Origin of the sequence: Pseudomonas sp. USHLN015 (assembly GCF_037153275.1) — a bacterium.
GTDB lineage: Bacteria > Pseudomonadota > Gammaproteobacteria > Pseudomonadales > Pseudomonadaceae > Metapseudomonas > Metapseudomonas tohonis.
Genome location: NZ_JBBCKP010000013.1, coordinates 57672 through 114800, shown reverse-complemented (window position 1 = coordinate 114800; position 57129 = coordinate 57672). Strand labels below are relative to the sequence as shown.

Sequence of the window (57129 nt, the reverse complement as noted above, 5' to 3'; positions counted from 1 at the left end):
GCTGTACTAGGACGCGCCGATGCGGATGGCCCGGGCAATGACGACGAAAATGTCGGCCATGCACGCGCGGTTCGCATCCGCGCCCATCAGAATGCAGGCACTCGCGAGCGATGCGATCGCCCCAAGGAAGACTCCGTTGAGAAAACACCCGTTCGGCACCCGCTGGCTGATGAATGCCAACCGGCCCTGCCTCGCCCTGCTGCTGGCGGCCTGCCTGGGCGCCCCCCTGCCCTGCGCGGCCCAGCGCCTGGCCGCCGAGAACCACCGCGTCAGCCTTAAGGTGCTGGCCCCCGACGCGCCCCCGGTCGGCACCTGGCGGGTGAAGGTCAACGCCACCTATCGCCCCCTGGTGGACGGTTCGCCGAACACCACGGAGACGACCACCTCGCGAGCCAACTGCGTCTCGCCCTCGCGCTTCGGCACCCTGCCCTCCTTCAAGCGCTGCACGCGCACGCTGAACCGCACGGTGTGGCTGAAGCTGCCGCCCTCGCAGGTCATGGCGGCCGGCCCGCGCACCCTGGAGCTGGATTTCGCACCGGTCATCGAGGACCAGGGCGGCACCTTCCGCATCGACGACCTGTCACTGGAATACATGACCTGCGCCAAGGGGTGCGAGGAGCAGCGCATGGACATCCGCCTGAGCTGCTTCGCCGACGACACCGAGCGCGGCGAGATCCTCTCCAACGGCCTGTTGCTCACCTATTCACGCGGCGCCAGGGCGGCGCCCGAGGTGGCCGATTGCGGGCTGAAGGTCGGCGATGAAATCAGCTGGGCGAACCGGAAGACGGTGCTGGAGCGCGTGCGCGGCCATTTCGGCGATGACCAGCAGATGGTCAGCGACGAGCTGCTCGATATGTTCTCGGCGATTCCCGCCCCCGACGGAAGCTGGAGCTGGAACCCGGCGACACGCCTCGACTCGCTCAGCCAGCACTGCCCGCTCCCCGACGGCCAGGGCTACGAGAACAGCCGCTACCTCGCCACGCTGCCCGTCTCCATGGGCTGGCCGTATCGCCACGAAGCCGAGGTCTACGTCACCAGCAAGCCGAACGGCGAGGTCTGCACGATCTGGCTCACGGGCACCGATGACGAGATGTACCTGCGCTACTTCTACACCTACCAGGCCGGTGAGCTGGTCAAGGTCGCCACCAGCGGCGAGCCGGACGACGTCTCGCGCGAGTGGCGCTGGGCGGGGGGCGAGCCCTGGGCATACACCCGCCGGCAGATGCCGGACTCCGTCGCAGGGCACGACGCCATCCTCTACTGGCACAAGACTGCCGCCCAGCTGTGGCCCAAGCGCATGGACCACGCGCCGGACTTCGCGGAATTCAGTGCCCTGGGCGATCTCTCACGGCAGTTGCGCGAGCGATTTCCGGCGAAGCACGAGTAGCGCCCGGAATACGGCGGTGCGGTGGCCTGGCGCAGGTGCCGCCCCCGCAGGCTGTCTCGTCAGTCGCCGGCTGGCCGCGCGTACCGGCGGCCTGGATATCGCGGTCGTCAGCGACGGGACAGCGCCTCAAGCAGCTCGGCCGTGGTGACGATGGCGTGGGCGAAGGTCGGCCCGTTGATCTCGTGCGCGGCGTGCAGCGCCTCTTCGGAGAAGGCCGCCGTGGCGTCACGCACCAGGGTCACGTGGTAGCCCAGCTCGGCGGCGAAGCGCGACGTGGCCTCGATGCAGGTGTTGGCCAGCAGGCCGACGACGATGACCCGGCGCACCCCGTGCTGCTTGAGTTGCAGGTCCAGGTCGGTATTGGCGAAGCCGCTGCCGCCCCAGTGCTCCTGCACCACCACGTCGCCGGGCTGGGGCTGGAAGTCGGGGTGCCACTCCCCTCCCCAGCTGCCGACGGCGAAAACCTGGGCCCTCGCCGCGCCCAGCTGATAGGGGCTGGGATGCAGCCAGCCCTGGAAGTCGTCGGGCCGGGCGCGGTGATGCGGAACGTAGAACACGCGGATGCCGGCCTGGCGTGCGGCCCCCACTACCGCGCGCAGGTTGGCCAGCGTGCCGAGGCGATCGGCTACCGGCTTGGCCAGACCGGTGAGCTTGCCGCCCTCGCTGAGGAAGTCGTTGTAGGGGTCGACCAGCAAAAGGCCGGTGTCCTGTCTCGAATCGCTCATGACCTTCTCCGTCGCTGGGCGCCGGCACGGTGGCGCCGCGCGGTTGATCGGCTGTTCACGCCGCGCTGCTGGCGTGCAGGCGGAGGTACTCGGCGGTGGAGATCACCGGTGCATAGCCGAACTTCAGCGCCGCCATGAAGGCCGCATGCACATGCGCCGCCGGCACCTTCACGCCGTCGAACTCCAGGTCGAGGGTGGCGCAGGCATCGTGCAGCACGGTGGTCCGGTAGCCGAAATCGATCGAGGCACGGGTGATGCCGTCCACGCACATGTGGCTCATGTTGCCGACCACCACCACGTCGCTCACGCCGGCCTTGTCGAGGATCGGCTTCAGCTCGGTCTCGCGGAAGGAATTGATGAAGTGCTTGAGCACCACCGGCTCGCCCGGCCGGTTGATCACGCTCGGGTGCAGCTGCGCGCCTTCGCTGTGCGGCCGGAAGAAGGGCGCGTCCTGGCTGGTGAACTCGTGGCGGATGTGCACCACCAGATCGCCGCTGTCGCGGAATGCCGCGATCACCTGGGCCGCCTTGGCCGCCGCCTCCTCGACCTTGTCCAGGGTCCACAGGCCGCCAGGGAAGTAGTCGTTCTGGATATCCACCACGATCAACGCTTTCTTGCCGCTCATCTCGTCTCTCCTCTTGCCGTGGCCCGCCGGGAATCCGCGGGCGCAGGGGCTCATTCGCGCAGGAAGGCCAGCATGTCCGCGCCGAGTTTTTCCTTGTGGGTGTCGGTGATGCCGTGGGGCGCGCCGGGGTAGATCACCAGCTTGGCGTGCGGCACCAGCCTGGCAGACGCGCGCGCGGCGGCGTCCACCGGGACGATCTGGTCGTCGTCGCCGTGCAGGATCAGCGTGGGGATGGAGAACTTCTTCAGGTCTTCGGTGAAATCGGTTTCGGAGAAGGCCTTGATGCAGTCGAGGGCATTCTTGTGCCCGGCCATCATGCCCTGCATCCAGAAGGCGTCGATCACGCCCTGGGAGGGCGTGGCGCCCGGCCGGTTGTAGCCGAAGAAGGGACCGCTGGCGACGTCCTTGTACAGCTGCGAACGGTCGGCGATGGAGGCCGCGCGAATGCCATCGAACACCTCGACCGGCAGGCCGCCGGGGTTGGCCTCGGTCCGCACCATCAAGGGCGGCACCGCCGCGATCAGCCCGGCCTTGGCCACCCGCGCCGTGCCATGGCGGCCGATGTAGCGCGCCACCTCGCCGCCACCGGTGGAGAAGCCGAACAATGCGGCGCCGTGCACGTCCAGCTGGTCGAGCAGCTGGGCCAGGTCGTCGGCGTAGGTGTCCATCTCGTTGCCGCTCCAGGGCTGGCTGGAGCGGCCATGGCCCCGGCGATCATGAGCGATCACCCGGTAGCCGTTGCTGGCCAGGAACAGCATCTGCGCCTCCCAGCTGTCGGCGTTGAGCGGCCAGCCGTGGCTGAGCACCACGACCGGGCCCGTGCCCCAGTCCTTGTAGTAGATCTCGGTGCCGTCGCGGGTGGTGATGGTGCCCATGGTCTTGCTCTCCATTGCGGGTTGAAGGTGGCTTGCCGCGGGCTCATCGCCTCGCATGCAACCTCCCGGGTGGCCGCCCGGCGGAACCGGGCAGCCGGTGTCGTTGCAGTGATGCAGGGGCAGCGGGTGGCGAGCGATACCGGGATGCTCGCTGCAGGTGGACGCTGGCGGCTACGTAAAATCGGCAAATCTGCACGACGGCCGGCACGTGCCTGTTTTACGTAGCCGTGGCACCCGCCCCGGCGCACCCTTGAGGCGCCACTCCTGGCCAGGACACCGCCATGCAAACGCGCAACACGCCACGTGAACGCCGCCGCCGGGCCGCTCAGGAACGCCTGCTGAAGCAGGTGCTGGACATGTTGCCGCAGGGGTGCGGGCGCCCACCGCGCCTGGCCGAGCTGTGTCGCGTGGTCGGGGTCAGCGAACGCACCCTGCGCAGCGCCTTCGTCGCCATCCTGGGCGTGGCGCCCGCGCGGTATCTGCGCCTGCGCCGCCTGCACCTGCTGCGGGCCGCCCTGGCGGTTGCCGACCCGTACCAGACCGGCGTCGCGGAGCTGGCCCGCCGCTTCGGCTACACCGACGGCGGGCGCATGGCGGCGGACTATCACGCCCTGTTCGGCGAGTACCCCAGCGCCACCCTGCAGCGCCGCATCAGCCCCGCCTAGGCGGCAGGGAGCGACGGCTGCGCAGCGATTGCGACGGCAGTTCGCCGAAGTAGCGCCGGTAGAGCCCGGCGAAGCGGCCGAAGTCCCACACGCCGAAGCGCGCGCAGATCTCGGTGATGGTCTCGTCCGCCGAGGCCCGCAGGATGGCGCGACGGATGGCGTGCAGGCGGTGCTGCATCAGGTAGCGGTGCGGGCTCATGCCCAGGTAGCGGGTGAAGAGGTTGCGCAGCGTGCGCTCGGAGCTGTTGCAGGCCTGGCACAGGTCCGTCATGTGCAGCGGTGTATCCGGCATGCCCTCGAGCAACTCCAGGACGCGACGCAGGATCAGCTGGTGGTTCTGCCGCCCTGCGCTATCGGCCTGGGCCGGTGTCGCGGGCAGGAGGCTGCGGAACACCCGGTCCAGCAGATCGCCGCGCGCCGCGCACTCGGCCGCCGGGGCGTGCAGCTCCTGCGGTGCGCAGTGATCGATGCGCAACAGGCGCAAGGCCAGCCACACCAGCGGCGCCAGGTCCTGCTGGGCCACGCAGACCAGATTGCGCGAGAGGATCGACACGTCGAATTCGTCCTCGTGCTGCTGCGCCCAGCGCAGCACCAGCTCGCAGGACATCGCCACGGTCATCCAGCTCGCCGGCTGGCTGGCGTCGATATGGAACATCGCCTCGGGCACCATCCAGCCGATCAGCCGGCGGTCCAGGCGCTGCCCTCCCAGCACGGTGGACTCGTGCCGGCTCAGCGGCAGGAAGATATTGAAGAAGCCGCTCAGGCCGACCCCGCTGTAGACGGTGCCCGCCCCCTCGCGGCCGAACATCAGCGCCACGCCGTTGAGCTCGACGACGCGCAAGCGCCAGTCACGCTGCTGCCGTGTACGCAGCAGGTAGCGCCCTTCGACGCCATACAGGGCTTCCTCGAATTCATCGAAATCAGCGCAGACGAGCCTGCTCATGCCTTCCCCCAAGACGAGACGCACGCGGCGGGTTGCCGGGATCAACGAACGATAGTCCAGCAGCAGTAGCTGTCGCGGATCGCCAACCCCGTGATGGCCTTTTTCGGGACGGAGCCGCGATGCACGGGCGGATCGTGTGAACCTATGACGAACAATCTATACAAATACTTATACATAACTAGTATTTGTACAGATATCATCTATCCCATGAGCACACTTGGAGAGACCTTCATGCGCCTGGCACCGCCTGCCACCTCGGCATTACGCGCCGTCGCCCTGCTCTGCCTGCTACTGGCAGGCTCACCGAGCTGGGCGGACTGGCGCAGCGAGCTGCCCGGCGCGAGGCTGGTCGGCCAGGGCGACTTCACCTGGTTCGGCCTGCGGGTGTACCAGGCCCGGCTCTGGAGCCCGGTGGCGCCGGTGGACTGGAAGCAGCCCTTCGCCCTGGAGCTCATCTACAGCCGCGAGCTGTCGCGGGACACGCTGGTGCAGGCCAGCCTGGACGAAATGCGCCGGCTGGGGGGCGCCTCGGTCGATGAGCAGCGCCTGGCGGCCTGGGACGGCGAGATGCGCCAGGCCTTCGTCGACATCCAGCCGGGCCAGCGCATCACCGGCCTGTACCTGCCCGGCCAGGGCAGCCGCTTCTATGTCGACGGGGCATTCCGCCATGCGATCGCCGACACCGACTTCGCCCAGGCCTTCTTCGCCATCTGGCTGGATGCCCGTACCCGTAATCCCGAGCTGCGCCGCGAGTTGCTCGGGCTCAATGAAACAAGCCAATGAGGAGGCCGATGATGCGTGCCGTAATAGGGTTGCTGTGCTGCCTGCTGCTCGCCGGTTGCGGCGGTGTGGATGTCCATCACTACGCGAAGGAGCGGCCGCAGCTGGACCTGCCGGGGTTCTTCTCCCGGCCGGTGCAGGCCTGGGGCATGTTCCAGAACCGCTCGGGGGAGGTGGTCAAGCGCTTCAAGGTCGACATCACCAGCCGCCGCGAGGGCGAACGGCTGATCCTCGATGAGCGCTTCCTCTACAGCGACGGCACCCGCCAGCAACGGGTATGGACCCTGACCCCGGCCGGCGAAGGGCACTGGCGCGGCCGCGCGGCGGACGTGATCGGCGAAGCCGATGGCGAAGTGGCCGGCAACGCCCTGCGCTGGCGCTACACGCTGAACCTGGACGTGGATGGCTCGACCTGGGAAGTGGACTTCGACGACTGGATGTACCTGATGGACGAGGACACCCTCATCAACCGCTCGAGCATGAGCAAGCTCGGGGTGGAGCTCGGCCAGGTGACGCTGTTCTTCCGCCGCGATGCCGCGTCGAACGACTGACTGACCGGGCATGAGCCGGAGGACTGGGCGATGAATCTCCAACAACTCGGCGAAGCCGCTCTGGCGGGCCGTATCGAGGGGCTCGAAGTGGTGTCCCTGGAAGGCGGTTTCTACATCCTGCAGGCCAGGCTCGCCTCGGGCCTCGAAGGGGTGCTGGACGAGCAGGGAAAGGTCTTGCGCCTGCGCTCGACGACCCAGCTCCGCGACCTGCTGCAAGGCTTGCCACGGCTGCCCTGCGAGCTGGTGCAGCATTGCGTCCATGACGAGATGTGCGGAGTCCGCGAGGGCCCGCTGGAGCCGCTGCGCCTGCCCCTGTCGCTGGACTCGCAATGGTGAACGGCCCCGTTCGCCGGCTCGGCCTGGTGCTGGGCGACCAGCTCAGCTTCGACCTCTCGCTGTTCGATGAACTCGACCCGGCCCACGATGCGCTGCTGATGGCGGAGGTCCGGGAGGAAGCGAGCTACGTACCGCATCATCCGCACAAGATCGTGCTCATCTTCAGCGCCATGCGTCACTTCGCGGCGGCACTGGAGGCGCGCGGCTGGCGGGTGATCTACGTGCGCCTCGACGCTGTCGACAACAGCGGCAGCCTGGCCGGCGAGCTGCGGCGCTGGCACGCCGCCCTGGGCGAGCCGGCGCTCCACCTGACCGAGTGCGGCGAGTGGCGCGTGGAGGCGTCGCTGCGCTCGACCGGCTTGCCGCTGACCTGGCACGCCGACCGCCGCTTCCTCTGCTCCCGCGAGGCGTTCGCCAAATGGGCGGGCAACCGCCGGCAACTGCGCATGGAGCTGTTCTACCGCGAAATGCGCAAGCGCACCGGGCTGCTCCTTGAGCCGGACGGCCAGCCGCTGGGGGGCAGCTGGAATTTCGACGCCGACAACCGCAAGGCGCTGCCCAAGGGCGCGCGCGGGCCCTTCCCCGCGCGGTTCGGGCAGGATGCGATCACCCGCGAGGTGGTGGCCCTGGTGGGCGAGCGGTTCGCCGGGCACTACGGCCGCCTGGAAGGGTTCGACTACCCGGTGACCCACGAGGAGGCCCAGGCGCTCTGGCAGCACTTCCTGGAGTTCGCCCTGCCCTCCTTCGGCGACTACCAGGACGCCATGGCCGAGGGCGAGCCCTACCTGTTCCACGCGCGCATCAGCGCCGCCCTGAACATCGGCCTGCTGGACCTGCGCCAGCTCTGCGCCGATGTGGAGAACGCCCACCGCCGGGACCGGGTGCCGTTGAACGCCGCCGAAGGCTTCATCCGCCAGCTGATCGGCTGGCGGGAATACGTGCGCGGCATCTACTGGCTGCGCATGCCGGAATACGCCGCGCTCAACGCCTTCGGCAACCAGCGGTCGCTGCCGGCGTTCTACTGGACCGGCCGCACCGACATGCGCTGCATGGCCCAGGCGATCGGCCAGACCCTGGAGCTGGGTTATGCGCACCACATCCAGCGGCTGATGGTGACCGGCAATTTCGCCCTGCTCGCCGGCATCGCGCCGGCGGCCATCTGCGAGTGGTACCTGGCGGTCTACCTGGACGCCTTCGAATGGGTCGAGCTGCCCAATACCCTGGGCATGGTGATGCACGCCGACGGCGGCTACCTCGGCTCCAAGCCCTATTGCGCCAGCGGTCGCTATATCCAGCGGATGTCCGACCACTGCGCCAGCTGCCGCTACAGCGTGGAGCGGGCGACCGAGGACGACGCCTGCCCCTTCAACGCGCTGTACTGGCATTTCCTGATGCGCCATCGCGATCGCCTGGGCGGCAATCCGCGCCTGGCCATGGTCTACCGCAACCTGCAGCGCATGGCGGATGCGCGGGTCGAGGCCCTCTGGCAGCGCGGCGAACGGCTGCTGGCGCGGCTGGACGCCGGCGAGGCCCTGTGAAGAAGACCCACCTGCCGCACAAGATTTGCGCGGTGTGCGGGCGCCCCTTCGCCTGGCGCCGCCGCTGGGCACGCTGCTGGGACGAGGTGCGCTACTGCTCCGAGCGCTGCCGCAACCAGCGTCACGCGGCCCGCTGACGCAGCCCGCCTCCTGCGCTCAGCGCCGCTGGAGGATCACACCGCTCATGTACTGGTTGAGGTCGCGGAAGTCCTGGACGCTCCAGGCGTGCGGCGGGATCTTCACCCCGTTCTCCTGCAGCGTCCGGGGAATCAGGTCGCCATTGGGGCGCAGGATGACCGACGAGACGATGACCCCCGGGTAGTCCGCGAGCCGCTGCCGGAAGGCAGCCGTCGTCAGGTCGGGGGTCGGTGGGTCGCTCTTGTGGGCCAGCGGGCCGCTGCCCTTGATGTCCGCTCCGTGGCACACGGCGCATCTCTGCTGGTAGAGCTTCTTGCCGTTGGCGATATCGGCGAGGCAAAGCATTGGCTGGGCGAGTGACAGGGCACCCAATAGAGCGAGGAGCGACGGTTTGATTTTCATACGGCCTTGTACGAACCAGACAATGATCGAGGAAGCGCCCGGGCGTTGCTCCTGCAACGCCGGCTGCCCGTGCTGGCGATGAACCCGGGCATTCATGGGCAGCGGGTTCACGAGAGGGGCAGGCACCGCGCCATGGTCCCACAGGCGACGGCCTCGCCGTGAGGATTTCCTGCTGGCGAGCGCGTCGACGTGACGGGGTTCGAACGCCGCTCAGCGAGCCGCGCCCGCCTGCGCCTCCATCCGCCGCCTCGTGTCCTCGTCCAGCTGTGCACGGATGGCCGCGAACAGCGGTTCGCCGCTGGTGTAGCGGCGCCCGTAGCCGAGGTTGAAGGCGTAGTCGAAGTCCTCCGGGTTGGCGCCCTGGGTGTGCTGCAGCAGGGTCTCCAGCTTGTCCAGCGCCTTGACCGCCAGCGCCTCTGGGGAGGCGGCGTTCTCGTAGTCGTCCCACAGCGCGAGGATCTCCCCGCGCAGCCCATCGTCCAGGGTGCGGGTGAGGGTCAGCAGGTCCTCGCGCTCCTGGGCCCCCTTGTCGGGATGGCCGCCCTGCTCGACGGCGGGGATGTCGCCATGGATGGCCTCGCCCAGGTCGTGCACCACGCACATCTTCAGCACCCGCAGCAGGTCGAGCCCGGCCAGCTCGTCGGCGAAGGTGATGGCCATCAGGCACAGGCGCCAGCTGTGCTCGGCGGTGCTTTCCGCCCGCCCGGAAGAGGTGTGGGCGCTGCGCAGCACATCCTTGAGGCGCTCCGCCTCACGCAGGAAGTCGAGCCGCGCCCTGATGGTGTCGATGTTCATGCTTCACCCGCGAAATGGTCGTCGGAGCCGGAGGGCTCCCGTGCAGGCGCATAGCCTAGGCGCGCGGTTGGCGTCACGTCCACGCATGGAATATGCGTGGCCGGGCTGCACTCAGATGGTTTCCACCAGGCGCGCGGCGGTGCCGTCGGAAAGCGTCATGCGCGTCCAGCGGCACAGGCCCTGGCGGATCGGCACGATGGCGGACTCGTTGCTGCCGCTGCCGAACTCCAGCGCCGGCGGCATCAGCACGTCGCGCCAGCCCAGGGCGTCCAGCGCGTCCTCCTGGCGCACGATCTCCGGCGTCGCGTAGCGCCACAGCGAGCGGCCCAGCAGCTCGGAGAGGGGCACGCCGAATTCGGCGGCGCGCAGGGCGGAACAGGCCAGCAGGCGATGGCTCAGGTCGCAGACCAGGTGCACCGCGCGCGGGCTGTCGCCCACCAGCCGCGCCAGGGCCTGGTCGGCCGCCGCCTCCAGCCGGGCGCCAAGCACCTGCTCCACCCGCGCGCGCTCGGCCGGCTCCATCGCCTGCGCCCCGCTTTCCCAGCGCGAGATGGTCGACTGAGCGACGCCGAACAGCTGCGCGGCGTGGGCCTGCTTCACCCGGTGCAACAGGCGCCAACGGCGCAACGCGAGGCCGAGCGAGACCGGTTTCGGGAGGCTGTCGTACATGGCGCGGGCCCATGGGAAGTCGGTGGAAAGAGCGCAGATAGTGCAGGCTCATGCGCCACGCGGCCAGACAATCCTGCGATTCCCGACGATGGGCACACCGTCGGTTGTGCCGAGCGCAGCGAGACCCGACAGCGCGAGGCCCAGGCTGGATGAAAGGCGCCCCGCCCACCGGTGGAAGCCGCAGCGGCACTTGATGCGCACGCCACTTTTCTGCTGGGATGCCCGCCTCCCCTCACCCAACCCAGGAGGCCTTCCATGGCGTCATTCCAGCAGTTGTTCGAGATCGGCCAGGGCTTCGCCGACTTCCTCCGCAGCGGCCTGCCCGCCGAGCGGGACGCCGCCAACGTCGTGGTGCAGAAGCTGGCGACGCCGGGCAGCATCGGCCCCGCGGCGCTCGCACGGCTGCAGCGCCTCGAACGGCGCTACCACCTGCTGGTGGCCGGCGAGATGTGGTGCCCGGACTGCCAGATCAACGTCGCCGTGCTCGATTTCATCTGCCGCACCCAGCCGCTGATCGATCTTGCGGTGATCACCAAGGGCCGCGCCGAAGACGACCTCAAGGCCCGCCTCGGCCTCGACAAGGTCTCGATCCCGCTGGTGGTGGTGCTCGACGCCGCGTTCGAGCCGGTGGGGCTGTTCGTCGAACGCCCGCAGGCGGTGCTCGGCGCAGGTGAGGCGGTGCTGCGCGACTACAAGGCCGGCCAGTACCTGGAAGCCACGGTCGACGACCTGCTGGCGCTGCTCGAAGCCGCCGAGAACCGCCCCCTGTGACCCTCCCGGCCTGAGCGCCGGCCGGCTCAGGCGCCGAAGGCCTGGCGCAGCAGTTCCGGCAGCCGCTCGCCGGCCTTGCCCACCAGGGCGAACTCGCGCTCACCCTGCACCGCCACCGGCTGGGTATTGAGGTGCAGCACCGTGGCCCCCGCGTCCAGCGCCAGCCGGGGAATCCGCGCGGCAGGCTCCACCACGCCGGAGGTGCCGATGGACAGCAGCAGGTCGCAGGCCTGCGCGGCCGCGAACGCCTCGCGCAGCACATCCCCCGGCAACGGCTCGCCGAACCACACCACGCCCGGGCGCAGCTTGCCGTTGCAACGGGTGCAGCGCGGCGGCTCCACCCGGCGCCCTTCGTGGGGCTCGTCCGGCACGGGGATCTCCAGCGCCGGCCGCGCGCAGGCGAAGCAACGCAGCGCATCGAGGCGGCCGTGCAGGTGCAGCACCGCCTGGCTGCCGGCGCGCTCGTGCAGGTCGTCGACGTTCTGGGTGATCAGCGTGAGCCGTGGCACCCGCTCGGCGAGTTCGGCGATGGCCCGGTGCCCGGCGTTGGGCTGGGCGCGATGCACGGCGGTGCGCCGCCACTCGTACCAGCCCCAGACCAGCGCCGGGTCACGGCGAAAGCCTTCGGCGCTGGCCAGCTCGCCGGGTTCGAAACGCTCCCACAGGCCGGTCAGGCGGTCACGGAAGGTGGGAATGCCGCTCTCGGCGGAGATGCCGGCGCCGGTGAAGACGACGAGGTGCCTGGCCTTGGCCAGCAGGGTCGGGTCGAAGGTCATGGAGGGCTCCGGGGCGGGACAACGGGACGGTCACCCTGCCAGCATCGGCACGCCCGGGCAATCACCACGGCGAGGCGACGAACGAACACCCCGGCTGTGCGCCAGTGGGCGTTTTTATCGCCCGGCGCAGTGGCCAATCGGCCCGTCTTGACCGATATTGCATGCTCGCTCCGATGGATACTGACATGGACGCTTACTCCTTCCCCGCAGCCCCCGGCTTCATGAGCCGGCGGGTACGCGGTCACGATTGGGCACGGACGCCCCTTGGCCCCATCAGCGGCTGGTCGACCAGCCTGCGGGTGGCGGTCGAAATGATGCTCGCCTCGCATTTTCCCAGCTGTCTCTTCTGGGGCCCCGCACGCATCACCCTGTACAACGACGCCTTCAGGCCCATCCTCGGTGCCAAGCCCGAGGCCCTGGGTCGCCCCTTCGACGACGTCTGGCGGGAGGCCTGGCACAACATCGGCCCCATCGCCGATCGCGCCTTCGCCGGGGAAGCCACCTTCATCCAGGACTTTCCCCTGGAGATTGACCGCAACGGGCGCACCGAACGCTGCCACTTCACCTTCTGCTACAGCCCGGTGCGCGACGAGTCCGGCCAGGTGGTCGGCGTGCTCGACACGGTGATCGAGACCACCGCCGAGCGCCTCGCCCAGCAGCAGCTGCGCCAGCTCACCCATTCCCTGGAGCGTCAGGTGGCCGAGCGCACCCGCGATCGCAACCGCCTGTGGAACCTGTCGCCGGACGTGATGCTGATCACTCGCCTGGACATGGTCATCACCGCTGCCAACCCGGCGCTGGAACCGGTGCTCGGCTGGACCGAGAAGGAACTGGTGGGCACCAGTTCCCTCGACCTGGTGCACAGCGAGGACCTGAACCGTGCCTGGGGCGCCTCCCACAGCCTGATGCAGGGTGAATCCCTGCGCGACTTCGAATGCCGCATGCGCCACAAGGACGGCAGCTATCGCTGGATCAACTGGTCCTCCAGCCCCGGCGAAGGCCATATCTGCGCCATCGGCCGCGATATCACCCTGGAGCGCGAGCGCGCCGAGACTCTGCACCAGACCGAGGAACTGCTGCGCCAGAGCCAGAAGATGGAGGCCGTTGGCCAGCTCACCGGCGGCCTGGCCCATGACTTCAACAACCTGCTGGCGGGCATCAGCGGCAGCCTGGAGCTGCTCAAGCTGCGCATCAGCCAGGGCCGCACCGGCGATCTTGACCGCTACATATCCACCGCGCGCACCGCCGCCGAACGCGCCGCCACCCTCACCCACCGCCTGCTGGCCTTCTCCCGCCGCCAGGCGCTCGACCCCAAGCCCACCAGCGTCAACCGCCTGGTGGCCGGCATGCAGGAACTGATCAGCCGCACCATGGGCCCGATGATAGAGGTGGAGGTGCTCAGCGGCCCCGAGCTGTGGACGGTACTGGTCGACCCCAACCAGCTGGAAAGCGCCCTGCTCAATATCTGCATCAATGCCCGCGATGCCATGCCCGGCGGTGGCAGGCTGAGCATCGGCACCTGCAACCAGCACCTGGACCGTGCCCGCGCCAACGAACGAGGCCTGGCACCGGGCGAGTACATGACGCTGTACGTCACCGATACCGGCACCGGCATGTCGGAGGACGTGATCGCCCGGGTCTTCGACCCCTTCTTCACCACCAAACCCTCCGGCCAGGGCACCGGCCTCGGCCTGTCGATGGTCTATGGCTTCGCCAAGCAGTCCGGCGGCAGCGTGCAGATCACCTCGCGGCTCGGCCAGGGCACCAGCCTCTCCATCCACCTGCCGCGCCACCACGGCGAGGAGCGCATCGAACGTCCCTCCCAGCCGGAAGCAGCGCCACGCGCAGAGCGCCAGGCCACAGTGCTGGTGGTGGACGACGAAGCGCCGCTGCGCATGCTCATCGGCGAAGTGCTGCGTGACCTGGGCTACAAGGTACTGGAGGCGGTGGACGGCGCATCCGGGCTGACGCTGCTCGAAGGCGAGCAGCGCATCGACCTGCTGCTGGCCGATGTCGGCCTGCCCGGTGGCATCAATGGCAAGGAGATGGCACGGATCGCCCGGAGCATGCGCCCGGACCTGCGCGTGCTGTTAATCACCGGCTACGCGCAGAACAGCCTGTTCGACAACGAGCAGCTGGAGTCGGGCATGGAGGTGATGTCCAAGCCCTTCGCCATCGAGTCCCTCGCCTCACGGGTCAAGGGGCTGCTGCACAAGCCGGTACTGCCTCGCCACGGCGAGCCGGTCGACCCGTCCGTCCGGGCCGGCTGAACTCAGCGGGTCAGCGGCAGGGCCAGGCCCGCGGCGCCGAACAGCGCGCCGCAGCAGCGGTTGAAGCCCTTGCCGCTGCGCGCGAGCCAGGGCCGCACGCGGTGGGCCAGGCGCGCCAGCAGGTATTCCACCAGTGCCTCCACCAGGACGAAGGTCAGGGTCATCACCAGGAACTGCAGCCACAGGGGCTTGCCCGGGTCGAGGAACTGCGAAAGGAAGGCGCCGAAGAACAGGATCACCTTGGGGTTCGAGACCGCCGACAGCATCCCCTGGCGGAACAGGCTGGCACCACTGCGACGCCCCGCTTCACCGGCGGTCGAGACCTGCACCGGCGGCGAACGCCAGAGCTGGATGCCGAGCCAGATCAGGTACAGGCCGCCGGCGATCTTGAGCACCGTCAGCGCCTCGGCCGACGCCTTGAGCAGCGCGCCGATGCCGAACATCGACAGCGCCATGATCAGCACGAACCCCAGCGCGCCCCCGGCGATGGTGAACAGCGCCCGACGGTGCCCGTGCAACGCCCCGTGGGACAGCGCCAGCAAGGCATTCGGCCCGGGCGTGAGCGAAAGCCCGAGAACGGCCAGCAGGTAGATCAGCCAGGTGTGCATTGCCATGGGGTCGGCCATCGATGCGGGAAGGAGCCGCCAGTCTAGCGAGCCCGCCGCCACCACGAAATCCCCCACCCGACGCCCACATGCCGTAGGAGCGAATTCATTCGCGATGCAATGTCAGGCCGCTCGCCGCCTCGTGCCCGCGGCGGATCTTTCGCGGCTGAAGCCGCTCCCACGAGGAACCGGCCGCGACACGGTATTGGGCTACCTCGTCACCCCCGCGAACGCGGGGGCCCATTGAACGGGGCCCCTTACTGCCGATAGCGCTTGCGGAACGCCGCCGTCATGCTCGCGTAGCGCCCACTCTTGTGCAGCGCCTGCAGGCCCTTCTCGAAAAGCTGGGCCATGCGCGCGCCGTCGGGGTGGGCCTTGGAGAACGCCACCCAGAAGCCGTCGGTCTGCAGCACCCCGGTGAGTTTCACCTTGCCGCGCAGGTTCGCGTCCTGCTCGATGCGCATGTAGCCGGGCATGGTGTTAAGCAGGATGTAGTCCAGCCGCCCGGCCACCAGCATCTGCAGCAGCTGGCTGTCGGAGTTGGCACTGTGGCGGCGGATGGCCGGGTCTTCCATGAAGGAGGTCGGGTAGGTGTAGCCGTTGGTGATGCCCACCAGCTTGCCGGCCAGGTCCTTGGCGCCCATGTGGGTGCGCGGGTCGTCGGACCGGCCGAAGATCGCCAGGCCCTCCTCGAACAGCGGCGTCGGGTGCCAGATGTACTGCTCGCGATTGGCCTCGGTGATGGTCACGTCGAAACAGCCCACCGCCCGCGTGCCCTGGGCATAGAACAGGCAACGGGAAAAGGGCACGGTGAGAAAGTCCACCTCCACGCCTTGGGTGGCGAAGGCGGCGCGCACCAGGTCGACGGCGAAGCCCTGCGGCGAGGAGCCGTCCTGGCCGATGACCGAATAGGGTGCCCAGTCGTCCTCGGCGGCGAGGGTCACGCGTTCGGCGCTGGCGAGCCCCGGCAGCAGCCAGGCCAGCAGCACCACGACAGCCATCGATTTCATCGAGACACCTCCGGATGGCAGATGCGTTTCAGGCCGGCTCGGCGGACTCCAGCCGGCGTGGCAACCAGAGCAGGAAATGCACCCCGGCACCCTCTTCGGAGTGGAACTCCAGGCGCCCCTGGAGCTTGCGGGTGACCAGGTTGTAGACGATGTTCAGGCCCAGCCCGGTGCCCCCCGTGCCGCGGCGGGTGGTGAAGAAGGGCTCGAAGATCCGCTCGTGCAACGCCGCCGGTACGCCGCAGCCATTGTCACGATAGTCCAGCTCGACGCCCTCTCTCTGGCTGCGTATGCGCAGCGTGATGCGAGCCTCGGGGGTGTCGGCGAAGGCATGGCGCACGCTGTTGATGATCAGGTTGGCCACCACCTGGGTCAGCACCCCAGGCAGGCTGCGCATGTGCAGGCCGCTCTCGCAGTCCAGCTCCACGGTCACCGGCACCTTGCGCGTCTCCGGGTGCAGGCTGGCGATCAGTGCATCCAGTGCCTGCTGCACCTCGAACTCGCACCGCGCCTCGGACACCTGGTCCACCGCCGTCTGCTTGAAGTCGCTGATCAGCTTGGCTGCCCGCGCGATGTTGCTGGCCAGCATGGCGTTGCTGTCCTGGGCCAGCTCCAGCAGCGCCTGGAAACTCTCGCTGGTCAGGGTCTGCGCCTGGAACTGCGTGCGCAGGTCCGTCAGCGCCTCGGACAGCACCGAGGAGGCGGTCACCGCGATGCCCAGCGGCGTGTTCACCTCGTGGGCCACGCCCGCCACCAGCCCGCCCAGGGCCGCCAGCTTCTCCGACTCGATCAGCTGCCGCTGCGCCGCCTGCAGCTGCTGCACGCTGCGCGACAGCTCGCGGGTGCGCTCGGCGACCGTGGATTCGAGCTGCTCGGAATGGAACTGCAGGCGCCCCTCGGCCTCGCGCACCTGGCGCAGGTTGTCGCCGAGGGCCTGCAGGTGCTGGTTGGTCGAGCGCACCAGCACGCCGATCTCGTTGTCGGCATGGCCGGCGGGCTCCCGCAGGCGGGTGTCTTCCGGGGCGTCGATATCCACCCGGGCGATGGACAGGATCAGGCTGCGCAGCGGCCGGGTCACCCGCAGGTAGAACACCAGCAGCAGGATGGCGGAGATCGCCAGCGCATAGAACAGGCTGCTCAGCAGGGTCACCCAGGCGCGGTCGAGGAAGTCGTGCCCGTAGCGGTAGGTGTCCACCTCCACCTGCAGGGTGCCCAGCTCCTCGCGCTGGCCGGCGCCGGGCAGGTCCGCCTGCAACGGCCAGGCGTAGTGGCGGGTGGCGCCGAACAACAGGTCATTGAGGCGCCGCCCGCCCTGCCCGCGCAGCTCGCGGCTGTGCTCGGCGAAGACACGTCCCTCGGGCAGGAGGATGCGCGCCGAGGCCAGTGCCGGCTGCTTGAGCATGCCGCTGAGCAGGTCGCCGGCGGTGCGTGGGTCGAGACTGAAGACCACCGCCGTGACCGGCTCGCGGATCAGGCTGAACAGCGCCTGCATGTCCTCCTCCGGCTGCTCGCGGGCACGGTAGTAGTCGAGGCCGACCTGCACCACGCTGATGGCCAGCCCGAGCAGGCAGGCGCACAGGAGGTTGATGCGGACCAGGCTGGAGGACAGGCTGCGGCCGATGCGCACGGGCGCCGCATTCATGGATGCGGCTCGTCCGGGTAGCGCTCGCGGATGGCCAGGAATTCGTCGTGATTGTCCACCAGCAGGTCGACCAGGTGCGGGTCGAAGTGGGCGCCCCGCTCGGCACGGACCAGCTCCAACACCTGCTCCGGCGTCCAGGGTTCCTTGTAGCTGCGCCTGGACCCGAGGGCATCGAACACATCCGCCAGGGCAACGATACGCCCGCACAGGGGGATCGCATCGCCGGCCAGCCCGCCCGGGTAGCCGCGGCCGTCCCAGCGCTCGTGGTGGCTGCCGGCGATCAGCGCGCCGACGCGCATCAGCTCGCGGCGCGAGCGCTGGAGGATGGCCACGCCATAGTCGACGTGCTTCTTCATCAGCGCCCACTCCTCATCATCGAGCTTGCCGGGCTTGTGCAGGATGGCGTCGGGGATCGCCACCTTGCCGATGTCATGCAGGGGCGATGCATGCTGGATGAGCTGCACCTCGCGCTCGGGCAAACCGTGCAGCCGTGCCAGCAACTCGCTGAATAGCGCTACGCGCTGCACATGGGCGCCGGTCTCCTTGCTGCGGGCCTCGACCGCGTTGGCCAGGGTGTAGACCAGCTCCTTGGAGGTGGCCTGCAGGTCCTCCATCAGGTGGATGTTCTCGAACGTGATCGCCACGCTGCGCACGTAGATTTCCAGCAATTGACGGTCCAGCGTGCTGAGCGGCTCGATGTGGGTGACGTAGAGCAGGCTGGCGACACCGCGATCATTGCGCCGGAACAGCACGTAGGCGTCGTCGAAATGCTGCGAGGCGCCCTGCGCCAGCACCTGGTCGAAGCGGCGGGCCACCTCGGCCGGCAGGTTGTCCAGCGCCGCATTCGCCTCGTAGTGGACGAACTCGCCGGTGGCCGCCAGGGTGCGGGTCTGCGGCTCGTGGTCGTCGGTGCGGATCAGGCAGTAGAGCGCGGAATCCCCGAGGCACAGCAGCGAGGTCAGCTGCTCCAGCACCGTGGAGGAGAACAGCTTCAGCGTGGCGGCGTTCTGCACCTGGGCGCAGGCCTCCAGCACATTGCTCAGGCCCTTGCGCTGGGCGTCGATCACCCCCAGGTCCCGGTAGGCGCGGAGCATGGAATACAGCAGGGTGCGCAGCTTCTGGGTGGTGAGCTCGGTCTTTTCCTTGTAGTCGTCCACCTCGTACTCGCGGATCACCTGGTCCTCCGGCGCCTGCCCGGCCTGGCCGGTGCGCAGCACCAGGCGCGTCATGCGGTTGCCGCAGGCCTCGCGCAGGTAGCGAACCAGGTCCAGCCCGGCGTGCTCGGACTCCATCACCACATCCACGAGGGCCAGGGCGATATCGTCGCGCTGGCGGAAGGTCTCCTGCGCCTGAGCCGCCGAATAGGCCGAAAGCAGCTCCAGGGGCCGCTGCTGGAACTCGAAGCCGCGCAACGCCAGGCGCGTCACGGCGTGGACCTCCGGGTCGTCGTCGACCACCAGCACGCACCAGGGCGGCACGGGCCGGCTGGCGGGAGACGGTGACGGGGGCGAAGCGGGGGTGGCGAAGAAATCCATTGCTCTTACTCCTCGAACGAGCCCAAAAGGAGCATAGCTGCCGCCGGAAAAGATCAGGCCCGGATCAAGCGGTAACTTCTGAAAAACCTCGATGAAAATTCCGAATAAGCCGAGACGAAACATTGGCGCCTGTCCGATAGCGCGAGCCCGTGGGAGCGAATTCATTCGCGATGGAGAGCCCGACCCGCTCGCAGCCTGGTGCCGGCTTCGGTCTTCGCGGCTGAAGCCGCTCCTACAAGGCGCTCGGCGTCAACCTACGCAGCTCCGCAGAGCCCCCCGTGGGAGCGAATTCATTCGCGATGGAGCAGCGACCCGCTCGCAGCCTGGTGCCTATCTCGGGTCTTTTCGCGGCTGAAGCCGCTCCCACAGGGGCCGCCTGCCGACGCCAGCCTACGCAGGCCTGCAGAGACTCCCCGTGGGAGCGAATTCATTCGCGATGGAGCACTGACCCACTCGCAGCCTGGTGCCGGCTTCGGGTCTTTTCGCGGCTGAAGCCGCTCCCACAGGGGCCGCCTGCCGGCGCCAACCTACGCAGGCCCGCTGAGGCTCCCCCGTGGGAGCGAATTCATTCGCGATGGAGCGACCGACCCACTCGCAGCCTCGTGCCGTCATCGGGTCTTTTCGCGGCTGAAGCCGCTCCCACAAGGAAAGAACAACGATCAGGGCCGCATCGTCATCCGCCGGGCGCCATGGCCCTGCAGGGCGCTGGCGGTCGGCTGGCGGATCAGCGCGGCCTGCCACTGACTGGCGGTGAAGCCGTCGGTCTCCTGCAGCAGGGCGAACTTGCCGGCCACCAGGGTCGCCACCGGCACGCCGTCGCGCAGGAGCAGGCGGTTGCCGGCCACGGCGGGCACCTTGGCGCCGGGCAGCAAGGTGCCCTGCAGGTTCAGCGGGTCGCAGGCGGAGAGGCCGACCAGCTCCCCCGAAAGCGGCCGTTTGCGCACCTCGCGCAGCAGGCCGACGGCTTCGGGCAGGGCGAACTGCTCGCCCGCAACGCCAGCGACGAAGCGCCCGCCACGGATCTCCCCGCGCGCTTCCAGGCGGTGATAGACGCGCAGCAGCTCGCGCCAGCTCGGCAGCCAGTCCGCCTCGCGCTCCAGCAGGCGCCAGCAGACCACGCCATAGCGGCGCAGCAGGGTCCGGGCGACATGTTCCAGGGCTTCGGCCGGCACCTGGCCGGGACGGCCCTCCTCACCGCGCCCACGCAGCAGCGACCAGCGCCCGGCATCCTGCATGCTGGCCAGCGCCAGGCGCGCACGGCGGTCGGTGCGGCTGCGCCGGGCGGCGGGCATCAGCAGCGAGCGCAGGCCGGCGAAGCTGTCGGCACTGGCCAGGCCCAGGGCCACCAGTTCGCCGAGGCAATACTCCAGTTCGCTGCGCAGCAGGCGGGTCTCCTCCAGCAACTCGTCGAAGAACAGGGCGCCCTGCCCTGCCAATACCTCGCGCACCCGCTCGGCTCGGGGCGAGGGCTCGGCGACCACCGCCGTGCCCACGCAGGCGCGCCAGAGCCCCTGGCTCTTGCGCGGCAGCAGCAGGATCGGCGTGCTGCGCAACGGCCCGCCGGCGGCCCGAGCCGGGGCGGCGAGACGACTCCAGGCGATGCGCCCGGAACGGCACAGGTCGTCCAGCCAGTCGATGCCGTAGTCGGCGACGCGGGCCGGCAGCAACTCGCCTTCCCAGGCACCGGCAGCGGCCTGGAAGCCTTCCAGCAGGCCGAGCACGCCGGCCAGCGCCTCGGCACCGCGCATGCGCGTGGCACTGGAGAGGTGCTGCCAGTCGCAGAGGAAGCGCATGAAGTCCGCCCGCTCCACCGGCTCGATCTCCCGGCGCAGGCGCTTGACGGTGTAGCGATGGATGCGCGCCAGCAGGTGCCGCTCGCACCACTCCTGCTCCCGTGCACCCGGGCTGAAGCGACCACGCAGCACATGGCCCTCGCGCTCCAGCGCGGCCAGGGCGAAGGCGATGTCGCCCGGCGCCTGGCGCAGGTCGGCGGCGATGCGCGCCAGGGTCAGCGGGCCGAAGCAGCCCAGGCGCGAGCGCACCAGCTCCAGCAAGGCAGCCTCCGTTTCCCAGCAGGTGTCGAACCCGGCCGGCGCGGTGATCGCCGGCTCAAGCGAGCCCAGCGGGTACAGGGCCAGCAGCTGCGGCAGGCGCTCGGCAGCCAGCCAGAATGCGGGGCGGCCCTCCAGGTGCAGGCAGGCGGCACGACGCGCCCGGCCCAGTTGCGCCAACCAGCCCGCCCAACCGCTATTGGCCTCCACCTCCGCCGGGGTGACGCAACCCAGCGCCAGCAGCGCCTCGTGCATCTCGTCGGCGTCGCGCACCTGGGGCCAGGCCTCCTCGGCGACGGCGGCGATGGCCTCGACGTCCAGGGCACCGAGGTCGTCGCTGGACTCGGGGTCGGTCCAGCGGCGGTTCTGCACGGCCTGGGTGCGGCGTTCCTCCAGCGGCGCATCGTCGAGGAAGGCATAGGGCCGCGCACCGAGGATCTCCGCCGCCAGCGCCGAGGGTGCCGGCAGGTCGCGGGCCACCCGCTCCACGGCACCGCTCTCCATGCGCCGCAGCAGGTCGAGCCAGGCCTCGGCGTCCATGGCCTCGTGCAGGCAGTCATCGAGGGTTTGTGCCACCAGCGGGTGGTCCGGCACCTCGCGCTCGCCCACCAGGTTCTCCTGGCAGGCCACCTGGTCGGGGAAGACGCTGGCCAGCAGGTCCTCGCTGCGCATGCGCTGCAGCTGCGGCGCCACCTTGCGCCCGCCCGAGGCACGCGGCAGGGCCAGGGCGCTGGTGGCGTTCCAGCGCCAGCGCACGCCGAACAGCGGCGCGTCCAGCAGCGCCTGGATCAGCACCTGCTCGGCGCTGCTGGAATGCAGGTAGCGCCACACCTCGTCCAGCGGGAAGCTGTGGCTGGTGGACAGCGACAGCACCAGGGCATCCTCGGTGGCGGCGGCCTGCAGTTCGAAGTTGAAGTTGCGGCAGAAGCGCTTGCGCAGCGCCAGGCCCCAGGCGCGGTTGACCCGGCTACCCAGGGGCGAATGGATGACCAGTTGCATGCCGCCGGACTCGTCGAAGAAGCGCTCCATCACCAGGCAGTCGCGGGTCGGCAGGCGCCCCAGGGCGGCCCGGGCGCGGGCCAGGTACTCGACCATCTGGCGGGCGGCGGCCTCGCCCAGGCCCAGCTCGCCCGTCAGCCAGTCGATGGCCAGCTGCAGATCGCCGTCGGCGGCGGCCAGCAGGCGCTCGATCTCCCCGCGCAGGCGCGAGACCCCGGCGGACAGCTCATCGCTGCGGCCCGGCGCCTCGCCGAGCCAGAAGGGAATGCTCGGCGGCTGGCCACGGGCGTCTTCCACCCGCACCCGCCCCGGCTCCACGCGCACGATGCGGTACGACTGGTTGCCCAGCTGGAACACGTCGCCGGCGATGCTTTCCACGGCGAAGTCCTCGTGCACCGTGCCCACCTGCATGCCCTGGGGTTCGAGCAGCACGTTGTAGTCACCGGCATCGGGGATGGTGCCGCCGGAGGTCAGCGCCACCAGCCGCGCCGAACGCCGGCCGCGCAGGCGGCGGTTGACCGCATCGCGGTGCAGGTAGGCGCCGCGCACGCCGTTGCGGCCGTTGTAGCCCTCGCCGAGCATGCGCAGCACGGCGTCGTAGCTTGCCCGGGGTAGTTCGGCATAGGGCGCGGCACGGGTCATCAGGGCGAACAGCTCGTCCTCGCCCCACTCCTGGTTGGCCACCTCGGCGACGATCTGCTGGGCCAGCACGTCCAGCGGCTGGCGCGGGATCACCAGGCTGTCCAGCTCGCCCCGGCGCACGCAGTCGAGCAGTGCAGCGCATTCGACCAGGTCATCCCGCGACTGGGGGAACAGCCGCCCCTTCGGCGTGCCGCCGACGCTGTGCCCGGAGCGCCCCACGCGTTGCAGGAAGGCAGCGATGCTGCGCGGCGAACCCAACTGGCAGACCAGCTCGACATCGCCGATGTCGATGCCCAGCTCCAGGGAGGCGGTGGCCACCAGCACCCGCAGCTCGCCACGCTTCAGACGCTGCTCGGCGTCCAGGCGCAGCTCGCGGGCCAGGCTGCCGTGGTGGGCGGCGACGGCGGCCTCGCCCAGGCGCTCGGAAAGGTGCCGCGCGGCGCGCTCGGCCAGGCGCCGGGTGTTGACGAAGACCAGCGTGGTGCGGTGCTCGGCCACCAGTCGGGCGAGACGGTCGTAGACGGTCTCCCAGGCATCGTTGCTCATCACCGCCTCCAGCGGCAGCGGCGGCACCTCGATGGCCAGGTCGCGCTCGCGGCTGTAGCCGACGTCGACGATCAGGCAGTCGCGGGACTCGCCCCCCCGAGGCGTGCCGCCGAGGAAGCGCGCCACCGCCTCGATGGGCTTCTGCGTGGCGGACAGGCCGATGCGCTGCAACGGCCGGCCGCACAGGCTTTCCAGGCGCTCCATGCTCAGCGCCAGGTGGCTGCCGCGCTTGCTGCCGGCGATGGCGTGGATCTCATCGACGATCAGGCTGCGGCAGCTGCCGAGCATGGCGCGCCCGGACTCGGAGCCGAGCAGCACGTAGAGGGATTCCGGCGTGGTCACCAGGATGTGCGGCGCGCGCTTGCGCATGGCGTCGCGCTCGGCCTGGGGCGTGTCGCCGGTGCGCACCGCGGTGCGGATGGCCACATCGCCCAGGCCCTGGCGCTGCAGCTCGGCGCGGATGCCGGCCAGGGGCTCGTCGAGGTTGATGCGGATGTCGTTGGACAGCGCCTTGAGCGGCGACACGTAGACCACGAAGCAGGCATCCGGCAGCCCGCCCTCGGCGAGGCCCTGTTCCACCAGCTCGTCGATGGCGGCGAGGAAGGCGGTGAGCGTCTTGCCGGAGCCGGTGGGCGCGGCCACCAGGGTCGAGCGACCGGCGCGGATGGCCGGCCAGGCCTCGGCCTGGGCCGGGGTGGGTGCGGCGAAGCGCCCGGTGAACCAGGCGCGCACGGCCGGGTGGAAATCGGCCAGGGCGATGTCGGCGGTAGGGGAAGTCGGCTTCATGCCGGCCAATATGCGGCCGCGCCGGCGCCCCCTCAAGGACCGCCCATCGTGCGCGCCGGGCTCAGGCGCGGCCGAAACGCGCCAGTTGCATCTCGCGCAGGCGGCTCAGGGTGCGGCGGAAGGGGAATTCCAGCCAACCCTCGGTGTAGAGCTGCTCCAGCGGCACCTCGGCCTCGATGTAGAGGGGCACGCGGCGGTCGTAGCACTCATCCACCAGGGCGATGAAGCGACGCACGCCATCGTCCAGCGGCGAGAGCTGCGGCAGCTGGCGATCACCGGCGGCCACGCGCTCGGCGCCGTCCTCGGTGCCCCGGGCGATGCGCCCTTCGCGGCGCGCGGCCCCCAGGCGCGGCACGGCGCCGAGGAGGATGGCGCCGAAACGGTCGCACAGGGCGATGAAGTCCAGGGCGGCCAGCGGCGCCTCGCAGAGCGCGGCATAGTCGCACCAGAGCGCCACCGGGCCCTGGCGGTGCACGGGGATGTCGCGATGGCCCAGGTGCAACGGGCGATCGTGGCTGGCGGCGCCGTCGTCCAGCTCGGCGAACACCGCCGCCAGCACGCTCGGGCGGCCCGGCTCTATCACCCAGTAGCGCGGCTGCGCGGCGCCGGGGTGCAGGCGGTGGTCCTGCCCGCCATCGACCGCCACCACCTGCATGTGCCGCGCGATCGCCTCGATCGCGGGGATGAAGCGCTGGCGGTTGAAACCGTCCGCATACAGCTGCGTCGGCGGCTGGTTGGAGGTGGCGACCAGCACCACGCCTTCCTCGAACATCACCTGCAACAACCCACCGAGGAGGATCGCGTCACCGATGTCGCTGACGAACAACTCATCGAAGCACAGCACCCGCACCTCCAGCGCCAACTCGCGGGCCAGGGCGCGCAGCGGGTCGGCGGTGCCGGTCAGGGCGAACAGGCGGCGGTGCACCCAGCGCATGAAGTGATGGAAGTGCAGACGCCGTGCGGGCACCCGCAGCCCCTGGTAGAAGCGGTCCAGCAGCCAGGTCTTGCCGCGCCCGACCGGGCCCCAGAGGTACACCCCGCCGATGGCACCGGCCCCCTCGTGCAGGGCCTGCTGGCACTGCTCCAGCAAGGTGGCGGCGTGCAGCTGCGCGGCATCCGGCGCGAACCCCAGGTCATCCACCGCGTGCCGGTAGGCCGCCAGTGGCGATAAACCGTCCATACCCCTCCCGCTCCGTTTGCAAACCGGCCGGCAGTCTACAAGGTTGCGGCAAGCCGGCGGCAAGACGACGGTCACGGGCGGCAACCGCTTGCCGCCCGGCACCCGCCCGCCTGGCAGCGAAAGGCCCTGGCACGGGCGTTCCGGCTGCTGGCACAGGCCTTGCTCAGCCAGCGGGCACAAGGACTTCCTATGGATGGATTCAGCATGAGCCTCTTCAGCACCGGCCTCGGTGGCCTCGACCGCTCCAAGCTGCAGGACATGACGCACACGCTCAAGCTCGTGCGTTACGGCGACGGGCGCCCGGTCCCCCCGCAGACCACGCAGCCGACCGCCACCCCACAGCCGAACCAGGCCAAGGCCGCGCCCAGGGTCGACCAGGCCGCCGCGCAACGCGACGCCGCCTACGACGAAGCCTTCGCCCGCATGCGCGTGAACCTGCAAGGCGGCACCGCCGCAGCGGCCGGCAACCAGACCACCGATGATGTCTACGCCGATGCCGGCGCAGCCGCCGCCAGTGTCGACAAGCCCGCCCGCAGCGCCGCCGCCCAGGAATTCCACGACTACATGGACAAGTCCGCCGGCGAGAAGATGCGTGACAAGATCCTCAAGGAGATGGGCCTGACCGAGGAAGACATCGACGCCATGCCGCCCGAGAAGCAGGAGCAGATCGAGAAGCAGATCGCCCAGCGCATGGCCGAGCTGGCCGCCATCCAGCAGGAAGAGGAACTGCGCAAGCGTGGCCTCGACCTGGTCTCCATCGACACCGAAGACCCGCGCCTGCGGGCGATGCTCAACCCCTCGACCCGCGCGGGGATGCTCGGCGCCTGACGCCGAGCAGCCCCAGCTGGAGCCCGGGCTACGTTCGGCTGCTCTCCCGTGGGAGCGAATTCATTCGCGATGGGGCATCCGCCACTCACGGCCCACTGCCGGCTGCGGGTCTCTCGCGGCTGAAGCCGCTCCTACGAGTAAAGCCCGCCGCGAGGCCGTACATCGCACCGTTGGTGCCGCCTGTAGGTCGGGTGCAACCCGACAACCCACACCAAGGCACAACCCGTAGGAGCGAGCTCTGCTCGCGAAGCTCTTTGTGGGAGCCAATTCATTCGCGTTGGGGCATCCGTCACTCGCAACCCGGCTGCGGGCCTTTCGCGGCTGAAGCCGCTCCCACGAGTAAAGCCCGCCGCGAGGCCGAACATCGCACCGTTGGTGCCGCCTGTAGGTCGGGTGCAACCCGACAACCCACACCAAGGCACAACCCGTAGGAGCGAGCTCTGCTCGCGAAGCTCTTTGTGGGAGCGAATTCATTCGCGTTGGGGCATCCGTCACTCGCAACCCGGCTGCGGGCCTTTCGCGGCTGAAGCCGCTCCTACGGAGAAGGCGCCCGCTTCGCCAGCCTGACGTACGGCACCGTCAATTCCCGCCTGCGGCTTGGATCGGGCGCCGCACTCTGGAATGCTATGCAGCCTCCGACCCGTCTCCCGCAATGGTTTCAAGGCTCCCTACGTTCCCATGAAGATGCGTTTCGCCCTCCTCCTGCTCGCCGCCGCGCTCTGTGCCGGTTGCAGTTCCGGCTTCCAGCCACTCAAGGCCAAGCCCGTCGTCGCCACGCGCAACCGCCCGCTGCCGCCGGAGAACCCGGTGTACGGCGTGCCCAGCTATGAAGCGCCGATGGTGTGGGTCGCCGAAGACCCGGACGACGTGAAGGGCAGCACGCGCAACATCGAGCCGCGCCCGGAACCGGCCCGGGAAATCCTCGCCCAGGCCATGGTCGCCGAAGAGATCGGCGACACCGAAACCCTCCTGGCCCGCCTCCACGAGGCCGCCGACGCCGGCAACGCCCGCGCCCACTACGAGCTGGCCCGCCACTACCTGACCGGTGAAGGCGTACCCGCCGACCAGGCCGCTGCGCTGGACCACCTGAGCCAGGCCGACGCCCTGGGCAGCGCCGAGGCCAGCCGCGTGCTGGCCTGGAACTACCTGCGCGGCACCGGGGTGCAGCAGGACGTGGAATACGGCACCCGCCTGATGGAGAAGGCCGCGCGCACCAGCGACCGCGCCCTGCGTGAAATCAGCCTGCTCTACCTCAACACCTGCGAGCCCTACCTGAACGACCCGCAGCGCGGCCTGGCGCTGCTCAAGGTGGCCAGCGACGCCGGCGACAGCGTCTCCGCCCCGCTCTACCAGCTCGCCCTGCGCCAGCAGCAGGGCCAGCCGATCGAAACCTCGGTGGCCCAGGCCCACGAACCGCTGCCGTGCCTGGCGCCAAGCATCGCCGCACCGGCCGAGCGCGACGCCACCGCCATCGCGCTGAACGCCGAGCCCGCCGAGAACGAGGCCGCCGCCGAAGCCACCAAGCTCGCCGCCCTCTCCGGCGACCTCGACGCCATGGTGCTCTACGCCGAGAAACTGCTCAGCGGCGAGTACCCCTCCACTCAGCCGGAGCTGGAGTCGTACACCTGGTTCGCCGTCGCCGCCAACCGTGGCAGCGGCCCCGCCGCCGAGCGCATCGCCAGCCTCGCGCCCATCCTGCAGAACGCCGAAAAGCAGCAACCGGGCCTGGTGGGTTCGATGATCGCGGCACTCGACAGTGCCATCCAGCCGCCCCGCCAGCAGGTCCAGTAGCGGCTTGCCTACAGCCATGGGTGTCATCCATTTCCCGGCACCCGAGGCTTTTCCGTAAGACTTCAGGCACTCGGTGGGAAGCGCCCGACGACAAATGTCGGATTGATCCGATTCCTACCGAACTGCACGCGGGTCGCGATACCCGCGTTCCCGCCATCCCTACCATGTGCGCCGTACCGATTCCGCGAGCCCTGGTAGCAGATGCACAGACGAACCCTGATAGTCGACGACCACCCCATCACCCTGATCGGCCTGCGTGCCGTGCTGAGCCGTGAGAGCTCGCTGCAGATCGTCGGCGAGGCCCACAGCGCCGACGGCCTGCTCGAACAGCTCGCCGCCCGCCCCTGCGAGCTGCTGGTCACCGACCTGATGATGCCGGACAGCCGCCAGGCGGACGGCCTGCGACTGATTGAGCAACTGCGTCGTCGCTACCCGCAACTGGCGATCATCGTCGTCACCATGCTCGACAACCCGGCCCTCGCCGCCTCGCTGCTCAAGCTCGGCATCCAGGGCCTGGTGAGCAAGCGCGGGTTGCTGGCCGACCTGCCTCGCGCCCTTGGCGCCAGCACCAGGCGCCCGTTCGTTTCCGGCTCCCTGCAGCGCCTGATGCAGCTCGGCGAAGCCGCCCATGGCAAGCCCCTGGCGCAGATCGACGAACTCTCCCCGCGCGAGGTGGAGGTGCTGCGCCTGTACGGCAGCGGCCTGGCCATCAACGAGATCGCCCAGCGCCTCTGCCGCAGCAAGCAGACCATCAGCGCACAGAAGACCAGCGCCATGCGCAAGCTCGGCCTCGACACCAACGCCGCGCTGTACCTCTACATCCAGGAAAACGGCCTGGCCTGAGGACTGCCCATGACCTTCTCCCTGCGCCTCCTCCTGCTGCTGGGCCTGCTCTCCGGCGCCGGTATCCATGCCCCAGCCGAAGCGGCCTTGAGCTGCCCGCTGCGCATCGCCGACCTCGTCCCCTGCGAGCCCGGGCCAGGGGGACGCCTCGGCGGCTGCCTCGGCCTGACCGACACCTCGTCAGGGCCCGACTACGGTGTCACCCTGTTCGACGACGGCCTGAGCCTGCTGGAGACGCTGGAGCGTTCGGACATCGACTGGCGCGACCTGCCGCAGACCTTCTGGCACCTGCTGGTGCTGGTGGCGGTGGTGGTGATCCTCTCGCTTTTGTGGAACTGGCGCCTGCAACGCCAGATCCACCAGCGCCGCGCCGCGCAATGCCAGCTGAGCGACCAGCTGGCCTTCCAGTTCTCGCTGCTCAACGGCCAGCCGACGCCCCTCTACGTGCGCGACCTCGAAGGCCGCCTGAGCAGTTGCAACCGGGCCTACGAGCAGTTCTTCGCCAGCTCCCTCGATGAGATGCGCGGCACCACGCCACGCCAGCAGGGCATGTGCCTGGCGCTGGCCGACGCCCTCGAGAGCCGCCTGCAGGAAGTGCTGGAAAGCCGCCAGCCACGCTTCTTCGACAGCTGCACCGAGGAAAACGGCCGCCCGCGCCACCTCTACCAGTGGCAGGTGCCCTTCTACAGCGCCCGCGGCAAGCTGCTGGGCGTACTCGGCGGCTGGATCGACATCAGCGACCGCAAGGAACTGGAAACCCGCCTGCGCGACGCCCAGCGCCAGGCCCTGGACGCCAGCGCGGCCAAGAGCCGTTTCCTCGCCACCATGAGCCACGAGTTGCGCACCCCGCTCAACGCCCTGGTCGGCCTGCTGGAGCTGGAGAGCCGCGCCCGGCCGGGCTCGGAGAACCTGCGCATCGCCCGGCAGTCCGCCGACGCCATGATCGACCTGGTGGGCGACATCCTGGACCTCGACCGCATCGAGAGCGGTCGCATGCAACTGGCGCCCCGCCCCGTGGACCTGGCCGCGCTGTTGCGCGAGAGCCTGGAGCTGTTCGCCGCCCGCGCCCGCGAAAAGGGCCTGGCGCTGCAACTGGATTGCGCCTTGCCGGCGCACCGGCTGTACCGCGTCGACCCCCTGCGCCTGCGCCAGGTGCTGCACAACCTGCTGGCCAACGCCGTGAAGTTCAGCGGCCACGGCACCGTCAGCCTGGCCGGCCGCCTGCGCGACACGGGCCCGACCAGCAGCCTGCTCACCCTGAGCGTGAGCGACGACGGCATCGGCATCCCCCGCGGCGTGCAGGCACGGGTCTTCGAGCCCTACCGCCAGGCCGACGCCGAGGTCGCGCAACTGCACGGCGGCTCCGGGCTCGGCCTGCACATCTGCCGCGAGCTGGTGCACCTGATGGGCGGGCGCATCAGCCTGGAAAGCGAGCCCGGCCGGGGCTGCAGCGTCACCCTGGAGATGAACCTCGACTGGCGCCCCGCGCCCTCCGCCGCGTACCGCAACGCGCCCGCCTCGGCCCGCACCGACACCCAGCCCCTGCGTGTGCTGGTGGTCGACGACCTGTCCATCAACGCCCTGGTGCTGGAGCAGCAGCTGGCCAGCCTCGGCCACCGCGCCCGCGTGCTCACCGATGGCGCCTGCGCGCTCGCCGCCTGGGCCGAGGACGAATTCGACCTGCTGATCACCGACTGCAACATGCCGGGCATGGACGGCTACGCCCTGGCCCGCGCGGTGCGCCGCCTGGAAAGCGAGAGCGGACGTGCTCCCCGGCGCATCATCGGCTACAGCGCCAGCGCCCTGGCCGACGAAGCGGAGCGCTGCCGCGAGGCAGGCATGGACGAGTTGCTGATCAAGCCCGTGACCCTCGAGCGCCTGGCCGCCGCCCTCGCCGGGCGCAGCCCCGTCGCGCCGCCGGTACCGGCCATGGCTTTCGACCTCGGCCACCTGGAACGTCTCGACCACAGCCTGATGGAGCGCCTGCTGGCGGAACTCGAGCGCAACCTGGAAAACGAACTGCAGCGCCTCGCCACGCCGCTGGCCAGCAACCGGCCGGACCTCATCGCCCAGTGCGCCCACCGCCTCTCCGGCCTCGCCTGCACCATCGACGCCCCGGGCCTCATGCGCGCCTGCGACGCCCTGCGCCAGGCCGGCATCGACGCGCCCCGCCTGGAGCGCTGCCAGGCAGCGCTGGTGGCCGAGCTGCAACGCATCCTCCACGAGGCCCGCAGCCGCCGTTCGACCTGACCACGTCGACTGCGTCGTGCTCCTGAAGCGCCACGATTGCCGCACGCCGGCCGTTGCGGTAAACAGGAGCGCTTTCCCGCCGTTGTCGCCGCACCGATGAAAAACTGGATCGCCACCTTCTTCCGCATCGTCAGGGACGACAAGGGCCAGACCCAGGGGTATCCCATCCCCTGGGCCATCGAGCGCCCAAGCCTGCATGGCTTCCTCGCCGCCTTCGCCGAGGCCCCCGGCGGCCTGCCGGACAGCGAGATCACCCTGCCCGACGAAGCCCCGACCGCCACCGGCAACGAACTGCGCTGGGCCCCGGGCGCCCTCGATGGCGTGCTCGGCCACCACGCCTCTGCCGACGATGTCGACACCGCCGACGAGGTGATGGCTGCCCTGCTCGCCACCCTCGACGATCCGACCCGAAACATGGCCCGCCTCTACCAAATGGTGGCCGACGGCAGCGTGCTCGGCTTCATCGATCAACTGGTCGAACGCCTGCAGCAGCGCCCCGGCCTGCCCCGCGCGCGACTCCATGCGCTGGCCCTGTGGCTGGCGCGCAGCAGCCCCGACCGCGGCGCGGTGAAGTTCGCCCTGGCCCTGCTCGGCGTGCTCGACAGCGGCAGCCAGCGCGAGCTGTTCATGACCTTCGGCCAGCACGAGGAATTCACCCTCTTCGCCACCATTGCCCTAGGCAACACCCTGGCGCCACCCGAGCGCGAGCGCGCCTGGTGGGCGCTGGCCCGCAAGGTCAGGGGCTGGGGTCGCATCCACCTGGTGGAGCGCCTTGCCCAGACCCCCTCGCCCGCCGTGCAGGACTGGCTGCTGCGCGAGGGCTACCAGAACTCGGTGATGGTGGAATACCTGGCCTACCCCTGCGCCGTGGGCGGCAACCTGCTGGCAGCGCTGAGCGGCCAGGATGTGGACGACGGCCTGCTCGACGGCGCCGTGGAAATGATCGAGGCACTGATCAACGGCGGCCCCGCCCAGGACATCAACGACTACGCCGACGGCGCCGAGGCGGTATTGCACCTGCTCGACCACCTGGCTCGCCGGCCGCCACGGCACCTCGGGCACTTCCTGGTGGTCGAGGGCATCCGCGACTTCGCCCGCGACCCGCACCAGGACTGGGAGCAGCTCGCCCGTCACGGGTGGACCGAGGCCTGCCGCGAGGACATCGCCCGCCGTGCCGACGCCATCCGCGAGAATCCGCAGTGGCCGCAACTGGTGCACCAGGGCCTGGGCGAGGACGAGGAACGCCTCTTCTGGCTCGCCGCCACCGCCGCCGGCCACCTGGACATCGACCCCTGGGACGCCTGGTTCGAACGCCAGCGCAGCCAGCGCTCCTCGGCCTGGTACCAGCTGATGCAGACCAACGACCCGCAACGGGCCAGCCGGGTCCTCGAACTGGCCCGCCAGCAGCTGGACCTGGCGCACATCGCCAGCGGCCCCGGCAGTGCCCTCGGCCTGGGCCCGGAATACCGCCAGCACAGCGCGCTGGACTTCATCCTCCAGGACCTCGGCCGCTTCCCCGTGCAGGGTTGGGATCTCGTCGCCACCGGCCTCGCCAGCCCGGTGGTGCGCAACCGCCACATGGCGCTCAAGACCCTCGCCGCCTGGGGTCGCAACCAGTGGCCGGCCGACACCCTGCAACTGCTGCGACGCACCCTCGACCGCGAACCCGAGCAGAGCGTGCGCGAGCGCATCGCCGAGTTGCTGCAGCCGCAGTTGGTGGAAACGCCACGCCCGCCCGAATAAGCCTGGCGGCGCTGCACACGGCGGCGTCCGCCCGACCTCCCGTAGGATGGCGTAGAGCGAAGCGAAACCCATGCGGTGGGTGTTCCGGAAGCCCAGCATCGCTCCACAGACACCGCTCTTGAGCCTTTGCATCGCACCCACGACAGCTGGCGCAGGCACCGCCTTGCAAATTGCCCAGGCCACTGCGGCCTCTTCATGCGTTTTGCACGAGCGTCCACGCTGCGCTTATAGCCAATCGCTTGATTCTGCTGGGCTCGCGCCGGATGCGTTCCTGGCACGCCGGCTGCAATGGACTGGGGGCTGACTACAAGAAGGAGGCCCAGCCCATGTTCACCGCCATCAAGGAAATCTACGAAGCGTTCCCCGACCACAGCGTCGCCATCACCCCACGCAGCGATGGCAAGTGGCTGCTGACCCTGAGCAAGGGCGGCATCCAGGAGCTGAGCCGGGAGTTCGACGGCGAGGCGGCGTTCAGCCAGCGCCGCATCCGCGGCCTGATCCGCGAGGTGGCCGAGGAGATGCTGCTGGTGGCCTGCGTCGATGCCATGAGCAAGCAGCGCAGCCTGGGCGAACTCCACGGCTTCATCGGCTCGCCCCTGCAGCTGGGCACCACCCCCCACGGACTGGAACGACGCGGCTTCTCGCGCCAGTAACCCGACCGGCCGCACCGGCGGCGCCGTGCCAACCGGCGGGGTGCATGGGAAGCGATGGCAACCACGAAGACGCATTGCGGGGCGCAAGGCCGATCCGTATAGTTGCCACTAATTCTCATTCGCAACAGAGCGCACCCGCGCTGGATCCCCGCTCCGATGCCGCCGACCAATGCCCCGATCCATACCCTCTACCAGAGTCACTCCGCCTGGTTGCTGGGTTTCCTGCGCCGTCGCCTGGGCAGCGGCTTCGATGCCGCCGACCTGATGCAGGACACCTTCCTGCGCGTGCTGCTGCGGCCCCGCGTGTTCGACGGCACGACGGGCGAGCGCTCCTACCTGGCGACCATCGCCCGTGGCCTGTGCATCGACCACTGGCGCCGGCGACAGCTGGAGCAGGACTGGCTCGCCGCCCTGGCTGCCCGTCCCGAGGCGGTGCAGGCGTCCCCCGAGCAGCGGGCGCTGATCATCGAAACCCTGCATGAAGTCGACGCCATGCTCCTGCGCCTGCCGCACAAGGTGCGCCGTGCCTTTCTCATGGCCCAGCTCGACGGCATGCCCTACCGCGAGATCGCCGTGGAGATCGGCGTCTCCGAACGCATGGTGAAGAAGTACCTGGCCCAGGCCTTCCTCCACTGCGCCGTGCTGGAGGCCGAACTCGACGGCCTGCTGGTGGAATGAGCACCATGGCCAGCCCGGAACGCAGCCTCAGCCACACCAGCCTGCAACAGGCCGCCCACTGGTACGTGCTGCTGCACGACGACGCCCCCAGTGCCCAGTTGCAGGCGCAATGGCAGGCCTGGCTCGACCAGCACCCTGAACACCGCGACGCCTGGCAGTACGTCGAGCGCGTCGGCCAGCGCTTCGCCCCGCTGCAAGCCGAGGGCGAGCGCACGCTGGCGAGCCACATGCTGCAGGGCGACCCGCGCCGCATCAGCCGCCGCCAGGGCCTGAAGAGCCTGCTGGTGCTGGGCGCCGGCTCGCTGCTCGGCTGGGGCACCTGGCGCACCACGCCGCTGCCGCGCCTGGTGGCCGGCTGGACGGCCGACTTCGCCACCGGCACCGCCGAGACCCGGGAGACCGTGCTCGCCGACGGCAGCCACCTGTGGCTGCGTGCCGAGAGCGCGGTGGACGCCGAGTTCAGTGGCGAGCAGCGCCTGCTGCGGCTGCGCTTCGGCGAGGTGCTGATCGACACCGCCAGGGACGCCACGCGCCCCTTCCTGCTGGAGAACCGCCACGGCCGCCTGCGCGCCCTCGGCACGCGCTTCGGCGTGCGCCAGGACCCAGGCTTCACCCGCCTCAGCGTCTACCAGGGCGCGGTGGAAGTGCGCAGCGCCGACAGCGGCCAGCTCAGCGTCATCGAGGCTGGCCAGCGCATCGACTTCGACCGCCTGTCCATGGGCACGCCCGCCCCGGTGCAACGGGCCGGCGAGTCCTGGACGCGCCAGGTGCTGGTGGCCGACGACATGCCCCTCGGCGAGCTGGTCGAAGCCCTCGCCCGCTACCGCCACGGCCACATCGGCTGCAACCCGGCGGTCGCCGGCCTGCCGGTGATGGGCGCCTTCCCCCTGGGCGATACCGACCAGGCGCTGCAACTGCTCGGCGCCGCGCTGCCCATCCGCGTGCAGCGCCTCACCGACTGGTGGCTCAGCGTCGAGCCTGCCTGAGCACCCCGCCGGACCCGGTGCGCCGACACCCAGGAAAATATTTTCCAGCGAGCGGTTCCCCTTTTCATTTCTCGTTCGGTTCAACCAGACAACACCGCCATCGGCCACCGAACATTTCCAGGGGACACCATGCACTTGCTCGCCAACCCGACCCTCCGCTTCGCCCTGCGCCCACTCGCGCTCGCCATCCCGGTGGCCCTGTTCGGCGTCGCGCCGCTGCCCACCTCGATGGCCCGGGCCGAGACCGCGCAGCAGGGCGTCGCCGAGCGCCAGTACGACATCGCACCGGGCCCCCTGGTCGCCTCGCTCAATGAATTCAGCAGCCAGGCCGGCATCTACCTCGCCGGCCACAACAGCCTCGCCGCCGGCAAGGCCAGCGCCGGCCTGCACGGCCGCTTCAGCGTCACCCAGGGCCTCGCCATACTGCTGCAGGACAGCGGCCTGCAGGCCGTCGACCAGGGCAACGGCGGCTTCGTCCTGCAGCCGGCTCCCCAGGACGGCGCGATGCAACTGGCGCCGACCGCCATCGTCGGCAGCGGCCTCGCCAACGGCCTCGGCCAGGGCGACACCGGCTACCGCGCCGAAGTCAGTACCACCGCCGGCAAGACCGCCACCGCCCTGGCCGACACGCCGCGCTCGGTATCGGTGGTCACCCGCCAGCGCATGGAGGACCAGAAATCCCAGACCCTCACCGACGTGCTCGGCTACATGCCCGGCATCTACGCCCCGCCCTTCGCCGCCGGTGACGGCCAGGCCGGCGACCTGTTCTTCGTCCGTGGTTTCAACGCCACCGACTGGGGCTACGGCCTGCTCCGCGACGGCCTGCGCATGCAGGGCAACCGCTACGACTCCACCAGCGAGCCCTACGGCCTGGAGCGGGTCGAGGTGTTCCGTGGCCCGACCTCCATCCTCTACGGCGAGAATGCCCCGGGCGGCGTGGTCAACATGGTCAGCAAGCGCCCCACCGCCAACCCGCGCGGCGAAGTCGAGCTGACCTACGGCAGCCACGACCGGCGCCAGCTGGGCATCGACGTCTCCGGCCCGCTGGCCGACGGCGATAACATCCTCGGCCGCCTGGTACTGCTCGGCCGCAACGCCGACACCCAGGTCGACGGCCAGCCGGACGACCGCCTCTACATCGCCCCGTCGCTGACCTTGAACCTCGACGACGCCACCTCGCTCACGCTGCTCTCGACCTACCAGCGCGACCGCACCCTGATGGAGCTGGGCTACCCTGCCGCCGGCACCCTGCTGCACAACCCCAACGGCAAGATCGACAAGGACACCCTGCTCGGCCACCCCGACTGGGACAAGTTCGAGCGCGAGACCTGGACCCTCGGCTACGAGTTCTCCCACACGCTCAACGACACCTGGCAGTTCCGCCAGAACTCGCGCTACATGCAGTCGCGCATCGACCGCCACGAGATGTGGCCCGGCAGCCTCAACGCCGGCGGCTTCGGCACCACGCTCGCCTACACCGCCTACGACCGCACCAACAAATCCATCGCCTACTCCCTGGACAACCAGTTCGAAGGCCACTTCGCCAGCGGCGACTTCGACCACACCGTGCTGCTCGGCGCCAGCCTCGACCGCACCTCGTTCAACCAGAACTGGGATGCCGGCGCCGGCGGCCTGGTCAACGTCTTCGACCCGGTCTGGACCACCCGCCCGACCACTCCCGTGCACATCCAGAACGCCCAGCTCGACCAGTCGATGTACGCCGCCTACAGCCAATTGCAGACCCGCTACGACAACTGGGTCCTGCTGCTCGGCGGGCGCCTGGACCGGGTCAACAGCCAGTACCGCAACAAGCCCGGCACCACCAACGCCGCTGCCGACCTCGACTACTGGGACACCGACTTCACCTGGCAGGCCGGCCTGATGTACCAGTTCGACAACGGCCTCTCGCCCTACGTCAGCTACTCCACGGCCTTCGCCCCGACCCAACAGACCTCCAGCCGCTCCGGCCCCCTGGACCCGACCACCGCCGAGCAGTACGAGGCCGGCATCAAGTACGAGCCCAGGGGCTGGAACACCACCTTCACCGCCTCCGTCTACGACCTGCGCAAGACCGACGACGTGATCTTCGACAGCGCCGCCAACGACTACCGCCAGGTCGGCGAGAGCCGCGCCAAGGGCGTCGAGCTGGAACTCAACAGCGACCTGACCGAGAACCTCAACCTCACCGCCGCCTACACCTACACCGACTCGCGCATCACCAGGGACGCCCAGGGCTCGCTGCTCGAAGACCACCAGATGACCGGCGTGCCGCGCAACCAGGCCTCGGCCTGGGCCAGCTACCGCTTCCTCGACGGCGCCCTCAAGGGCCTGCGCATCGGCGGTGGCGTGCGCCACTTCGACAGCACCTTCGCCTACACCCCGGCCTCGCTGTACGGCCGGCTGGACACCGGTGACGTCACCCTGCTGGACGCTGCCATCGGCTACACCATCGACGACAACTGGTCCGCCGAGGTGAACGCCAAGAACCTGCTGGACAAGGAATACGTCGCCGGCTGCAACAACGCCGGGCGCTGCTACTGGGGCGAAGAACGCAGCCTGCTGGGCTCGGTCTCCTTCCACTGGTAAACGGCCGCCCAAGCCACGGAGCCGACCGATGCGTAGGGTGGACGACGCTCTTCTCGTCCACCAAGCGATGCAACCGGGAAGCGCGGATTCCCGTAGGTTGGGCTGAGGCACGAAGCCCAACGCAACACGGCCGAACCCCGCTGCGTTGGGCCTCGCTGCGCTCGGCGCCAACCTACGGCACCGTGCCCAACCCAAGCCACAAAGCCGACCGATACGTAGGGTGGACGACGCTCTTTTCGTCCACCGAACGGTGCCACCGGGGAACGCGGAGCCAGGGCAGCCCTGCGGCCTGCTTGGCGACTGAAGTCGCCCCTACAAATGATTGCCGCCGGGAAGCGCGGAGCCTGTAGGTCGGGTGCAACCCGGCGATCAATTCCGAGTCCCCCTTGCCGGCGAACGATAGCCCATGCCAGGATTCGCGCCATGAACAGCTTCCCGAACAACCGCATCCATCATCACGGCTCCCCCTCCGGGCGCCGTGATTGCTCATGCCCGTTGCAAGCTGACTGAATCGGCTGCGATGGACACGCAAAGGCGCCCAAGGGCGCCTTTTTTCATGCCTGTAGAAAACCAGAGAGGAACCAGAAATGACCATGCTACGAGGAACCCGGATCATCACCGGCGAAGAAGCCAAAGCCATGCGCGAGATCGAGGGCCGCTTCCGGAGCTGGCTTCATCGACGCCGGGGCTGAGGAAGCGATAGTCCCCGCGCTGTGGGGCCAGGACACCTTCATCGAGAAAACCGGCGGCAGCGAGATCATGGGCCAGATGTGGGCCTTCGACGACAAGGCCGGGCGCCCCTGCTGCTTGATCCCCGAAGCCACCGCGCTGTTCCAGGAGCGCAGCGCCCTCCTGCTGGCCGGGCGCCGGGAAGCCACCTTCTTCTATGCAGCGCGCTGCTACCGCTACGAGCGCCCCCAAGCCCTGCGCTACCGCGAATTCACCCAGTTGGGCGTCGAAGTGCTTGGCGACCCCGAACGCGGCCTGGCCCGCAGCCAGGCGCTGTGCATCGGCTTCCTCGACTCACTCGGGCTGGAATACGAGCTGGACCTGCGTGCCAGCCGCGGGCTGAGCTACTACCTGGGCGGCCAGGGCTTCGAGGTGCGTTGCCCCGTGCTGGAAAACCAGCGCCAGGTGGTGGGCGGCGGCGCCTACCCCGAAGGCGCCGGCTTCGGCATCGGCCTCGAACGCCTGGCCATGGCGCTGGCCCTGCAGCGTGGCCGGGAAACACCAGCCTCGTAGGTTGGGCTGAGGTACGAAGCCCAACGCAACACGGCTGAACATCGCTGCGTTGGGCCTCGCTGCGCTCGGCGCCAACCTACGCCGCTGAGCCCACCCGGACCACGGAGCCGGGCCTACCGCCGTATGCGAAATGCCTTGGGCGACAGCCCCGTGCCGCGCTTGAAGAAGCGCGAGAAGTAGGCCGGTTCGGAGAAGCCCAGGCTGTCGGAGACCTGGTTGATGGTCATCGCCGTGTAGACCAGGCAGCGCTTGGCCTCCAGCAGCAGGCGCGCGCTGATCATCTGCAGAGCGGACTGGCCGGCCAGGCGCCGGCACAGGGCGTTGAGGTGGGCGGCGCTGATGCCGAGGGCCGCGGCGTACCAGTCGATGGGGCGGTGTTCGCGGTAATGGGCTTCGAGCAGGCGGGTGAAGCGCTGCAGGTGCTCGCGTCCCCGGTCCTGCACCGGGGCCTCGGCGCGGGACAGATCCAGCGAGCGGCGCCCCACCCACACCAGCAGCGCGCTGATCAGCGACTGCAGCATCAGTTCGCGGCCCGGCGCCTGGTCGCCGTACTCCTGGGCCAGGGATTCGAACAGCGCGTCCAGGTAGCGCTTCTGCCCCGCCACCGGATAACAGGCGGCGCGGGCCAGCGGCGGTTCGTCCAGGGCCGCGCCGAGCTGGTCCACCAGCGGCAGCGCCAGGCTCAACACGTAGCCACGGATGTCCTCCGAGAAGCGGAAGCCGTGCACGCAGAGCGCCGGCACCACCTGCAGCGCGGCCACCTCGACGCGGTTGACCACGCCCTCCACCTCCAGCTCCGCCGTACCGCCCTGCACGTAGAGCACCTGCACCAGCTCGCCGTGCCGATGGGGGCGGATCTCCCAATCGTGCAGGGCGCTGCGTTCGGGGATCGACTCGCAATGGATCAGGTCCGGCGTCGGCCAGGCGCGGGTCTCGCCGTAGAGGCGGAACACCGGAACCGGGGAAACCTGCGACATGAAAACCTCGAAAAGTCCATAAAACCAACCGGATAGTGCCTTCAAAGGCGCCGACCATCCACCAAAAATACAGAGGACCACAACAACAACGGGCCAGGCGACGTGCCGACCGAGGCCCCATGAGGACAACAACAATGAAGACTCGAGTCGCCATCATCGGCGCCGGCCCCTCCGGCCTCCTGCTCGGCCAGCTGCTGCACAAGGCCGGTATCGACACCGTCATCCTCGAACGCCAATCCGCCGATCATGTGCTGGGCCGCATCCGCGCCGGCGTGCTCGAACAAGGCATGGTCGAGCTGCTGCGCGAAGCCGGGGTCGGTACGCGCATGGACCGTGAAGGGCTGGTCCACGACGGCTTCGAACTGGCCTTCGATGGCCGCCGCGAACGCATCGATCTCAAGGGGCTCACCGGCCGCACGGTGATGATCTACGGCCAGACCGAAGTCACCCGCGACCTGATGGACGCCCGCCGGGCCAGCGGGGCGCGCACGTTCTACAACGCAGCCGAGGTGGCCCTGCACGACCTGCAGGGCGACCGTCCCCACGTCACCTTCGCCCACAACGGCGAGACACTGCGCCTGGATTGCGACTACATCGCCGGCTGCGACGGCTTCCACGGCGTGGCGCGCAAGTCCATCCCCACAGGCGTGCTCAGGGAATTCGAACGGGTCTACCCCTTCGGCTGGCTCGGCGTGCTGGCCGACACCCCGCCGGTGGCCGAGGAGCTGGTCTACGCCGCCCACGAGCGCGGCTTCGCCCTGTGCAGCATGCGCTCGCCGACCCGCACCCGGTACTACGTGCAGGTGGGCATTGAAGAGCGGGTGGAGGACTGGTCCGATGCGCGCTTCTGGGAAGAACTCAAGCGCCGCCTGCCGGCCGACACCGCCGCGAGCCTGGTGACCGGCCCCTCCCTGGAAAAGAGCATCGCGCCCCTGCGCAGCTTCGTGGTGGAGCCCATGCAGCACGGCCGGCTGTTCCTGGTGGGCGACGCCGCGCACATCGTCCCGCCCACCGGCGCCAAGGGCCTGAACCTCGCCGCCAGCGACGTCGGCACCCTCTATCGCATCCTCCTGGCCGTGTACCGCGAAGGCCGCCACGCCCTAACCGCACGCTATTCGGAAATCTGCCTGAAACGCGTCTGGAAGGCCGAGCGCTTCTCCTGGTGGATGACCTCGATGCTGCACCGCTTCCCCGACACCGACGCCTTCAGCCGTCGCATGCAGCGGGCCGAACTGGACTACTTCGTCGGCTCCGAGGCCGGCCGCACCAGCATCGCCGAGAACTACGTGGGGCTGCCCTATGAACCGGTGGAGTGAGGGGTGGCCGGCTAGCGCTTTTCCACGGTGATGGGGATGGCCTTCAGCCGGTAGGCGTCGACTATGGCCTGCGCCTCCGCCTTCGACAGCATGTCGAGCTGCGCCTGGCGCAGGGTCTCCGCGGAGCTGTACATCGAGCGCAGCAACACCAGGCGGTAGACGTCCATGCGCTCCTCGGGTCGGCTGCAGCGGCTGGCGCAGAACTCGCGGTAGACCCGCGCCATCTCCTCGAAGATCACCAGGTTGGCCTCGGGGTCGGCGTCGCGCTTGTAGAGGTCGACCGCCCGCTCGTAGCTGATGCCGTCGATGGGCTCGAACACCTGGGTCACCGCGCGGATGCGCGCCAGCACCTGCGGCGACAGCTGCTCGTGCACGCGATCGTTGAGGCGCACGCTGTTGGGGTCCACCGTCTGGGCCGCCACCGCGTGGCCGGTGAGGAGCACGGCCAGGCAGGCGGCGAGGAGCTGTTTCAGGGTCATGGGAAGGTCCGTTTCTCGGGGCGATCATCCTAGCGCGCAGGCCCCGGCAGCGCACGGCCGTCCAGCGGCGAGAACCCGCCCTGCCCTAGCCGATCTGCCGCGCCCTGCCCGCCAGCCAGCCGGCCACCGCCATGGCCAGGGACAGTCCCAGGCACAGCGTCAGCGCCAGGCCCCAGCCGCCGGCGGCGTCGTGCAGGCGGCCCATCAGCGGCGGGCCGAAGGCGGCCAGCAGGTAGCCCACGCACTGGGCCATGCCGGAGAGCGCAGCGGCTTGCTGCGGGTTGCCGGCGCGCAGGCTGATGAAGGTCAGGCCGAGGATGATCACCGCGCCCGCCCCGGCGCCGAAGAGCATGGCCCAGAGGATCGACCAGCCCGGCGCCAGCAGCAGGCCGAGCAGCCCGACACCGGCCAGCAGCGCCATGGCCAGGGCGATCAGCCGCTGGTCACGCAGGCGGTTGAGCAGCGGCGCCAGCACCAGCCCCGGCAGCGCCGACGCCAGCTGCAGCAGGCCATGGGCGGTGCCCGCCTCGGCCGGTGAGTAGCCGGCACTGGCCATGATCGACGGCAGCCAGCCCACCAGCACGTAGTAGAGGAAGGAGTTGATGCCCATGAACAGGGTGATCTGCCAGGCCAGCGCCGAATGCCAGATGCGCCCGCCGTGCAGCGGCCCCGGCGTGCCCTGGTCCGGCGCGCTGTGCTGGCCCAGCTGCGGGCTCCAGGCCACCATCGCCAGCAACGGCAGGACGATCACCGAGCCCAGCGCCAGGCGCCAGCCGCTTTCGGCCGCCTGGGCCAGGGGCACCGCCACCATCGACGCCAGGGCGGCGGCGACGCCCATGGTCACCGCATAGGCGCCGGTGAGGCTGGCGATGCTGCGGGGGAAATCGCGCTTGAGCAGGCTCGGCAGCAGCACGTTGCCGACGGCGATGCCCGAGCCGATCACCCAGGTGCCCAGGTACAGGCACCAGGCCGGCCCCAGCGAGCGCATGACGATGCCGCCGGCGATCAGGATCAGCGCGCCGAACAGCGTGGGCTCCAGCCCGTACTCGCGGGCCAGCAACGCGGAGAACGGCGAGATCAGCGCGAAGGCCAGCAGCGGCAGGGTGGTGAGGATGCCGGCCTCGGCATTGGACAGGCCGAACGCCGGCTGGATCAGGTCCAGCAGCGGCGCCACGCCGGTGACGGGCGCGCGCAGGTTGGCGGCGATGAGCAGGATGCCGACGATCAGCAAGGCGGGTCGGGCGACCGAGGCGGTCAGGGTGCGGGTGGACATGGAAACGGGCCGAAGAGGGGTGGGCCGCTACGTTACGGCCTACACGCACCGGCTGAATCTGGATATATTGCCGATCGATTTTCAAATCCGGCCATATTCGCCATGTCCCTGGAACGCGCCCTCAGCATCGACCCGGACCTCTCCCACCGCCCCGCCGTGGCGATGAAAGTCGACACCTCCGACAGCCGCAGCGAAGTGCCCATGCACCGCCACCGCAAGGGCCAGCTGATCATCGCGCTGCGTGGCGGCGTCACCTGCGAGGTGCCGGGCGCCCTGCTGATGGTGCCGCCGCAATGCGCCATCTGGCTGCCCGGCGGCACGCCCCACAGCAACCGCGCCACCGCCAACGCGCACATCTGGTTCCTCTTCGTCGAACCCGGCTGCGCGGACCTGCCGGACGAGTGCTGCACCCTGAGCATCACGGCGCTGCTGCGCGAGGGCATCCGCCATCTCGCCGAGCTGCCCTGGGACTACGAGCCCGGCAGCGCCACGGACCACCTGGTGCGTTTCCTCCTCGCCGAACTGGCGCGCATGCCCCGCGAGCGGCACCTGCTGCCGATCTCGGACGACCCGCGCATCCGCCTCATCGCCACCGCCCTGGCCGACGACCCGGCCGATCGCAGCACCCTGGCGCAATGGGCCGCGCGCGTGGCCATGAGCGAACGCAGCCTGGCGCGCCTGGTGCAGAAGGAAACCGGCCTCAGCTTCGGCCGCTGGCGCCAGCAGCTGCACCTGCTGGTGGCCCTGCGCCTGCTGGCCGGCGGCGCCACGGTGCAGCAGGTTTCGGGCGATCTTGGCTACGAATCGGTGAGCGCGTTCATCACCATGTTCAAGAAGGCCCTGGGCATGCCGCCGGCCCGCTACTTCGCGGCCCTGGAGGGCTAGAAACCACCGTCGACCTACGGCCGACCCGTGCCGATGGATTCCCCTTAGCCCGGGCTTCAGCCCGAGGTCTCAATCAGCTCCGATTGGTGGATGAAAAGAGCGCCATCCACCCTACCCGCCGGATATGCATGTGCCCGAAAGCCGCACCGTCGTAGGGTGGACCACGCTCCACCGGTCCACCGAACGCGGCCAGGCGTGGCCCCCAAGCCCGGCCCCAGCCACCGATCGTGGGAGCGAATTCATCGCGAAAAATAAGCCGTTGCCGGCCACCGGTCAGAGACCACCATTGGCCCCGCCTGGTGGATGAAAAGAGCGTCATCCACCCTGCGCGCGCTGGATAGCGCCACAGGGTGCTGCGCCCCTTGGCGCAGCCCGCCCGCGAATGCGATTCTGTCGCCCGTCCTGCAGCAGTCAACGGGGGAGAGGCAATGGACGCGGCACGCATCGAAGGTTTCCTGCTCGACCTGGACGGCACCCTGGTGGATACCGAGAGCATCAACCTGGCGAGCACCGTGGCGGCCATCGAGGCCCTCGGCCTGGCGGGCGCCGCCGAGCTGTGCGAGGCGCTGGTGGGCATCGACTGGCCGGCCTACCGCCAGCGCCTGTTCGACCACTACGGCGAGAACTTCCCGCTCAAGGATTTCGGCGCCGCCTATTTCGCCCACAAGGCGCGGATCATGGAGAACGGCCTGCCGCTCAAGGAAGGCGTGGTGCCGCTGCTGGAGGCCATGCGCGCCAGCGGCCGGCCCATGGCGATCGCCACCTCCTCGGGCCGCGAGACCGCCGAGGAGCACCTGGGGCTGGGGGGCATCGCCCATTACTTCGACGCCGTCGCCACCCGTGACGACGTGCCCCTGGGCAAGCCCGACCCGGCCCTGTACCTGCTCGCCGCCCGGCATATCGACCGCCACCCCGGCGCCTGCCTGGCCATCGAGGACTCCATCCCCGGCGTCGCCGCCGCCCACGCCGCCGGCGTGCCCACGCTGATGGTGCCGGACCTGCGCCAGCCGCCCGAGGCGACCCGCGCCCTGTGCCTGGACGTGCTGCCGAGCCTGGTGCAGGTGCTGGAGCTGCTGCGCCGCCAGGGCGTGGTCTGAGATCACCTGAACAAAGCCCCCGCTCCATCGCTCTCAACAAGGGAAGCGCTGCCGGCCCGTTCCCGGTGGCCCACCACCCAGGGAGCGAACGATGCCCATCCCCGATAGCGACCAGGTCACCTGGCTGGTCGAACACTCCATGCTCGAAGCCGCGCGCCAGCGGGCGCGCCTGTATGCCGGCCAGCCGCGGCTGTGGCAACACCCCTATGCGCAGACCCGGCCGCGCAGCGTCACCGCCGTGGCCTCGGTGTGGGTCACCGTCTACCCCGCCTCGATCATCACCGCCGAGGGCGGCTCGGTGCTCGAGGCGCTGGGCGACGAGCGCCTCTGGGCGGCCTTCTCCGACCTCGGCATCCAGGGCATCCACACCGGGCCGCTGAAGCGCTCCGGCGGGTTGCGCGGGCGTGACTACACGCCGACCGTGGACGGCAACTTCGACCGCATCGGCCTGGACATCGACCCGCGCTTCGGCACCGACGAGCAGCAGGTCCACCTCAGCCGCGTGGCCGCCGCGCACAACGCGGTGACCATCGACGACAGCATCCCCGCCCACACCGGCAAGGGCGCCGACTTCCGCCTGGCGGAGATGGCCTATGGGGACTACCCCGGCATCTACCACATGGTGGAGATCCAGGAGGCCGACTGGCCGCTGCTGCCGGAGGTGCCCGAGGGCCGCGACGCGGTGAACCTGCCGCCGGAGACGGTGGACGCCCTGCGCGACCGCCACTACCTGGTGGGCCAGCTGCAACGGGTGATCTTCTTCGAGCCCGGGGTCAAGGAGACCGACTGGAGCGCCACGGCGCCGGTGCGTGGCGTGGACGGCAAGCTGCGGCGCTGGGTCTACCTGCACTACTTCAAGGAAGGCCAGCCGTCACTGAACTGGCTGGACCCGACCTTCGCCGCGCAACAGCTGATCATCGGCGACGCCCTGCACTCCATCGACGTGCTCGGCGCCCGCGTGCTGCGCCTGGATGCCAACGGCTTCCTCGGCGTCGAGCGGCGTGCCCAGGGCAACGCCTGGTCGGAGAGCCACCCGCTGTCGGTCACCGGCAACCAGTTGCTCGGCGGCATGATCCGCAAGGCCGGCGGCTTCAGCTTCCAGGAGCTGAACCTGACCCTCGACGACATCGCCGCCATGTCCCAGGGCGGCGCCGACCTCTCCTACGACTTCATCACCCGCCCGGCCTACCAGCACGCCCTGCTCACCGGCGACACCGAGTTCCTGCGCCTGATGCTCAACCAGATGCATGCCTTCGGCATCGACCCGGCCTCGCTGATCCACGCCCTGCAGAACCACGACGAGCTGACCCTGGAGCTGGTGCACTTCTGGACCCTCCACGCCAACGACACCTACGTGTTCAAGGGCCAGAGCCTGCCGGGCAACATCCTCCGCGAGCACATCCGCGCCGAGATGTACGAGCGCCTGGCCGGCAAGGACGCGCCCTACAACCTCAAGTTCGTCACCAACGGCGTGTCCTGCACCACGGTGAGCATCATCACCGCCGCCCTCGGCATCCGTGATCTCGACGCCATCACCCAGGCGGACATCGCACGCATCCGCCAGGTGCACCTGTTGCTGCTGATGTTCAACGCCATGCAGCCGGGCATCGTCGCCCTCTCCGGCTGGGACCTGGTGGGCGCCCTGCCGCTGGCGCCCGAACAGGTGGAGCCGCTGCTGGCCGACGGCGACACGCGCTGGATCCACTGCGGCGCCTACGACCTGGCGGACCTGGCGCCCGAGGCGACGCTTTCCAGCGAAGGCATGCCCAAGGCGCGCAGCCTCTACGGCAGCCTGGTGGAACAGCTCAAGGACCCGGACTCCTTCGCCGCCCAGGCGCGGCGCATGCTCGCCGTGAGGCGCGCCTACGGCGTGGCCTCCAGCCGGCAGATCCTGATTCCCGAGACGCAGCACCCCGCGCTCCTGGTGATGGTCCACGAGCTACCCGCCGGGCGCGGCATCCAGGTCACCGCGCTGAACTTCGGTGCCGAGCCGCTCAGCGAGGTCATCGTGCTGCCCAACGTCCCGCCGGGCCCGGTGGTGGACATGATCAACGAGCGCCTGGAGGGCGACCTCACCGAACAGGGCGAACTGCGCCTGGAGCTGGACGGCTACGAAGGCCTGGCCTTGCGCGTGGCGACCAATGCGCCGCTGGGCATGTAAGGCAGGGCACGGCGCCCGCCCCGGGCGCTGAGGTAGGAGCGAGCTCTGCTCGCGAAGCGCTCACCCGCCCCTCTCCCTGGGCTGAAGCCCGGGCTACGGGGCGCCCCGGCGGACGGATGGAGCCCGCGAGTGATGGGCGCGCGGGCTCAATCGTAGGGCGGGTACTGCTTGCCGGGGGCGCGTGGGCTGGCCGGGTGGTCGCCGCCGGTGGGGACCTGCGGCGGCCCGGGCGGGTCGATCTGCGGGTCGGCGAGATCGGGGGAGTCGGGGTCGAAGCCCAGCTCGTCGCCCACCTGGCGCCGCGCGCGCTCGCCATCGCGCTCTTTCGGGTAGCCCGGCAGGCCGCGGCTCTCCTCGGGCGAGTCACGCCGGAGCCGGTTCGTGGGGTCGGTTTTGCCCTGTTGGGTCATGACGCGTCTCCTCTGTGGCTGTAGAGGGTTCGAGAGGCGACGACGGCGGGGGGTTCGGCCTATCTGACGCGCGGGTCGCGTTTTTTTCATCCGGCGATGGCTGCGCCCGCGACGCTGGATTACCCTGGCGGCCTTTCGCCCCCGGGCGCGCGCCTATCGCTGGAGACCCTGCATGTACCAAGACACCGCCACCCTGACCGTCAGCGCCGAACACTTCGGGCGTGAAGCCGAGGCGGTGGACAACGCCCGCGTGGACATCGGCCTGGAGACCGTCTCCCCGGGCGTGATGAAGGTGCACTTCAAGGGCCAGCTGGCGGCCCCGGAGGAGCCGACCCACGTCTGCATCACCCTGGACATCGGCCTCACCTACTACGGCCCGATCACCGGCGGCGACGCCAACGTCGAAGGCGGCTGGCTGAGCTTCGAATGCGACATGCTCGACCCCGACCTGCTCAACTGACCGCCCCGGCGTGCCGCTCCAAAACGGGGACCGGCGTGCCCCGGCGCCCCATCATGGTTCAGCCGGCCACCCCGTTCGCGGCCTGACTCCCCCGCCACGGCAAGCCCCGCGCACCTTGCCCCGCAAGGGCCGCGCCCGCCCCGCCGCCCTCCTCTCACGCAACTGGCATGCAACCTGCTTTTCCCTGGTCGGCCCCGTAGGATTTCTCCCTCGGGGTCTCCCGCGCGGTCGCCGATGACCCAGCACGGCGGGACGGATGGCCAGGGCAACGGAGCCCGCACGGCCCTCCCCGACACCCACGAATCCCAGGCAAAGGCGCCTGGAGCCGCTCGACGGTTCCAGGCGCTTTTTTTTGCATTTTTTTCCGCAGGCCCTGGCAGCGGCTTCGACAGAGGAAGGCTCATGAACGCCATCGTCACCCCGATCAAAAGCGAGATCCTGGTCGTCATCGGCAACGGCATGGTCGGTCACCACTGCGTGGAGCAGTTGATCGAACGCGGTGCCCTGGCGCGCTACCAGGTGCATGTCTACGGCGAGGAGCGCCAGCGCGCCTACGACCGCGTGCACCTCTCCGAATACTTCACCGGCAAGGACGCCGAGGCCCTGGCCCTGGGCGAGCCCGGCCTCCATGCCCGCCACGGCGTGCACCTGCACCTGGGCGTGCCGGTGCTGGAGATCGACCGCGAACGCCGCGAAGTGGTCACCGCCGAGGGCCGCCAGCCCTACGATCGCCTGGTGCTGGCCACCGGCTCCTACCCCTTCGTGCCGCCGATCCCCGGTGCCGAGGGCCGCTCGCGCCTGGTCTACCGCACCCTCGACGACCTCGACGGCATCCGCGAGGCCGCCGCCTGCGCCCGGCGTGGCGTGGTGGTGGGCGGCGGCCTGCTCGGCCTGGAAGCGGCCAACGCGCTGAAGTCCCTGGGCCTGGAAGCCCATGTGGTGGAGTTCGCCTCCCGGCTGATGCCGGTGCAGCTCGATGCCGACGGCGGCGCCGCCCTGCGTGCCCGCATCGAGGCCCTTGGGGTGGGCGTGCACCTGGCCCGCGCCACCCAGGAGATCGTCGTCGGCGAGGAGTACGCCTACCGCATGCGATTCAACGACGGCGAATTCCTCGAGACCGACCTGATCGTCTTCTCCGCCGGCATCCGCCCGCAGGACGCCCTCGGCCGCGCCGCCGGCCTGGAGATCGCCCCGCGCGGCGGCGTGGTGATCGACAACGACTGCCGCACCAGCGACCCGACGATCTTCGCCATCGGCGAGTGCGCCTCCTGGAACGGCAGCGTCTTCGGCCTGGTCGCCCCCGGCTACGCCATGGCGCGCAACCTCGCCGCGCTGCTGGCCGGCCAGCCCCACGAACCCTTCACCGGCGCCGACATGTCCACCAAGCTCAAGCTGCTGGGCGTGGACGTCGGCTCCATCGGCGATGCCCACGCCGCCACGCCCGGCGCGCGCAGCTACCGCTTCATCGACGAGGCCAGCGCCAGCTACCGGCGCCTGGTGGTGTCCGCCGACGGCAAGCGGGTGCTGGGGGCGGTGCTGGTGGGCGACAACAGCTACTACGACACCCTGCTGCAGTACGCGCAGAACGGCATCGAGCCGCCCCGGGACCCGTCGAGCCTGATCCTGCCCCGCTCCGAAGGCGCACCGGCCCTGGGCGCCGACGCCCTGCCGGCCAGCGCGACCCTGTGCTCCTGCCACAACGTCAGCAAGGGCGCGGTGTGCTGCGCGGTGGACGCAGGCTGCACCGACCTGGGCGAGCTGAAGGCGCGGACCAAGGCCGCCACCGGCTGCGGGGGCTGCGCCGCGCTGCTCAAGCAGGTCTTCGAGCACGAGCTGGGCGCCCGCGGCGTGGCCGTCGACACGAGCCTGTGCGAGCACTTCGCCCACACCCGCCAGGCGCTCTGCGCGATGGTGCGGGTGGAAGGCATCCGCAGCTTCGAGGAACTGCTGGCCCGCCATGGCCGTGGCCACACCGGCTGCGACATCTGCAAGCCGGCGGTGGGTTCGATCCTGGCGTCCTGCTGGAACCAGTCGATCACCGACCCGCTGCTGGTGCCGCTGCAGGACACCAACGACACCTTCATGGCCAACATGCAGAAGAACGGCACCTACTCCATCGTGCCGCGCATCGCCGGCGGCGAGATCACCCCGGACAAGCTCATCGTCCTCGGCCAGGTGGCAAAAAAATACGATCTGTATACCAAGATCACCGGCGGCCAGCGCATCGACCTGTTCGGCGCCCAGCTGCACGAGCTGCCGGACATCTGGGGCGAGCTGATCGAGGCGGGCTTCGAGACAGGGCATGCCTACGGCAAGTCCCTGCGCACGGTGAAATCCTGCGTCGGCAGCACCTGGTGCCGCTACGGCGTGCAGGACAGCGTGGCCATGGCCCTGCACCTGGAGAACCGCTACAAGGGCCTGCGCTCGCCGCACAAGATCAAGTTCGCCGTCTCCGGCTGCACCCGCGAATGCGCCGAGGCGCAGAGCAAGGACGTTGGCGTGATCGCCACCGACAAGGGCTGGAACCTCTACGTCTGCGGCAACGGCGGCATGCGCCCGCGCCATGCCGAGCTGCTGGCCACCGACCTCGACGACGAGGCCCTGGTGCGCGCCATCGACCGCTTCCTGATGTTCTACGTGCGCACCGCCGACAAGCTGCAGCGCACCTCGGTGTGGCGCGAGGGCCTGGAGGGCGGGCTGGACTACCTCAAGGCGGTGATCCTCGACGACAGCCTGGGCCTGGGCGCCGAGCTGGAGGCGCAGATGCAGCAGGTAATCGACCGCTACGAATGCGAATGGGCCAATGCCCTGAAGGACCCGGAGAAGCTCAAGCGCTTCCGCACCTTCGTCAACGACCGGCGCGGCGACCCGGACATCCACTTCGTCCGCGAGCGCGGCCAGCGCCGGCCGGCGACCGCCAGCGAACTCCACCTGATACCCGTCACCGAGGAGGTGAATTGATGAGCCAGCCCCACGCCCTGCGAACCACGTCCCAGCCCACCTGGCGCACGCTCTGCGCAGCCCGCGACCTGGTCGCCAACTCCGGCGTCGTCGCCTGGCTCGATGGCGCCCAGGTCGCCCTCTTCCTCCTGCCCGGGGCGGAGGACGGCGAGCGCCTCTACGCCATCGAGAACCGCGACCCGAAATCCGGCGCCAACGTCATCGGCCGCGGCCTGCTCGGCCACATCAAGGGCGAACTGGTGATCGCCTCGCCGCTGTACAAGCAGCACTTCCGCCTGGAGGACGGCAGCTGCGTGGAATACCCCGAACAGCGCCTGCGGGTGTGGCCGGCACGGCTCAACGGCGAGGCGGTGGAAGTGGCGGTAGACGCGTAAGGCCCCGCCAGGGTCGTAGGGGCGAATTCGTTCGCCCAGGGCGCTGCTGTGGGCGCGAATTCATTCGCGAGAAGGCGAAGGCCCCAGCGTTGGGCCTCGCTGCGCTCGGCGCCAACCTACGGGCTGGACGTCATCCGCCCGGGTGGGCACCGCTGGTGGAGGTGAAGAGCGACCTCCACCCTACGCAGCGGTCCAGGCCGAGCATGAGGTGCACCCGCTACCGCCGTGGGAACGAATTCATTGGCTCTGTCTGCGTTAAGTGTTGCTAGAAGGTTTCGAGCCCAGCTGATTGCCGAGCTTTGCTGATGCTTCTGGCTTCGCCCCCCCGGGCGAGTTTCTTTTGGCAGTCGTCGGGGTGCCGAACCACCCAAAAGAAACCAAAAGGGCTTGCCCCATCATCCGGCCCGACTGCGTCGTCGTTACTCGCTACGCTCGCCCTTCGGGCCGCACTGAAGTGCGTTCGCCACAAGTGGCGTCTGGGGGCCGGCGCGATGGGCCATCCATGGCCTGGCGCGCCTCTCGCGGCATCCATGCCGCTCGTCCCCCGACGCAACGACTGCGTTCGGCCTCCTGGAGGGGCGTTTCTGCTGCTCCAACGTCCTCGCCGGAATCTTCATCGATGTGCGCATCACGCTTTGGGGGGCGGAGTGGTTTCCGTAGGGTGGCGTAGAGCGAAGCGAAACCCACGCGGTGGGCGTGGCAGGGGGTCATAGACGCCCCGGAAAGCACCGCACTTGACGCTTCGCATCAGGTTCAAAACAGCCAACGCAGACAGAGCCAATGAATTCGCCCAAGGCGTAGGTCGGGTGAAACCCGACAGTCACGGCACATCGCCATGCACCGCCGTGGGAGCGAATTCATTCGCGAAAGGGTGAAGGCCGCTGCGTTGGGCCTCGCTGCGCTCGGCGCCCACCTACGAGGCTGTTCCGCCCTGTTCCTGTCGGGCCTCGATATCGGTCCACTGGCCGGCTTCGAAGCGGTTGCGGCCGCCCTGCTTGGCCCGGTACAGCAGGCGGTCGACGGATTCGACGAAGGCAAGCGCCTGGTCGTGCTGGGTGGGGATGATGGTGCCGACGCCGAGGCTGACGGTGAGCAGCGAGGCGACCCCGGATTTCTCGTGGGGGATGCAGCGCTCGCGGAGCAGGCGGCGGCAGCGCTCGGCCACCTGGCGGGCGGCGTCGGCGTCGGTTTCCGGGAGGATGAGGACGAACTCCTCGCCTCCGAAGCGCCCGACGAGGTCACGTGGGCGGTTGGCGGCCTCGCTCAGCGCCTGGCCGACGCTCTTCAGGCAGTCGTCGCCCTGGATGTGGCCGTAGTGGTCGTTGTACTGCTTGAAGTAGTCGATATCGAGGAGGATCAGCGACAGCGGCTGCCGGGTGCGCTGGGCGTTGGCCCACTCCACGTCCAGGGTCGAGTCGACCATGCGCCGGTTGGCCACGCCGGTCAGGCCGTCCTTGTAGGAGAACTCTTCCAGCTGCTTCTGCAGCTCCACCAGCTTCTGCTCGGCGTGCTTGCGTTCGCTGATGTCGAACATGAAGCCGATCAGCGCCTGTACCTCGCCCGCCTCGTCGCGCATCACGTGCACCACATCGCGGATCCACACGTAGTCGCCGGCGGCGGTGAGGGCGCGGTAGTCGGCCTCGTGGTCGGTGCCGGCCTGGGATTGCGAGACGCAGAAGGCGACCACGGCGTCGCGGTCCTCGGGGTGCATGCGTTCGGCCCAGTCGTCGACGCTGATCCAGCTGGACGGGCTCCAGCCCAGCAGCGCCTCGATCTGCGGGCCGATGTAGGCGAAGTTCATGGTCTTCCAGTCGATTTTCCAGGGGATCGCCCTGGTGGACTCCAGCAACGTCTTGTAGACCGCGTTGGTGGTTTCGACTTCTTCTCTCATGGCGGTGGTTCCGGCGACTGCGTGATGGCCTGTGGCTTTTATACAGTAAGCCCGACAGCCTGGAACCCCTCACCGACAGGGCGTTTGATCGGCTTCTGCGGGGCTACTTTCCGGAGAGGCGGTAGCGCGCCAGCTCCGCCGCCGAGAGCACGCGCATCTGCCGGGGGTCGGTGCGCTGCATGTCCTCCAGCAGGCTGGGCGGGATGTTCATTTCCTTGAAATAGGCGGCGGAGTTGTAGCGCACGCCCTTGTACAGCGCCTCGTCGCGGGAGGAGTCGCCATGGGCGTAATAGGGGCGATGCAGGCCCACCGAGCCGCTGACGATCTTGCCGCGCCCGGCGGCCAGCAGGTAGACGCAGGTGCCCTGGCACAGGCCGGTGGAGGGCACCAGCGCGTCGAAGCCGGTCTCGCGCAGCAGGCGGCCCATGCGGATGGCCTCCGGTACGCTGCCGCCGATGCTGTCCAGCAGGACGATCTTGCGCACGAATTTTCCGGGGTTGCCGAGCACGCCCTTCATCAGCGTGTCGTAGTCACCGGGGGCGATGTCTTCGGAAACCTTGGCCAGCAGCATCGGCCCGGACTTGTGCTGGACGGCCTCCACCTCGACCCGCGCGAAGGAGGTGGCCGAGCAGAGGGCGCCGAGGCCGAGGATGGCGATGCGGAGGAAGGTGCTGGTCATGCGACGAAACCCTGGGGAACAGCTGGGAAAGTGCGCACGATACCTGCTGGCGCGGACGTCGCACAGGGCCCCTCCGCTCATCCATGGCTCTCACCCCGGTGCAGGCGCAGCCCGCACTCGCGGGCGGCTTCGAAGTCCAGCTCGTCCACCAGGCGGACGAAGGCCAGGCAGGCCTCGCGCAGGGGTGGCGGAGCCTTGTGCAACAGCGGTTCAGTGTGGTCCAGGGCCGCCAGGCTGCCGGTCTCCAGCAGCTCCATCACCTTGCCCAGCGCCGCCTGCCAGTCTGCCATGGCCTGTGCCCCGACCTGCTCGAAGCGCGGGTCGCGTACGGGTGGTGGCGGCGTGGCCTGGGGAACGGCCGCGCCGGGGAAGAGCTGGTCCAGCGCCGCGCTGCTGCTTTGCAGCAACGCTTGCAGCTCGTCGACCCAGGGTGGCTCGTGGAGGAAGGCGGCGGCCTCCCCGGGAGCCAGGTGCAGGCCTTGCTGCTCCAGCTCGCCGGAACGCAGGCACAGGGCGCTGGCCCCCATGGTCCCGGCGCTGCCCTTGAGGCCATGGAGCACGCCGACCACGGTACGCAGGTCGCCGCTGGCGACGGACTCGCGCAGGCGCTGCATCTGTTTCTGCATCTCGGTATCGAAGCTGGCGAGCACCGTCATCAACAGCTTCTGGTTACCACCGAAGCGCGCCAGGACGGACTCGCGGGGCTCCACCACGGCTGCCTGCCCCGGCACCACACGGGGGAGCGCTTCGCGGATGACGGCACCGGGCTGGGTCCAGCGCAGCAGCGTGGCCACCAACTGGTGGATGTCGATGGGCTTGCCGACATGGTCGTCCATGCCGGCGTCCAGGCAGCTCTGCCTGTCCTGGGCCGCGGCGTTGGCGGTCATGGCGATGATCGGCAGCGCCGGGTAGCGGCCGTCGGCGCGAATACGCCGGGTGGCTTCGAGGCCGTCGATGTCGGGCATCTGGACGTCCATCAGCACCGCGTCGAAGGCCTTCAGGCTGCCGAGCACCGCCTGCACGCCCTCCAGGCCGCCCTTGGCCAGCCGCACCTCGGCGCCCTCGCCCGCCAGCAGTTCGGATGCCACCTGGCGGTTGAGCGCGTTGTCCTCCACCACCAGCAGGCGCAACCCGTCAAGGCGCTGCCGAGGCCTTTCGATGGCGGTGACCGGCGCATCCTCCTGCCCCAGGGCCCGCTGCACGGCACTGGCAAGCTGCATGGGGGTGACCGGCTTGGTGAGGAAGCCGGCGAACGGCGCCCTGCCCTGCTGGCTACGATCGGCCAGCACCTCGCTGCCGTGCGCGGTGATCATCAGGATGCGCGGCACCTGCAGCTCGCCCGCCATGGCCTGGATCGCCTCGCTGGCGGCCAGGCCGTCGAGGCCGGGCATGCGCCAGTCCATCAGCACTAGGTCGAAGGGTTCCAGCCGCTGCGCCGACTCGCGCACGTGGTTCACGGCCGCTTCGCCGGTGCAGGCATATTCGGCCTGCCAGCCGAGGGACAGCAGGGTGCGCAGCAGCACCTCGCCGGCAACCGGGTTGTCGTCCACCACCAGCAGGCGCAGCGGCGCATCGACGCCCGGACAGGCGGCGCGCAGGGCACCGGGCTCGGCCAGGTCCAGGGTCACGTCGAACCAGAAGCGGCTGCCCTGGCCTGGCTGGCTCTCGACCTTCAGTTCGGCCCCCATCAGCTCGACCAGTCGCTTGCAGATCACCAGCCCCAGGCCGGTGCCACCGAAACGCCGCGAGGTGGAGGCCTCGGCCTGGGTGAAGCCGTCGAAGATGCGCTCCAGCTGCTCCGGGCTGATACCGATGCCGGTGTCGCTAACCGAGACCCGCAGCCGCACCGAACCCTCGAACAGGTCGAGCAGGCGGAAGCCCACCACCACCTGGCCGACGCTGGTGAACTTGAGGGCGTTGCCAGCGAGGTTGATCAGCACCTGCTGCAGCCGGAAGCTGTCGCCCACCAGCCGTTGCGGCAGGCGCGCGTCGAGATCGAACATCACTTCCACGTCCTTGTCGCCCTGGTTGCCGGCGAGCACCACGGCGAGGTCGCGCATCAGCGCTTCCAGTTCGAAGTCGTGGGGGTCGAGCTGCAGCTTGCCGGCTTCGATCTTGGAGTAGTCCAGGATGTCGTTGAGCAGCCCCAGCAGGGAGCGGGCGGCGGTCTGCGCCTTGAGCACGTAGTCCAGCTGGCGGTCGTTGAGTTCGGTGCCCTGGACCAGTTGCAGCATGCCCAGCACGGCGTTCATCGGCGTGCGGATCTCGTGGCTCATATTGGCCAGGAAGAAGCTCTTCGCGGCGCTCGCGGCGTCAGCCTTGTCGCGCGCCTCGAGGAGGCGCGACTCCAGCTCGCGCTGGGCGGTGATGTCGCGGTTGATGCCGGTGACCTTGGTCGGCTGGCCCTGGGCGTCGCGCTCGATCTGCGCCGCGGCCTGGATGAAGCGCACCTGGCCGTCGGGGCGGACGATGCGGAAGATCGGTTCGTAGCGCGCGCTGCCGTCGATGGCGGCGAGCAGCTGCTTGGCCACCCGGTCGACATCCTCCGGGTGCACGCGGGCATGCCAGTGCTCCAGCAGCAGGCCCCGCTCGCCCTGCTCGGGCGGCTGGCCGTAGATCTCGTACATGCGGGCGTTCCACTGCAGCGTGTCATCGGCCAGGTTCCACGACCAGATGCCCAGCTCGGCCACCTCGGCGGCCAGCAGCAACTGGTCGCGGGCGGCCAGCAGGCTCTTGCGCTGCAGGTGCAGCTGGGTGAGGTCGGTGACCACGCAGACCAGGCGCTGCTCGCCGTTGGTGCCCATGGCGGCCAGGGTGAGCTGCATGGGGAAGCTGCTGCCGTCGCCGCGCAGCCCCCAGAGTTCCTGGCCGCTGGGCCCGGTGCCGGTGGCCTGGCCGGTGTAGCTGGCCATCAGTTCGGCGAAGGCCTCGCGCGAGGCCGGGTCCACCAGCTCCTCCAGGTGACGCCCGGGCATGGTCTGCGGGTCGCAGCCGAAGACCACGCCACCGGCAGGGTTGAACGACTGGATGCGACCGTCGCGACCGAAGGTGATGACCGGGTTGACCGCCGTGTCCAGCACCGCGCGGGTGGTGGCCAGGCTTTCCTGCAGCTGGCGCTCGGCGGCCTTGCGCTCGGTGATGTCCAGGGCGATGCCGAGATAGCCGGTGGGCCTGCCGCTGGCGTCGCGGATGGCGGTGACCACCAGGGTCACGGGGAAACGCGTTCCGTCCTTGCGCACGTAGGTCCACTCGCGTGCCTCGGCGCCCTCGTGCTCGGGTACGTGGACGAAGACGCGGAAGCCCTGGATCGGCTGCCGGTAGCGCTCG

At 69.6% G+C, this 57129-nt stretch carries 47 protein-coding genes (1 of these 47 cut by a window edge); 26 read left to right on the top strand and 21 right to left on the bottom strand.

Translation table 11 applies throughout. The features are described 5' to 3' along the window. Positions 1–136 precede the first annotated feature (136 nt). The gene (locus WFQ67_RS25255) at positions 137–1387 is read left to right on the top strand and encodes a hypothetical protein (protein ID WP_337058526.1); all 1251 of its coding nucleotides are present in this window, start codon (positions 137–139) and stop codon (positions 1385–1387) included. A gap of 107 nt (positions 1388–1494) precedes the next feature. Here the strand turns inward: WFQ67_RS25255 and WFQ67_RS25250 are convergent, their stop codons facing one another. From WFQ67_RS25250 to WFQ67_RS25240, 3 genes are read right to left on the bottom strand one after another with little or no spacing between them, the layout of a single operon-like run. Further along, positions 1495–2112: an isochorismatase family cysteine hydrolase gene (locus WFQ67_RS25250; protein ID WP_213629479.1), complete on the bottom strand. Its 618-nt coding sequence runs from the start codon at positions 2110–2112 to the stop codon at positions 1495–1497. A gap of 55 nt (positions 2113–2167) precedes the next feature. After that, positions 2168–2737, bottom strand: coding sequence for a cysteine hydrolase family protein (locus WFQ67_RS25245; protein WP_213629478.1), 570 nt, complete (start codon positions 2735–2737; stop codon positions 2168–2170). 50 nt (positions 2738–2787) lie between these two features. Further along, positions 2788–3612 (bottom strand): alpha/beta fold hydrolase, encoded by an 825-nt coding sequence (locus WFQ67_RS25240; protein WP_213629476.1) that lies wholly within the window; start codon positions 3610–3612, stop codon positions 2788–2790. A gap of 281 nt (positions 3613–3893) precedes the next feature. Between WFQ67_RS25240 and WFQ67_RS25235 the strand changes: the two genes are divergently transcribed. Continuing rightward, positions 3894–4277: a helix-turn-helix domain-containing protein gene (locus WFQ67_RS25235; protein WP_213629474.1), complete on the top strand. Its 384-nt coding sequence runs from the start codon at positions 3894–3896 to the stop codon at positions 4275–4277. On the opposite strand, the gene WFQ67_RS25230 is transcribed toward WFQ67_RS25235, so the two are convergent. Continuing rightward, positions 4264–5220: a helix-turn-helix domain-containing protein gene (locus WFQ67_RS25230; protein ID WP_173174505.1), complete on the bottom strand. Its 957-nt coding sequence runs from the start codon at positions 5218–5220 to the stop codon at positions 4264–4266. The two genes, WFQ67_RS25235 and WFQ67_RS25230, sit on opposite strands and share 14 nt — an antisense overlap. A 231-nt stretch (positions 5221–5451) precedes the next feature. Between WFQ67_RS25230 and WFQ67_RS25225 the strand changes: the two genes are divergently transcribed. The 5 genes from WFQ67_RS25225 to WFQ67_RS25205 are packed head-to-tail and all read left to right on the top strand — an operon-like array spanning position 5452 to position 8562. After that, entirely contained in the window at positions 5452–6003 is a 552-nt protein-coding gene (locus WFQ67_RS25225) for a chalcone isomerase family protein (protein WP_213630521.1), read from the top strand. An 11-nt stretch (positions 6004–6014) separates the two neighbouring features. Further along, positions 6015–6551, top strand: a complete 537-nt coding sequence (locus WFQ67_RS25220; protein WP_337058525.1) for a DUF3833 domain-containing protein — start codon at positions 6015–6017, stop codon at positions 6549–6551. Positions 6552–6581: 30 nt separating this feature from the next. Then, a complete protein-coding gene (locus WFQ67_RS25215) occupies positions 6582–6887 on the top strand; it encodes a DUF6482 family protein (RefSeq protein WP_173174511.1) in 306 nt (101 codons plus the stop codon). Beyond that, positions 6884–8425 carry a cryptochrome/photolyase family protein gene (locus WFQ67_RS25210; protein ID WP_442969626.1) on the top strand — a complete coding sequence of 514 codons (1542 nt, stop codon included), beginning with the start codon at positions 6884–6886 and terminating at the stop codon, positions 8423–8425. The genes WFQ67_RS25215 and WFQ67_RS25210 overlap by 4 nt, the downstream gene beginning before the upstream one ends. Then, the gene (locus WFQ67_RS25205) at positions 8422–8562 is read left to right on the top strand and encodes a DUF2256 domain-containing protein (RefSeq protein ID WP_173174516.1); all 141 of its coding nucleotides are present in this window, start codon (positions 8422–8424) and stop codon (positions 8560–8562) included. Before WFQ67_RS25210 ends, WFQ67_RS25205 begins: the two co-directional genes overlap by 4 nt. A gap of 19 nt (positions 8563–8581) precedes the next feature. Here the strand turns inward: WFQ67_RS25205 and WFQ67_RS25200 are convergent, their stop codons facing one another. The 3 genes from WFQ67_RS25200 to WFQ67_RS25190 all read right to left on the bottom strand — a co-directional run bounded on the left by WFQ67_RS25200 (position 8582) and on the right by WFQ67_RS25190 (position 10429). After that, the gene (locus WFQ67_RS25200; RefSeq protein ID WP_213629470.1) at positions 8582–8965 is read right to left on the bottom strand and encodes a c-type cytochrome; all 384 of its coding nucleotides are present in this window, start codon (positions 8963–8965) and stop codon (positions 8582–8584) included. A gap of 210 nt (positions 8966–9175) precedes the next feature. After that, positions 9176–9760 carry an HD domain-containing protein gene (locus WFQ67_RS25195; RefSeq protein WP_213629469.1) on the bottom strand — a complete coding sequence of 195 codons (585 nt, stop codon included), beginning with the start codon at positions 9758–9760 and terminating at the stop codon, positions 9176–9178. Between the two features lie 111 nt (positions 9761–9871). Next, entirely contained in the window at positions 9872–10429 is a 558-nt protein-coding gene (locus WFQ67_RS25190) for a helix-turn-helix domain-containing protein (RefSeq protein ID WP_337058523.1), read from the bottom strand. A gap of 255 nt (positions 10430–10684) precedes the next feature. Here WFQ67_RS25190 and WFQ67_RS25185 point away from each other — a divergent pair, with 255 nt between their 5' ends. Continuing rightward, complete coding sequence (locus WFQ67_RS25185) at positions 10685–11200, top strand: thioredoxin family protein (protein ID WP_337058522.1); 516 nt, start codon at positions 10685–10687, stop codon at positions 11198–11200. Positions 11201–11226: 26 nt separating this feature from the next. Here WFQ67_RS25185 and WFQ67_RS25180 read toward each other — a convergent pair whose 3' ends face one another. Next, positions 11227–11976 (bottom strand): SIR2 family NAD-dependent protein deacylase, encoded by a 750-nt coding sequence (locus WFQ67_RS25180; protein ID WP_337058521.1) that lies wholly within the window; start codon positions 11974–11976, stop codon positions 11227–11229. Between the two features lie 185 nt (positions 11977–12161). On the opposite strand from WFQ67_RS25180, the gene WFQ67_RS25175 reads away from it, so the two are divergent. Continuing rightward, on the top strand, positions 12162–14246 hold the full coding sequence (locus tag WFQ67_RS25175; RefSeq protein WP_337058520.1) for a hybrid sensor histidine kinase/response regulator: 2085 nt from the start codon (positions 12162–12164) through the stop codon (positions 14244–14246). Positions 14247–14248: 2 nt separating this feature from the next. On the opposite strand, the gene WFQ67_RS25170 is transcribed toward WFQ67_RS25175, so the two are convergent. The 6 genes from WFQ67_RS25170 to zapE form a co-directional block, all read right to left on the bottom strand. Beyond that, positions 14249–14860: a LysE family translocator gene (locus WFQ67_RS25170; protein ID WP_337058519.1), complete on the bottom strand. Its 612-nt coding sequence runs from the start codon at positions 14858–14860 to the stop codon at positions 14249–14251. A 248-nt stretch (positions 14861–15108) separates the two neighbouring features. After that, positions 15109–15861: a substrate-binding periplasmic protein gene (locus tag WFQ67_RS25165; RefSeq protein ID WP_337058518.1), complete on the bottom strand. Its 753-nt coding sequence runs from the start codon at positions 15859–15861 to the stop codon at positions 15109–15111. Between the two features lie 28 nt (positions 15862–15889). Then, positions 15890–17500 carry an ATP-binding protein gene (locus WFQ67_RS25160; RefSeq protein WP_337058517.1) on the bottom strand — a complete coding sequence of 537 codons (1611 nt, stop codon included), beginning with the start codon at positions 17498–17500 and terminating at the stop codon, positions 15890–15892. After that, complete coding sequence (locus tag WFQ67_RS25155) at positions 17497–19035, bottom strand: DUF3369 domain-containing protein (RefSeq protein WP_337058516.1); 1539 nt, start codon at positions 19033–19035, stop codon at positions 17497–17499. Before WFQ67_RS25155 ends, WFQ67_RS25160 begins: the two co-directional genes overlap by 4 nt. Before the next feature lie 659 nt (positions 19036–19694). Beyond that, positions 19695–24059 carry a DEAD/DEAH box helicase gene (locus WFQ67_RS25150; protein ID WP_337058515.1) on the bottom strand — a complete coding sequence of 1455 codons (4365 nt, stop codon included), beginning with the start codon at positions 24057–24059 and terminating at the stop codon, positions 19695–19697. A gap of 61 nt (positions 24060–24120) precedes the next feature. Beyond that, the gene (gene zapE / locus WFQ67_RS25145) at positions 24121–25239 is read right to left on the bottom strand and encodes a cell division protein ZapE (protein ID WP_337058514.1); all 1119 of its coding nucleotides are present in this window, start codon (positions 25237–25239) and stop codon (positions 24121–24123) included. 204 nt (positions 25240–25443) lie between these two features. On the opposite strand from zapE, the gene WFQ67_RS25140 reads away from it, so the two are divergent. The 10 genes from WFQ67_RS25140 (at position 25444) to WFQ67_RS25095 (ending at position 38839) form a co-directional block, all read left to right on the top strand. Continuing rightward, positions 25444–26067 carry a hypothetical protein gene (locus tag WFQ67_RS25140; RefSeq protein ID WP_337058513.1) on the top strand — a complete coding sequence of 208 codons (624 nt, stop codon included), beginning with the start codon at positions 25444–25446 and terminating at the stop codon, positions 26065–26067. A gap of 678 nt (positions 26068–26745) precedes the next feature. Beyond that, positions 26746–27858 carry a tetratricopeptide repeat protein gene (locus tag WFQ67_RS25135; RefSeq protein WP_337058512.1) on the top strand — a complete coding sequence of 371 codons (1113 nt, stop codon included), beginning with the start codon at positions 26746–26748 and terminating at the stop codon, positions 27856–27858. A 201-nt stretch (positions 27859–28059) separates the two neighbouring features. Next, complete coding sequence (locus WFQ67_RS25130; protein WP_213629452.1) at positions 28060–28701, top strand: response regulator; 642 nt, start codon at positions 28060–28062, stop codon at positions 28699–28701. 9 nt (positions 28702–28710) lie between these two features. After that, positions 28711–30951 carry an ATP-binding protein gene (locus WFQ67_RS25125; protein ID WP_337058511.1) on the top strand — a complete coding sequence of 747 codons (2241 nt, stop codon included), beginning with the start codon at positions 28711–28713 and terminating at the stop codon, positions 30949–30951. Positions 30952–31047: 96 nt separating this feature from the next. Further along, on the top strand, positions 31048–32694 hold the full coding sequence (locus WFQ67_RS25120) for a hypothetical protein (RefSeq protein ID WP_337058510.1): 1647 nt from the start codon (positions 31048–31050) through the stop codon (positions 32692–32694). 326 nt (positions 32695–33020) lie between these two features. Further along, the gene (locus tag WFQ67_RS25115; protein WP_213629446.1) at positions 33021–33347 is read left to right on the top strand and encodes a hypothetical protein; all 327 of its coding nucleotides are present in this window, start codon (positions 33021–33023) and stop codon (positions 33345–33347) included. A 156-nt stretch (positions 33348–33503) separates the two neighbouring features. Continuing rightward, positions 33504–34025, top strand: coding sequence for a sigma-70 family RNA polymerase sigma factor (locus WFQ67_RS25110; protein WP_213629445.1), 522 nt, complete (start codon positions 33504–33506; stop codon positions 34023–34025). Positions 34026–34030: 5 nt separating this feature from the next. Then, a complete protein-coding gene (locus tag WFQ67_RS25105; RefSeq protein ID WP_337058509.1) occupies positions 34031–35011 on the top strand; it encodes a FecR domain-containing protein in 981 nt (326 codons plus the stop codon). A 228-nt stretch (positions 35012–35239) separates the two neighbouring features. After that, complete coding sequence (locus tag WFQ67_RS25100) at positions 35240–37597, top strand: TonB-dependent siderophore receptor (protein ID WP_337058565.1); 2358 nt, start codon at positions 35240–35242, stop codon at positions 37595–37597. A gap of 675 nt (positions 37598–38272) precedes the next feature. Further along, a complete protein-coding gene (locus WFQ67_RS25095; protein WP_337058564.1) occupies positions 38273–38839 on the top strand; it encodes an ATP phosphoribosyltransferase regulatory subunit in 567 nt (188 codons plus the stop codon). Between the two features lie 113 nt (positions 38840–38952). On the opposite strand, the gene WFQ67_RS25090 is transcribed toward WFQ67_RS25095, so the two are convergent. Then, positions 38953–39816, bottom strand: coding sequence for a helix-turn-helix domain-containing protein (locus WFQ67_RS25090; protein WP_337058508.1), 864 nt, complete (start codon positions 39814–39816; stop codon positions 38953–38955). 134 nt (positions 39817–39950) lie between these two features. On the opposite strand from WFQ67_RS25090, the gene pobA reads away from it, so the two are divergent. Continuing rightward, positions 39951–41132, top strand: coding sequence for a 4-hydroxybenzoate 3-monooxygenase (pobA, locus tag WFQ67_RS25085; protein WP_337058507.1), 1182 nt, complete (start codon positions 39951–39953; stop codon positions 41130–41132). A gap of 11 nt (positions 41133–41143) precedes the next feature. Here the strand turns inward: pobA and WFQ67_RS25080 are convergent, their stop codons facing one another. Then, positions 41144–41611 carry a hypothetical protein gene (locus tag WFQ67_RS25080; protein ID WP_337058506.1) on the bottom strand — a complete coding sequence of 156 codons (468 nt, stop codon included), beginning with the start codon at positions 41609–41611 and terminating at the stop codon, positions 41144–41146. Positions 41612–41696: 85 nt separating this feature from the next. Then, on the bottom strand, positions 41697–42884 hold the full coding sequence (locus WFQ67_RS25075) for an MFS transporter (protein WP_337058505.1): 1188 nt from the start codon (positions 42882–42884) through the stop codon (positions 41697–41699). Positions 42885–42986: 102 nt separating this feature from the next. Between WFQ67_RS25075 and WFQ67_RS25070 the strand changes: the two genes are divergently transcribed. From WFQ67_RS25070 to treS, 3 genes are all read left to right on the top strand, one after another. After that, positions 42987–43769: an AraC family transcriptional regulator gene (locus tag WFQ67_RS25070; protein WP_337058504.1), complete on the top strand. Its 783-nt coding sequence runs from the start codon at positions 42987–42989 to the stop codon at positions 43767–43769. Positions 43770–44197: 428 nt separating this feature from the next. Further along, positions 44198–44866 (top strand): HAD family hydrolase, encoded by a 669-nt coding sequence (locus tag WFQ67_RS25065; RefSeq protein WP_337058503.1) that lies wholly within the window; start codon positions 44198–44200, stop codon positions 44864–44866. Between the two features lie 91 nt (positions 44867–44957). Beyond that, positions 44958–47027, top strand: a complete 2070-nt coding sequence (gene treS / locus WFQ67_RS25060) for a maltose alpha-D-glucosyltransferase (RefSeq protein ID WP_337058502.1) — start codon at positions 44958–44960, stop codon at positions 47025–47027. Positions 47028–47173: 146 nt separating this feature from the next. Here treS and WFQ67_RS25055 read toward each other — a convergent pair whose 3' ends face one another. Continuing rightward, the gene (locus tag WFQ67_RS25055) at positions 47174–47437 is read right to left on the bottom strand and encodes a DUF6021 family protein (RefSeq protein ID WP_263153871.1); all 264 of its coding nucleotides are present in this window, start codon (positions 47435–47437) and stop codon (positions 47174–47176) included. Positions 47438–47609: 172 nt separating this feature from the next. Here WFQ67_RS25055 and WFQ67_RS25050 point away from each other — a divergent pair, with 172 nt between their 5' ends. The 3 genes from WFQ67_RS25050 (at position 47610) to nirD (ending at position 51232) form a co-directional block, all read left to right on the top strand. Further along, a complete protein-coding gene (locus tag WFQ67_RS25050) occupies positions 47610–47897 on the top strand; it encodes a hypothetical protein (RefSeq protein WP_213629429.1) in 288 nt (95 codons plus the stop codon). Between the two features lie 402 nt (positions 47898–48299). Further along, complete coding sequence (gene nirB, locus WFQ67_RS25045; RefSeq protein ID WP_337058501.1) at positions 48300–50858, top strand: nitrite reductase large subunit NirB; 2559 nt, start codon at positions 48300–48302, stop codon at positions 50856–50858. Next, positions 50858–51232 carry a nitrite reductase small subunit NirD gene (gene nirD / locus WFQ67_RS25040; protein WP_285961976.1) on the top strand — a complete coding sequence of 125 codons (375 nt, stop codon included), beginning with the start codon at positions 50858–50860 and terminating at the stop codon, positions 51230–51232. The genes nirB and nirD overlap by 1 nt, the downstream gene beginning before the upstream one ends. A gap of 913 nt (positions 51233–52145) precedes the next feature. Here the strand turns inward: nirD and WFQ67_RS25035 are convergent. The 3 genes from WFQ67_RS25035 to WFQ67_RS25025 form a co-directional block, all read right to left on the bottom strand. Further along, positions 52146–53123 (bottom strand): sensor domain-containing diguanylate cyclase, encoded by a 978-nt coding sequence (locus WFQ67_RS25035; RefSeq protein WP_337058500.1) that lies wholly within the window; start codon positions 53121–53123, stop codon positions 52146–52148. A gap of 103 nt (positions 53124–53226) precedes the next feature. Then, positions 53227–53802 (bottom strand): hypothetical protein, encoded by a 576-nt coding sequence (locus tag WFQ67_RS25030; protein WP_337058499.1) that lies wholly within the window; start codon positions 53800–53802, stop codon positions 53227–53229. Between the two features lie 77 nt (positions 53803–53879). Further along, positions 53880–57129 carry the 3' portion of a PAS domain-containing hybrid sensor histidine kinase/response regulator gene (locus WFQ67_RS25025; RefSeq protein WP_337058498.1) on the bottom strand. It continues 1658 nt past the right edge of the window, so only the last 3250 of its 4908 coding nucleotides appear in the window; its start codon lies beyond the right edge, outside the window — the gene reads right to left on this strand; its stop codon occupies positions 53880–53882.

Coding starts and splice junctions, on each gene's coding strand:
- WFQ67_RS25150 (WP_337058515.1), bottom strand. CDS start 24,059: ATGAAGCCGACTTCCCCTACCGCCGACATCGCCCTGGCCGATTTCCAC.
- WFQ67_RS25245 (WP_213629478.1), bottom strand. CDS start 2,737: ATGAGCGGCAAGAAAGCGTTGATCGTGGTGGATATCCAGAACGACTAC.
- WFQ67_RS25160 (WP_337058517.1), bottom strand. CDS start 17,500: ATGAATGCGGCGCCCGTGCGCATCGGCCGCAGCCTGTCCTCCAGCCTG.
- nirD (WP_285961976.1), top strand. CDS start 50,858: ATGAGCCAGCCCCACGCCCTGCGAACCACGTCCCAGCCCACCTGGCGC.
- WFQ67_RS25215 (WP_173174511.1), top strand. CDS start 6,582: ATGAATCTCCAACAACTCGGCGAAGCCGCTCTGGCGGGCCGTATCGAG.
- WFQ67_RS25120 (WP_337058510.1), top strand. CDS start 31,048: ATGAAAAACTGGATCGCCACCTTCTTCCGCATCGTCAGGGACGACAAG.
- WFQ67_RS25100 (WP_337058565.1), top strand. CDS start 35,240: ATGGCCCGGGCCGAGACCGCGCAGCAGGGCGTCGCCGAGCGCCAGTAC.
- WFQ67_RS25190 (WP_337058523.1), bottom strand. CDS start 10,429: ATGTACGACAGCCTCCCGAAACCGGTCTCGCTCGGCCTCGCGTTGCGC.
- nirB (WP_337058501.1), top strand. CDS start 48,300: ATGAACGCCATCGTCACCCCGATCAAAAGCGAGATCCTGGTCGTCATC.
- WFQ67_RS25110 (WP_213629445.1), top strand. CDS start 33,504: ATGCCGCCGACCAATGCCCCGATCCATACCCTCTACCAGAGTCACTCC.
- WFQ67_RS25165 (WP_337058518.1), bottom strand. CDS start 15,861: ATGAAATCGATGGCTGTCGTGGTGCTGCTGGCCTGGCTGCTGCCGGGG.
- WFQ67_RS25200 (WP_213629470.1), bottom strand. CDS start 8,965: ATGAAAATCAAACCGTCGCTCCTCGCTCTATTGGGTGCCCTGTCACTC.
- WFQ67_RS25105 (WP_337058509.1), top strand. CDS start 34,031: ATGGCCAGCCCGGAACGCAGCCTCAGCCACACCAGCCTGCAACAGGCC.
- pobA (WP_337058507.1), top strand. CDS start 39,951: ATGAAGACTCGAGTCGCCATCATCGGCGCCGGCCCCTCCGGCCTCCTG.
- WFQ67_RS25065 (WP_337058503.1), top strand. CDS start 44,198: ATGGACGCGGCACGCATCGAAGGTTTCCTGCTCGACCTGGACGGCACC.
- zapE (WP_337058514.1), bottom strand. CDS start 25,239: ATGGACGGTTTATCGCCACTGGCGGCCTACCGGCACGCGGTGGATGAC.
- WFQ67_RS25195 (WP_213629469.1), bottom strand. CDS start 9,760: ATGAACATCGACACCATCAGGGCGCGGCTCGACTTCCTGCGTGAGGCG.
- WFQ67_RS25130 (WP_213629452.1), top strand. CDS start 28,060: ATGCACAGACGAACCCTGATAGTCGACGACCACCCCATCACCCTGATC.
- WFQ67_RS25240 (WP_213629476.1), bottom strand. CDS start 3,612: ATGGGCACCATCACCACCCGCGACGGCACCGAGATCTACTACAAGGAC.
- WFQ67_RS25250 (WP_213629479.1), bottom strand. CDS start 2,112: ATGAGCGATTCGAGACAGGACACCGGCCTTTTGCTGGTCGACCCCTAC.
- WFQ67_RS25220 (WP_337058525.1), top strand. CDS start 6,015: ATGCGTGCCGTAATAGGGTTGCTGTGCTGCCTGCTGCTCGCCGGTTGC.
- WFQ67_RS25035 (WP_337058500.1), bottom strand. CDS start 53,123: ATGAGAGAAGAAGTCGAAACCACCAACGCGGTCTACAAGACGTTGCTG.
- WFQ67_RS25050 (WP_213629429.1), top strand. CDS start 47,610: ATGTACCAAGACACCGCCACCCTGACCGTCAGCGCCGAACACTTCGGG.
- WFQ67_RS25175 (WP_337058520.1), top strand. CDS start 12,162: ATGGACGCTTACTCCTTCCCCGCAGCCCCCGGCTTCATGAGCCGGCGG.
- WFQ67_RS25080 (WP_337058506.1), bottom strand. CDS start 41,611: ATGACCCTGAAACAGCTCCTCGCCGCCTGCCTGGCCGTGCTCCTCACC.
- WFQ67_RS25135 (WP_337058512.1), top strand. CDS start 26,746: ATGAAGATGCGTTTCGCCCTCCTCCTGCTCGCCGCCGCGCTCTGTGCC.
- WFQ67_RS25230 (WP_173174505.1), bottom strand. CDS start 5,220: ATGAGCAGGCTCGTCTGCGCTGATTTCGATGAATTCGAGGAAGCCCTG.
- WFQ67_RS25090 (WP_337058508.1), bottom strand. CDS start 39,816: ATGTCGCAGGTTTCCCCGGTTCCGGTGTTCCGCCTCTACGGCGAGACC.
- treS (WP_337058502.1), top strand. CDS start 44,958: ATGCCCATCCCCGATAGCGACCAGGTCACCTGGCTGGTCGAACACTCC.
- WFQ67_RS25125 (WP_337058511.1), top strand. CDS start 28,711: ATGACCTTCTCCCTGCGCCTCCTCCTGCTGCTGGGCCTGCTCTCCGGC.
- WFQ67_RS25055 (WP_263153871.1), bottom strand. CDS start 47,437: ATGACCCAACAGGGCAAAACCGACCCCACGAACCGGCTCCGGCGTGAC.
- WFQ67_RS25075 (WP_337058505.1), bottom strand. CDS start 42,884: ATGTCCACCCGCACCCTGACCGCCTCGGTCGCCCGACCCGCCTTGCTG.
- WFQ67_RS25170 (WP_337058519.1), bottom strand. CDS start 14,860: ATGGCAATGCACACCTGGCTGATCTACCTGCTGGCCGTTCTCGGGCTT.
- WFQ67_RS25185 (WP_337058522.1), top strand. CDS start 10,685: ATGGCGTCATTCCAGCAGTTGTTCGAGATCGGCCAGGGCTTCGCCGAC.
- WFQ67_RS25180 (WP_337058521.1), bottom strand. CDS start 11,976: ATGACCTTCGACCCGACCCTGCTGGCCAAGGCCAGGCACCTCGTCGTC.
- WFQ67_RS25070 (WP_337058504.1), top strand. CDS start 42,987: ATGTCCCTGGAACGCGCCCTCAGCATCGACCCGGACCTCTCCCACCGC.
- WFQ67_RS25235 (WP_213629474.1), top strand. CDS start 3,894: ATGCAAACGCGCAACACGCCACGTGAACGCCGCCGCCGGGCCGCTCAG.
- WFQ67_RS25225 (WP_213630521.1), top strand. CDS start 5,452: ATGCGCCTGGCACCGCCTGCCACCTCGGCATTACGCGCCGTCGCCCTG.
- WFQ67_RS25155 (WP_337058516.1), bottom strand. CDS start 19,035: ATGGATTTCTTCGCCACCCCCGCTTCGCCCCCGTCACCGTCTCCCGCC.
- WFQ67_RS25140 (WP_337058513.1), top strand. CDS start 25,444: ATGAGCCTCTTCAGCACCGGCCTCGGTGGCCTCGACCGCTCCAAGCTG.
- WFQ67_RS25115 (WP_213629446.1), top strand. CDS start 33,021: ATGTTCACCGCCATCAAGGAAATCTACGAAGCGTTCCCCGACCACAGC.
- WFQ67_RS25030 (WP_337058499.1), bottom strand. CDS start 53,802: ATGACCAGCACCTTCCTCCGCATCGCCATCCTCGGCCTCGGCGCCCTC.